Origin of the sequence: Bacteroides sp. AF32-8BH, assembly GCF_003435205.1 — a bacterium.
GTDB classification, from domain to species: Bacteria; Bacteroidota; Bacteroidia; order Bacteroidales; family Bacteroidaceae; genus Bacteroides; species Bacteroides ovatus.
In genome coordinates this window covers 163775-221445 of the sequence record NZ_QVLZ01000005.1, presented here as the reverse complement: position 1 = coordinate 221445, position 57671 = coordinate 163775, and the positions used below count along the sequence as shown (strand labels likewise).

The 57671-nt window shown below is 40.1% G+C and carries 28 protein-coding genes (2 of these 28 running past the window's edge); 6 read left to right on the top strand and 22 right to left on the bottom strand.

Annotation, left to right across the window (positions count from 1 at the left end):
- The 3 genes in view from DWZ47_RS05425 to DWZ47_RS05415 are tightly spaced (at most 52 nt apart) and all read left to right on the top strand, a layout consistent with a single transcriptional unit that may run on beyond the window.
- Positions 1-62 carry the 3' end of a fimbrillin family protein gene (locus DWZ47_RS05425; RefSeq protein WP_117512482.1) on the top strand. It extends 913 nt beyond the left edge of the window, so 62 of the gene's 975 nt are visible here — the last part of the coding sequence; its start codon lies off the left edge, out of view; the stop codon is at positions 60-62.
- A 52-nt stretch (positions 63-114) separates the two neighbouring features.
- A complete protein-coding gene (locus DWZ47_RS05420; RefSeq protein WP_008646714.1) occupies positions 115-1701 on the top strand; it encodes a fimbrillin family protein in 1587 nt (528 codons plus the stop codon).
- 25 nt (positions 1702-1726) lie between these two features.
- Positions 1727-2503 carry a hypothetical protein gene (locus DWZ47_RS05415; RefSeq protein ID WP_117512481.1) on the top strand — a complete coding sequence of 259 codons (777 nt, stop codon included), beginning with the start codon at positions 1727-1729 and terminating at the stop codon, positions 2501-2503.
- Between the two features lie 110 nt (positions 2504-2613).
- Here the strand turns inward: DWZ47_RS05415 and DWZ47_RS05410 are convergent, their stop codons facing one another.
- The 8 genes from DWZ47_RS05410 to DWZ47_RS05375 form a co-directional block, all read right to left on the bottom strand.
- Positions 2614-3414, bottom strand: a complete 801-nt coding sequence (locus DWZ47_RS05410) for a sialate O-acetylesterase (protein ID WP_117512480.1) — start codon at positions 3412-3414, stop codon at positions 2614-2616.
- Positions 3415-3430: 16 nt separating this feature from the next.
- The gene (locus DWZ47_RS05405; protein ID WP_117512479.1) at positions 3431-6397 is read right to left on the bottom strand and encodes a glycoside hydrolase family 2 protein; all 2967 of its coding nucleotides are present in this window, start codon (positions 6395-6397) and stop codon (positions 3431-3433) included.
- A 1-nt stretch (position 6398) separates the two neighbouring features.
- Positions 6399-8321, bottom strand: coding sequence for a hypothetical protein (locus tag DWZ47_RS05400; protein ID WP_117512478.1), 1923 nt, complete (start codon positions 8319-8321; stop codon positions 6399-6401).
- A gap of 122 nt (positions 8322-8443) precedes the next feature.
- Positions 8444-11407: a glycoside hydrolase family 2 protein gene (locus tag DWZ47_RS05395; RefSeq protein WP_117512477.1), complete on the bottom strand. Its 2964-nt coding sequence runs from the start codon at positions 11405-11407 to the stop codon at positions 8444-8446.
- Between the two features lie 30 nt (positions 11408-11437).
- On the bottom strand, positions 11438-13057 hold the full coding sequence (locus DWZ47_RS05390; protein WP_099147575.1) for a RagB/SusD family nutrient uptake outer membrane protein: 1620 nt from the start codon (positions 13055-13057) through the stop codon (positions 11438-11440).
- 14 nt (positions 13058-13071) lie between these two features.
- Positions 13072-16212, bottom strand: coding sequence for a SusC/RagA family TonB-linked outer membrane protein (locus DWZ47_RS05385; protein ID WP_008646719.1), 3141 nt, complete (start codon positions 16210-16212; stop codon positions 13072-13074).
- Between the two features lie 125 nt (positions 16213-16337).
- Positions 16338-17300 (bottom strand): polysaccharide deacetylase family protein, encoded by a 963-nt coding sequence (locus DWZ47_RS05380; protein WP_004302675.1) that lies wholly within the window; start codon positions 17298-17300, stop codon positions 16338-16340.
- Between the two features lie 15 nt (positions 17301-17315).
- Positions 17316-18830, bottom strand: coding sequence for an SGNH/GDSL hydrolase family protein (locus DWZ47_RS05375; protein ID WP_004302676.1), 1515 nt, complete (start codon positions 18828-18830; stop codon positions 17316-17318).
- A 248-nt stretch (positions 18831-19078) separates the two neighbouring features.
- On the opposite strand from DWZ47_RS05375, the gene DWZ47_RS05370 reads away from it, so the two are divergent.
- A complete protein-coding gene (locus DWZ47_RS05370) occupies positions 19079-21133 on the top strand; it encodes a glycoside hydrolase family 2 protein (protein ID WP_117512476.1) in 2055 nt (684 codons plus the stop codon).
- A gap of 41 nt (positions 21134-21174) precedes the next feature.
- A complete protein-coding gene (locus tag DWZ47_RS05365) occupies positions 21175-22758 on the top strand; it encodes a glycoside hydrolase family 28 protein (protein ID WP_117512475.1) in 1584 nt (527 codons plus the stop codon).
- A gap of 150 nt (positions 22759-22908) precedes the next feature.
- Here the strand turns inward: DWZ47_RS05365 and DWZ47_RS05360 are convergent, their stop codons facing one another.
- A complete protein-coding gene (locus DWZ47_RS05360; protein WP_117512474.1) occupies positions 22909-25884 on the bottom strand; it encodes a glycoside hydrolase family 2 protein in 2976 nt (991 codons plus the stop codon).
- Positions 25885-25919: 35 nt separating this feature from the next.
- Positions 25920-27041: a glycoside hydrolase family 88 protein gene (locus tag DWZ47_RS05355; RefSeq protein ID WP_117512473.1), complete on the bottom strand. Its 1122-nt coding sequence runs from the start codon at positions 27039-27041 to the stop codon at positions 25920-25922.
- A 230-nt stretch (positions 27042-27271) separates the two neighbouring features.
- On the opposite strand from DWZ47_RS05355, the gene DWZ47_RS05350 reads away from it, so the two are divergent.
- Positions 27272-29182: a rhamnogalacturonan lyase gene (locus tag DWZ47_RS05350; RefSeq protein WP_117512472.1), complete on the top strand. Its 1911-nt coding sequence runs from the start codon at positions 27272-27274 to the stop codon at positions 29180-29182.
- Positions 29183-29273: 91 nt separating this feature from the next.
- On the opposite strand, the gene DWZ47_RS05345 is transcribed toward DWZ47_RS05350, so the two are convergent.
- The 12 genes from DWZ47_RS05345 to DWZ47_RS05290 form a co-directional block, all read right to left on the bottom strand.
- The gene (locus DWZ47_RS05345; protein ID WP_233525003.1) at positions 29274-33569 is read right to left on the bottom strand and encodes a two-component regulator propeller domain-containing protein; all 4296 of its coding nucleotides are present in this window, start codon (positions 33567-33569) and stop codon (positions 29274-29276) included.
- Positions 33570-33744: 175 nt separating this feature from the next.
- Positions 33745-35715, bottom strand: coding sequence for a rhamnogalacturonan lyase (locus DWZ47_RS05340; RefSeq protein ID WP_117512471.1), 1971 nt, complete (start codon positions 35713-35715; stop codon positions 33745-33747).
- Positions 35716-35741: 26 nt separating this feature from the next.
- A complete protein-coding gene (locus DWZ47_RS05335; RefSeq protein ID WP_117512470.1) occupies positions 35742-37466 on the bottom strand; it encodes a RagB/SusD family nutrient uptake outer membrane protein in 1725 nt (574 codons plus the stop codon).
- Between the two features lie 26 nt (positions 37467-37492).
- Positions 37493-40270, bottom strand: a complete 2778-nt coding sequence (locus tag DWZ47_RS05330; RefSeq protein ID WP_117512469.1) for a SusC/RagA family TonB-linked outer membrane protein — start codon at positions 40268-40270, stop codon at positions 37493-37495.
- Between the two features lie 48 nt (positions 40271-40318).
- Positions 40319-42259, bottom strand: a complete 1941-nt coding sequence (locus tag DWZ47_RS05325) for a RagB/SusD family nutrient uptake outer membrane protein (RefSeq protein WP_117512499.1) — start codon at positions 42257-42259, stop codon at positions 40319-40321.
- An 18-nt stretch (positions 42260-42277) separates the two neighbouring features.
- On the bottom strand, positions 42278-45451 hold the full coding sequence (locus DWZ47_RS05320) for a SusC/RagA family TonB-linked outer membrane protein (RefSeq protein WP_117512468.1): 3174 nt from the start codon (positions 45449-45451) through the stop codon (positions 42278-42280).
- A 38-nt stretch (positions 45452-45489) separates the two neighbouring features.
- Positions 45490-47127: a fimbrillin family protein gene (locus DWZ47_RS05315; protein ID WP_117512467.1), complete on the bottom strand. Its 1638-nt coding sequence runs from the start codon at positions 47125-47127 to the stop codon at positions 45490-45492.
- A gap of 38 nt (positions 47128-47165) precedes the next feature.
- A complete protein-coding gene (locus DWZ47_RS05310; RefSeq protein ID WP_117512466.1) occupies positions 47166-48065 on the bottom strand; it encodes a fimbrillin family protein in 900 nt (299 codons plus the stop codon).
- A gap of 27 nt (positions 48066-48092) precedes the next feature.
- Positions 48093-49025: a fimbrillin family protein gene (locus DWZ47_RS05305; protein ID WP_117512465.1), complete on the bottom strand. Its 933-nt coding sequence runs from the start codon at positions 49023-49025 to the stop codon at positions 48093-48095.
- A gap of 27 nt (positions 49026-49052) precedes the next feature.
- The gene (locus DWZ47_RS05300) at positions 49053-51605 is read right to left on the bottom strand and encodes a glycosyl hydrolase family 28 protein (protein ID WP_117512498.1); all 2553 of its coding nucleotides are present in this window, start codon (positions 51603-51605) and stop codon (positions 49053-49055) included.
- A 263-nt stretch (positions 51606-51868) separates the two neighbouring features.
- Complete coding sequence (locus DWZ47_RS05295; protein WP_117512497.1) at positions 51869-54634, bottom strand: glycosyl hydrolase; 2766 nt, start codon at positions 54632-54634, stop codon at positions 51869-51871.
- A 45-nt stretch (positions 54635-54679) separates the two neighbouring features.
- Positions 54680-57671, bottom strand: the 3' portion of a protein-coding gene (locus DWZ47_RS05290) for a glycosyl hydrolase (protein ID WP_117512464.1). 314 nt of this gene lie beyond the right edge of the window; 2992 of the gene's 3306 nt are visible here — the last part of the coding sequence; its start codon lies off the right edge, out of view; it ends in the stop codon at positions 54680-54682.

Here is a 57671-nt window from a genome sequence, read left to right as displayed (position 1 = left end):
CTTCCTATTGGAATAACTCAGGTGAGACACAAGATATAAAATCGCAATCAACCGAAAAATAAAAATAAGGAAATATTTTCCCTCATTTCTAATAAATATAAAAAACAAGAAGATATGAAACGAAATATATTTGTATATACAATAGCACTCGCATGCTCTTTACTTATAGCGGCATGTTCACAAGACGAGAACATTACTCTTTCAAACAATGATAAAAATAAGATTCTAATTAATATCACAGATAAAGCTATATATAATAGTAGCAAAACCCGTGCAACAACAGATGAAACATATAAAACAACATTCGAAAACGAAGATCAGATAGGTTTGTTCGCCGTTAAAAATGGAGAAATTGCAGGCTCAATTAATAATGTATGCCTAATTTACAACAAGACTCACGATGTATGGATACCTGCAAATGGCTCTTTATTTTATAGCAGCGAACTGGAAGGAGCCACTTATTATGCATATTATCCTTATAAAGAGGAAGTTAGCAATTCTTTTAAAGCATCCATTGAAAACCCTTTTGCAGAAATCATAAGTAACTGGAAGATAGGTGCTAATATGAGTGGAAGTGAATATACCCAATATGACTTGATGACAGGCTCTGCAGAAGCTGAACTATCCGGTAAGAATTACTCACTCAATCTAACATTAGAACATCAAATGGCAATGGTAGTTATTCAGTTACCGTCCACCACATATGAATTTACAAACCAAGGAACAACAATAGCTCCATACAACATTCCTGCTGCTAATCCAACATTCAAGCTAACCAAAGGAGAAAGTGAGAATATAGAAGTGCAACCATATTATGAACCAAGCACAGATAAATATCGCTTATTGATAAACCCTACAACTACTTATAAAATAAATGGCACTTTCATTTCAAGCGAGAACAAGCAGTACGAAATCGCAATTACAGGAATAGAAAAAGGAACATACGCACCATACACTGTTGATGGTGGAACAAAGAAAATACAGCACGAACTGAAGATTGGAGATTTCTATTGTGCAGATGGCACTTTAATTAAAGCAGATCAAGATTTAGAATCAGAAGATAAAACCAAAATCATTGGGGTCATTTATCAAATAGGGACCACTGAAGCTATAAGAAAAGACTATCCTGAATGTACGCACGCACTGGTATACGCATTAAAACGTAACGAAGGAACCGGACAAAGATGGGGAACCGTATCCAGTGTTAGCAATAAGACATGGTATACAGACATTCTTCCTGCACCAGTCGGTACAAGTTCAGTCAACGGGCAAAAAATTCCAAATGAAGAAGAGTTTTCAAATACTGGCTACCAAGATACCAAAGCATGGTTAAATTCAGACATCGCTGTTGTTGGAGCAGATATCAACTCTGTTGTAAAAGAGAAACTTTCCAGCTATTCAGTCCAGGCTCCATCATTCACGACCGGTTGGTATGTTCCATCAGTCAAAGAGCTACTTATCATACAAGAGCAAAATACCACTATCTCAAGCAGCTTAACCAAAGCCGATGGAGAAACGCTATGGCAGGATTCTTCATGGGAGCGATTAACTTCCGGAAGTGGTTATTGGACATCCACACTACGTAGTGAGTCAACAATATGGGTATATACCGGACTTAATGAGGAAGGACATCGAGAAAAGAATTATCTTGCCCTCAATCTAAAAACAAATTCATACTACCGCTTCGCACTAGCATTTTAACACTTAAAATATCAAGAATAGCATTATGAAAAAGATTATTTTAATTATCTCATTAATCACCCTTAGTCTGACAGGCAATGCACAGATTATCAAAAACAATCTCCTTGATGGATATAAAACCGGAGACAAGTTAGAGAAATCGGCATATATTGAGCCTAAAGCAATGATTCAAGAAAATACTTGGTGTGCTGCCTATACTAAAGATCCTAAAGCAGCAACAACATCAAGTCCCATAATTGGAAAAGAACTAAGTTACCCCGAATATCAGGAAGGTGGTCCATCCATACAATTCGGATTTGAGGATGGGATAAAAGGGACACATTCCAGTGTGTATTCTATGACATCATCCGGCAAAACATACCGGCAAGGTAGTTATTACCTTGCTTGCCTTGTCAACTTCTCAAAATTAGGAACTAAAAAACCTAGTGAATTTTTAGCATTAATCGCTAACCATGTAGGCGGTAGTGCACGCGGAAACATATATGCACATCGTAATGAAAATGGCAAGTTAAAATTCACAGTTGGACTGGGTAAGAATCGTACGGAAGTTCCCAATGAATACGATTTCAAGAAAACCCATTTACTCGTATTAAAAGTAGACTACACTAATAATCGAGTAGAATTATTCGTAAATCCGTCTCTAAAAGGAGAAGAGGCCCAATCTGATGCCATGGCTAAAGGAGAAGAAGGTGCATTAAAAGCAGGATTAAAAGCAATATCTATCAGAAATAACCACACATATCAAGGAAATATTGGAAATATTCGTTTCGCCGGCCGCTGGACCGATATTACTACTAAATAATACATAATATTAAAACACTATTTCCATCATAAGCTCTCCCTTATTTGCTAGATATACATTTATTTCCAGATAAACAAGGGAGAGCTTTTTGCACAAATCTTTCTAATTCATCATTTTTTTAACAATCTTTTTGCGGCTTCTGCATAACGTCTGCCTAGTATTATTTGGCTGTCTGCATCAAAATGAGGATCTTTCTCATTCTTCAGTGGCTTTAGCCCCTCGGACGAAACACAGGCGCTATTTGGAAGAAAAGAAGAAATATCCTTAATCATATCGTTAAATGGTTTCGTTCCTTCAGGTATATAAGGCTTCTTTGTCCAGTTCCATTCTGCCAATTGTCCTACAATGACAGGTAAATCAGGTATTCCCAAATCATTACGAAGATCCGTCATTAGCTTTATTATTTTCTTTTTATATCCTTCAGGATACTGACAATCTGCCTCTCCCTGATGCCAAATAATAGCTTTCAGTTTGCCATATTTCATTGCTTCCTTAGTTCGGCGTAAAGCTTCATTATAATAGAGCCCACCTGTTTTTTCTGTGCTCTTCAACCAAGAGCGGATGGAAGTACCGCCACGAGCATTTACTATCAAGCCTACCGGATGTTTTTTAGAAGCCATTGCTTTAGCAAAACTATATACAGGTCCCAAATATTCACCGGTAAGTCCCCTTCCGATAGTAGAATAACGATTTAAAGGATTTACTGCTAGCTCAAACTGGTCTTCGGCATTTAATAAATAAACATTCCGCATCGTATCCATCACCGCCGGAGAAAGTTTTCCTCGTCCGGCCATGTTAGATTGTCCAATACAAAGATACAAATCCATATTCTTCACAGGCTTGCCTGCATATACCATAGGTATTCCCAGTAACAATATCCCTACAAAAAGGGTGATTACATTTTTTCTCATTTTATTATTCTATCTTTTAAAAATTCAACTTACTATTTTCCAAAAATTCAACCTCAATAATTGGTAAATAACGTTCTTCATCCGCCTTTTCCTGTACGCGTGTATTTGATGCTTTATCTTCTACCTCAACAATTTCTCCGAAAGCATCTTTCACACTAACAGATCCCTTCAAACGGATAGTTATATTATCCGTACGCATCGGCATTGTTTTCAAATGTATATATCCCAAATTTCGTTCTGTCTTTCCACTCCAAACGAGGGTATTTCCTGCATATACCTCTAACGGATAACTATTCTTACGCCACCCTCTTAACTTCAAACAGACATCATCAATATTCGCCTCACGTTCAAGCTGATAAGTAATCCAAGCCGTACTAAGCTGCCCATCATTACTCCATTCACTAAGTTCATCATCATCATAACTTTTCGCTACATTCTGGCTATTAGCACCTGCTTTAGCCGAAACAATGCCTATATTAACTTTTTTATCTCTATATGAAGAGGATAATGGCGTTTCACCTTTATCTAATCGTCCTTTCAATGTCATTTGTGGCAAATAGTTACTTACCCCATCAACTTTTTCCACCGGAATAGTTTCTAAGGTTATAGAAGCCTCAGGAAGGCCTTTCGCTTTTGCGGTAAGTATCAATTTCCCGGCTTTCGTTGTACTACGGATAAGAACACGATTTACTCCACATTCTACAGGTAAGTCCTTACTAAGGATATAATTATCCTCACCCTGCGCAATACCACCGCGCCATTCAGCTTCACCTTTCAAATCAAATTTGACAATCCGATTATCCAATGGACAACGTTTTCCATCCTTATCTACTACCTCGAATTGAATAAGTGCCATATCTGCTCCATCGGCATGAAAACCTTCCGGATTTTGTATAGCTGTCAATCTTATATTTGTAGGCTCACCAACAGTAGTCAAGACATAGCGGCTCAATTCTTTTCCAGCCTTATTATAACTGACAGCCTCCAGTTTACCCGGTTTAAATGCCACTTTATCAAAAGTAAACAAAAAATCATACTCACGTTCTCCTTCACCTAATAGCCGGTCGTTCAAAAATAATTCCACTTTTTCCCCGGTAGATACTACATATACAGGTTTCACCGTATTTTCCGGATAATTCCAGTGACCAATAATATAAGTCTGTTCAGATTCTATATCTACCCAACCATTCCACATCACCTGATGCGCAAAGAACCCGTCTTTCTCTATACGCATAGCATCAGTCACACCACTACGACGATAATTTTCTGCTCCACGAAAGTGTGTATTACTATCAGAGAAAATAATCTTAGTTCCTCCAGCATTGATTCTCAATCCAGTCCCTGGACGCTCACGCCAATAATCATACCAGCGACGGACTAATTCAACCGCAAACTTATCCTGATTATGATTATAGCTCTTGGCAGATGCTCCACGGTGTAAAGGACCGTCACCTTCCTTATGATACGGATAACTATAATCATCCCAATATTTCCTTAATCCTTCATCTCGACAATATTCCATTGACCACATCGGATGATGCCTACTCTTATTAACATAAAGCATTTCACCACCATATTCTGCTTCACGAATATCAAGCATCTCACGAGAACCAATAGCACGTCCACCATAAGGATCATATTTATCACGTATTGCTTTCATTTCCAACATATGTTCACGCTTAATCCCCTTATTTCCACATTCATAAAACAAAATACTCGGATTATTACGATTATAAATAATTGCATCACGCATCAGTTCTGTACGTTGTTCCCATTGGCGTCCCTTGGAATCCCGCTCCTGATCACCCGCTGGCATTGCTTGTATTAATCCGACACGATCACACGACTCCACATCCTGTTTCCACGGAGTAACATGCATCCAACGCACGAGATTAGCGTTACTTTTCACGACTAAATCATTAGAATAATCACTCAACCATGCAGGAACAGACATTCCAACTCCCGGCCACTCATTAGTTGTACGCTGTGCATAGCCTTTTAAATGAATCACACGGTCATTCAGCCAGACTTTACCTTCACCAAATTTTGTTTTTCGAAAACCTGTTCGAGTATTCACTTCATCAACAACCTCATTATCTGCATTTACCAACTTTGTTTTTACTGTATATAAATAACCATATCCCCAACTCCAGAAATGAAGATTATTCACTTCAGCCTCCGCTTTTATAATCTTTACCTCTTTTGATTTCAAGCACACATCAGGCCCCTTGAATACTTTGACATTTTTTCCATCTGCATCTACTAAAGTTACCAAGAAACTAAATTTCCGTGATTTATGACTGTCATTCTTCACTTCCGATTCCACATGAATTTTAGCCTTCCGGTTTTTAATATCAAAATCTGTTGCATAGACATAAAGTCCAGTTGTTTTCAAATTATTATATAGTGGTAAAGTCTGATATACATCATTCGTCACATGCAAAAAAACATTTTTAGGAATGCCGCCATAGTTACAATTGAAACGGTTATCATGCCATTGAAATTTTGTATTTGTACTTACTTCCTTATAGCTCCAGTCATTATCTACACGTACAGCCATAACATTATCACCATTTTTCATATAAGGAGTTAAATCAAATCCCACCGCCATAACTCCATTTTCATGCTTGCCCAAATGATATCCATTCAAATAAAAATCAGCTCCCTGACGAACTCCTTCAAACTCAACAAAAACCTTACGAGCATCTAAAACTGCAACTTTAAAGTGCTTACGATACCATACTATTGTATCAGTCAGTTGGTCAATGGCAACTTTAAAAGACTCATTTTCATTAAAAGCTCTTGGAAGAGTCACCATATTCCAATCACTATCCTCAAAACCAACAGCTTGTGCATTAGGAACATCACCTATCTTCAATAGCCAGTCACTATTGAAATTATATTTTTCACGTCCTGCCGCACACCACTCTGACAGGCTGAAAACGCATAGAATAAATGTTATTACTAAAATTCGCTTCATCATCTTATTTTTTTATCAAATCTGATCCAAGATAGTATCCTAATTGTGTAGGTTGATTATAACCTATATTCTGATTGACAGCACTCATCTCATAGACATGATCACTCATCAAATAAGGAAATTTATATTCAGTAGGATACCATGTACTAAAAATGCGCAGTTCTGTGCCATCCTTGGTAATCATAATAACCTCTTCACGCCAATCTCCGGTGATATCACCATAGAAACATGGATTGGATTTGGTACCATTAACAGTTGTCACATCATATCGATAAATAGTAAACATCCTGTCATTAGAAGCATTCTTCACAGGCGCGTCAATTGCACTTTCATTCAAAAGTTGCCTGTTCAAAGAACCAGACCACCAAATCGCCATATTGCAGGATTGTGACTTATAACCCAAGTCTACTCCAGTACATGAATATACATTACTCCTGAACCACCACATTTCGCAACCTGGAGACTCCGGATCTATATCAGCAACTAATGCACGTCCTATATCCGAAGAATCATCGTATTTCCATATTACTTCTCCTGTGTGAGCATCTCGGAAAGCCGCCCCGACTGCTCCCGTCTCAAAGCAAGACCAAACCTGTAACCCCGGTCTCGACGGATCGAATTTACCCAAATGTAATGCGTCTCCATGACCAAAACCTGAATTGTTCAATCCTTTTCCATCATGATCAATAGTACAAGCACCATATACAACCTCATCTAATCGGTCACCATCTACATCACCCACACTCAAACTATGATTCCCTTGTCCCGCATATGAACCATGAATACCATCCGTGGTATCAAATCTCCATCGTTTCGTCAATTTTCCACTCCCAAAATCCCATGCCTCCAAAACCATTTTATCATAAACTCCTCTACAAATCAAAATCGAAGTATTTGTCCCTGAAAAATTTCCCAAACCAACCCGATAACTGCTGGAACGTTTATAATAATTGTCTCCCCAATCCTCACTTGTCCCTAAAGAAATATAATTTGTACGAGCCAATTCTTTCCCTGTAGCTCCCTCTATGACAGAAAGAAATTCCGGCCCACCATGAATGTAATTTTCTCCAGGAACCCGATAATCAGTCTTTTCATCTCCATCAATATCCCCAATTTCCGTTCCATCACCAAATATCGTCCCTTCGGAAGTACGAAGAGCAATCTCGCATTTTCCGTCTCCATCAAAATCATAGACTGCAAACGAGGCCGAGTTCCCCATAGGAATATTAGGACCTGAAGCTATTCTCCACATAAATTCCCCATTCAACTTATAAGCTTCAAATAAGGTCGTATGTCTGACCTCGCTCGTTGTACTACCTTCACCTCCATCTGTTGTCGAAGTATGCACCAGTCTCTTTAAAACAATTTCATAAATTCCATCTCCATCCAGATCACCGACACTAGCATCATTAGCTTCATATAGAAGCAGAGGGCTCACATTTACTGTACTCTGCAATGGAATTGATAAATATGGTAGTCCTTCACTAGCCTGCCGAGCCGTAATTGTATAAGTATCCAATGTTTCATTACTATTGGCATAGCATAATCTATATGTATTATCAACAGTACGATCTGCCTCTACATCCTGATAATTAGTAGAGTTCTTTATTGGTTCTGAGTTCAACTTTATTTCCATAGTATTACCACTGGTACGATACAAATCAAATGCTGTAGAAGCATCATCAATAGGAAACATACGCCAACTAACTAATATCTTGTCATTAAATTCTCTAAACTTCTTCAACGAAGCATCCGGACGACTATTAATAGATGCCCATAACATCCGTTTCAAAGGAGAAGCCATATTAGTTACCGGAGAATAATCAGGTATTTCCGAAACTGGCGATTCATTAACAATTATCTCATCATCTGTACAAGATGTAACCATACATAGACCTACAAACACAAAAAGTATATATATCTTCATTTCTCGCTATTTAAGTTAACAAATTACAACTTCCTTCCTTAAAAAAATGGCACCGTTTCAATTCTCATTAAAACGACACCATTTACTAGTCTAATCAATCTTATTACAATTTAAGCAAGATATCATTTCACATTCTCAAGAAATTCAACCTCTATAATCTTAAGATAGCGTTTTCCCTTCTGTTTGTTATCTTGTAGTTCCATTTTATTGGTCACTGTAGCTGCCACTTCCACTATTTCACCAAATGCATCACTTTCTGTAGCACTACCTTTTAAAGAGATTGTTATTTCATCTGTACGTACCGGAATAGTTTCCAAATGAATATAACCCAAACTTTTATCCGTATTTCCTTTCCAAATCAACGTTTTCCCTGCATACACCTCCAACGGATAACTATTTCTACGCCATCCCCGTAATTTCAAACAGATATCATTAATCTCTGCTACACGTTCAAGTTTATAAGTAATCCAAGCAGTTGATAACGCACCATCATTACCCCATTCACTCAGTTCATTATCATCATAACTCTTTTCTACATCTTGTGTATTAGCACCCGCTTTGGCAGAAACAATGCGTACTTCTTTTTTTGTATCTTTATAAGATGGAGTTCGAGGTGTTTCACCTTTATCAAATCTCCCTTTCAATGTATATTGAGGTAAATAAGTTCCCAAACCATCTTTTATAGTAACAGGGATTGTTTCCAATAAAACAGAAGCATCGGGAAGTCCCTTAGCTTTCGCAGTTAATATTATTTTTCCTGCTTTTGTAGTACTACGGACAAAGACACGATTTATACCACATTCAACTGGTAAATTCTTACTAAGAATATAATTATTTTCACCTTGTGCAATGCCACCACGCCATTCAGCTTCCCCTTTCAAATTAAACTTAATGATTCGATTGTCCAGTGGACAGCGCTTTCCTTCTCTATCTACAACTTCCACTTGAATTAAAGCCATGTCAGCTCCATCTGCCTGGAAACCATCGGGATTCTGTATAACTGTCAATTTCAAATTCGCAGGTTCACCCGCAGTTGCCAAAGTACAACGACTCAATTCTTTTCCTTTTTTATCATAGCTTACAGCTTCTAATTTGCCCGGTTTAAATGCAACTTTATCAAAAGTAAATAAGAAATTATAATCACGATTGCCTTTACCTAAAGACTCCCCATTAAGAAACAATTCCACTTCTTCTCCTGTAGATACTACATACACAGGTTTCACTGTATCTAGCGGATAATTCCAATGACCAATTATATGAGTTTGGTGGTTTTCTGTATCTACCCAACCATTCCACATCACTTGATGAGCAAAAAAGCCATCTTTCTCAATGCGCATCGGGTCAGTCACACCACTACGACGATAATTTTCCGAACCACGATGATGGGTATTGCTATCAGAAAAGATAATTTTTGCTCCACCGGAACTAACTCGTTCCCCCGTTCCGGGACGTTCACGCCAATAATCATACCAACGACGAATTAATTCAACTGCAAACTCATCTTGATTATGATTATAACTGGTAGCTGGTTGATTGCGATGCAAAGGACCATCTCCCTCTTTATGAAACGGATAACTATATTCATCCCAATATTTTCTCAGTCCTTCATCACGACAATATTCCGTAGCCCACATCGGATGATGTTTACTCTTATTGATATACAGCATTTCTCCTCCCCATTCAGCTTCACGAATGTCTAACATCTCACGGGAACCAATAGCACGACCACCAAACGGGTCATATTTATCCCGAATAGCTTTCATATCCAGCATGTGATCTCGGCTAATCGAGTTATTACCGCATTCATAGAACAAAATACTCGGGTTATTGCGATTATAAATGATCGCATCACGCATCAACTCCGTACGTTGCTCCCATTGGCGACCTTCCCTATCTTTTTCTGAATCTCCAGCAGGCATGGCTTGAATAAGACCAACACGGTCACATGATTCTACATCTTGTTTCCATGGTGTAACATGCATCCAACGAACAAAATTAGCATTACTTCTTACCATCAGATCATTTGAATAGTCACTAAGCCATGCCGGAACAGACATTCCTACCGAAGGCCATTCATTACTAGTACGTTGAGCATACCCTTTCATTTGTATGACACGATCATTCAACCAGATCTTTCCTTCTCCAAATCTAGTTTTACGAAAACCTGTACGCGTTGTTACTTCATCAAAGATTTGTTTCTGAGCATTTACAAGTGCAGTCTTCACCATGTAAAGATAACCGTATCCCCAACTCCAGAAATGTAAATCTCCGACTTCGGCGGCAGCTTTAACTATTCTTGTTTCTCCAGCTTTTAATGTTATATCAGAACCTCTAAAGGATTTTACAATTTTACCGTCTGCATCAATTAATGTCACCTGATAACTAAACCGACGAACTTCACGACTATCATTCTTTACCTCGGATTCCGCATGAATCTTTGCTTTACGGTCTTTTATATTTATATCAGTCGCATAAACATATACTCCTGTTGTTTTCAAGTGACTATATAATGGAAGAGTTTGATAAACGCTATCTTTTACATACAAATAAACATTTTTGGGGATACCGCCATAATTAGCATTAAAATTACGATCATTCCACTGAAATTTGGCTTTTGTTGCCACCTCACGATATTGCCAGTTATTATCAATACGTACAGCTAGCACGTTATCTCCGTCTTTCATATAAGGTGTTAAATCAAAACCTACTGCCATTACACCATTCTCATGCTTTCCCAAACGATGTCCGTTCAAATAAAAATCACCAGCCTGACGTATTCCTTCAAACTCAATAAACACTTTCCGATTGCCTCGATTTTCAATCTTAAAATGTTTACGATACCACATAACCGTATCGGTCAGTTGCTCTATCGAAACTTTGAATGCTTCATCCTCATTAAAAGCTCTCGGAAGTGTTACCTTGCTCCAATCATCATCTTTAAACTGACTTTTCTGTGCATCAGGAATATCGCCTACTTTTAAAAGCCAGTCGTTATTAAAACTATATTTTCCACATTCCGTAGTATATCCTTTAATGGCAAATGTAAAAGTAAAGATATACAATAATATAAGAAATTTATTCTTCATACTAATTCTAAATTAACAATTATGTTTTAATCACTTATAAGCCTCATTCTGTTCATATAATCCTTCTTTCACTTTCATCTGTGTATCAGGAATCGGATAAAGATAAGTACCTTCTTTTACACGATCAGCATATTGAGCAACTAGAGGGCGAGTGATATTACCTTCTGAATCTGTAGCATAATGCATAAACTTGTCTTTCACGGCTTGCAAATTATTATGACGGACAAGATCATGCCAGCGAATACCCTCAAAAGCCAATTCCTTACGACGTTCTTTTTCTATACACTTCTGGAATTTATCCGGTACTTTCTCCGCATCACTTAATTCACTCAAGCCGGCACGAGTACGAATCCTATCTACCATATCTATCCCCCTATCCGTAGGCCCCACAATCTCCGCATACATTAACATGACATCTTCCAACCGAATTAATGGATAATTAATAGGGAAATAAGTACGATCTATTATTTGCCCATCAATATCAGAATATCCCAGTTCCTGTCTCTTAATCTTATGTTCCATAAATTTAATAAAGAAATCATCGCCCGAATATCTAGTAATTTGGTTTGGGTTGTCTTTATTGACAAATTTCGTTGTATCAATAGTTGCCAGACAACGTACATCCAAGTAATGTCCTTCTGCATCTTTCTCTTCCCCCAGAAGTTCTTTCAAACCATCTGCACATCCCATGCTCCATCCTGCCAATTGTACTGCGGTATATTGGGAGGGAAGTTTAGGAGTACATATACCTGCCATCGGATTACCATAATCTTTAGCTGCGATATATTGAATCTCAAATATATGATATTTATTATCATTGTCACTAATCCATATCCTCTTCCACTCATCAGCATTTTTCGCCCAAAATTTCTTTTTTGCGTCAGCGTAATCTATCACTTTCTCAAATAAGTCTTTTGCTAATTCTTTTTTACTTTCATCATATAAAGGATAACCTGCCATAGTTAAATAAACCTTGCCAAGTAAAGACTGTGCAGCTTGCAAAGTAGCGCGTCCTGTGGAAGTTGCCTTTCCCAAATAATCAGTAGGAGCATCATTTAAACTAGTTATAGCATATTCTAAATCGGGTATTATGGCTTTTTCATAAATTTCATGCGCTTCTGATTGTGGAACAGACATAGCCTCGGTAATAGTCAAAGGAGATAGAGTCAAAGGTATGCGTCCAAAATAGCGTACCAAATCAAAATAGGCCAACGCTCTTAAAAAACGCGCTTCCCCTATCATCTGTTCTTTTGTTCCTTCTATGATAAATGTTACTCCATCAACTTTTGACAGAAATACATTGGTACGATATACAATCCGGTATAATTCTTCCCATGCTCCACTTATAGTGGAAGTAATAGCCAAATTAGGATCATAGGTACTAATAGCCAAATAATCCCGTTGGGCTCCGGTATATTCACCACACCAAACATTATCAGAGCGAAGTTCCGACATTAATAACGAATATTCCGACACAGGAAGTAATCCATTATAAATCCCCATTAACGCTTGTTCCATCTCTTTGGGTGTCTTATAATAATAGTTTGTTGTACGAGTGTCTACTGGTTCTACTTCCAACCAATCACTACATGATGAAAAGAGCGATCCTAAACATAAAGCTCCACCTAATATGTATTTATACAATTCCATAATTTTCCGTTTTATTAAAATGTAACATTAACTCCCAAAGTAATCGTTCTTGGCTGAGGATAAGCTCCATAATCATAATCTGCAGTTTTACCACCATTATTAGATTCCGGAGAGAATCCCCCGTCATATTTATCCCACATCCAAACATTCTCTGCCGACATATACAAACGGGCACTGCTAAGATATTTAAACCTTTTAACGGGAATACGATAACCAAGAGTAATATTTTTTATCTTTATAAAGTCTGTACTATATAACCACCGTGAGTCATATAACGAACTTGTATTTTTATTATCAATACCTGGAGTTTTTCCATCTCCCGGTTCTTCTTCCGATCTCCACATATTCTTCCATTTAGCTAATACATTAATAGAAGCTCCCATACCTGGACGGTCCATAGCTCGGCCTAACACACTGTAAAGTTTACCACCGGTTTGAGCCGTAAGCAGAATAGACAAATCAAAATCTTTATATCTGAACGAGTTTGTGAAACCAAAAGTATAATCAGGTGACGGTTTACCTACTAATGTACGATCCTGGTCATTAATAACTCCATCATCATTAGCATCGCGATATCTCACGTCTCCCACCTGTGAGTTTGTCATGGTAGGATATTTCTTCAGATCTTCTTTAGTCTGATAAACTCCGACAGCATCATACATATAATAAGCTCTCAATGGCTGACCTACCATAAATACCTGAGTATTAGAATCACTATAACCAATAAATACAGTAGTATTATCTTCTCCCAGACTCTTTACCTCGTTTTTATTATAAGAAACGTTTAAGGATGTACTCCAATTCAGCTTCCCTGTCAAGTTCTGGGTTGTCAGTTCCAATTCAAAACCTCTATTTCCTATACTACCAATATTTCCCCAAGCTTTGGTGAATCCCATAATGGCAGGAACAGAAACTTTATACAAAAGATCTTTGGTCGTTTTATCATAATAGTCGGCAGCCAGCACAATACGGTTATTAAAGAATCCTAGGTCTATACCAATATTCCAGCTATGTGTCTTTTCCCAACCCAGTTTTTCGTTGTCAATAGAACTTGGCGCAAAGCCATTAACCAAACTTCCCAATGAGTAATTTGCACTTTCCATCAATCCTAATGCAGCACCATTAGAGATGGAATTATTACCATTCAGTCCCCAGCTTGCACGCACCTTTAATTGATTCATCACAAAATCTTTAGGCCAGAATTTCTCATTCGAGACACGGTAAGCTGCTGATACAGCAGGAAAAGTACCCCATCTATTCTCCCTGCCAAAACGCGAAGAACCATCCCGGCGAATACTCGCTGTCAATAGATAGCGATTATCGTATTCATACTGAAAACGTCCGAAATAAGAAAGTAAACGGCTAGGAGTCGTTAAAGTAGCAGATGCTCCGGTAATCGCCTGATCATTCAAAGTAAAAACTTCTAAAGAGTTATCCGCAAATTGCTTTGCAGACAAACTACTTGATGCCCCAGAAGAAGACTCCATAGAGTAACCAGCCATCAAGCCTACCGTATGCTTGCGAAAAGTTCTGTTATAATTCAATATCGTTTGGAACAAATATTTATGGGAACGTGTATCAGAACGATTTGCACTTGTATGATATCCTTCACCCACTTCCCATTTCTTCAGAACTGAGCTTGGAGTAAAGATACGTCTATGCTGACTTGAAAAAATATAAGAGCCGGTTGCTTCCAACTTTAACCCTTTCAATAAATCAATTTTCAAATAAGCAGAAGAGTTTACATTAATATTTTCCCGATGATTAACATTCTGCTCCATAAAAGCTATTGGACTCACATTGGAACTAGCCCACAAATAACTATCATAAGGCTCTGCACCCTCATATACCCCTGCTTCCGGCTCAGCTATAGGACACATAGACAAAACTTTCTGCGCCTGTTGATCTTTTCCTTCAATGCTCCCTCCTTCATTCCAAGTCATAGTCGGAGCAATATTAAATCCCATTGTGATACGATCAAACAAACGAGACTCTACATTTGCACGTAGATTCAAACGTTTATAGCTTGTTTCAATAGCAACACCTTGCTGATCAATATATCCCAACGAAAGACGGTATTTGCTATTCTTATTACCATTAGATACAGATAGTTGGTAATTCTGTATAGGAGCCAAACGAAAAAACTCATCCTGCCAGTCTATCAATGCCAAACCACCATAATTAGGCTGTGACCAACGAGGGTCATTCATGTAATAATAACTAATCTTACCACCATTCATAGCTAAACGAGTTTCCCAATCATCATTAGCAGTAGCTCCTTTTGCAGCATATTTCTCTACATATCTATAATTATTATATGCAGTACGAAAATCAATCCATTCTTCCGGACTCAAAACATCTACCCTTCTCTCCAATTGCTGAATACCATAAGATGCAGAAAAATCAACACGTACTTTATCAGACTTCGATGCAGTTTTCGTCGTTATCAAAATAACGCCATTTGCACCACGTGAACCATATATAGCAGAAGAAGAAGCATCTTTTAACACCTCAATCGACTCAATATCGTTCGGATTAATGCTCCCCAGATTATCTACCGGAATCCCATCCAATACATATAAAGGTACCGCATCAGCATTAATCGATGCTGCTCCCCGTACACGAATCTCAAGTTCTTCTCCAGGCGCTCCACTTGTTGAACGGATTTCCACCCCTGAAAGCATACCTTGCAATGCAGAAGCAATATTCGGCGCCGGACGATTTTCAATTTTCGAAGCATCCACTTTGGACACAGAACCTGTCAGATTACCTCTCTTGGCAGAACCATACCCTATAGCTACTACCTCATCTAATTGAACCAATGATTCTGTCAATTGAACTTTATAAGTTGATTGTGCTTTCAACTGGACCTTTGCTTTATTATATCCTAAAAAAGAAATTTCCAGAGTTTTAACTGTAGATGGAAGATTTAATTCAAAAGCACCGTCCAGATTTGTAATAGTAGAACGGTTGGTACCGATAGCAACAACCGTTGCACCAATAACAGGTTCCTCATTTTCATCAATTACTGTACCCCTGATAGTACGATCATTTTGAGCCAGTAACGTAACTGATTGCAAAACAAAGACAGTTAGCAGAAAGAGAAACAAAGTTCCTCTACTTAAACAACTAATGCCGTACTCTGTGCTTTTCATACATTTCATTTTCATATTAGTAAAAACTTAATTTAAACATTCAATTTTGTGATTTTCATATTGCAAATGTAGTACAGGAACATATTTTAATTATGCAATCCAGTACAAATAGATGGTACAGAATCCTATTTTTCAATTAAACGCACCTTTATTAAACCATCATAAGGATTAAAATCAAAAATAATTTTATCCCCCAAGATATTTGCTGATAGTCGTTTTTTATTTTGGGTAACAACTACTCCTTTTACTCCTTCCTTTCTGACTATCATTGTTAATGGTTCCGCAAAAAGTTCCTTATTTAGCTTCAATTTTGGAGTAATAACCAGCACATCTTTTTTATCTGATACTTTCAGTTGTATTTCTTTCCTCTCCTTTATATAAGAAGCGATTTGCCGAAAAGTACTTATCCAAATTTTATCCTCCATATTTTTCACTTCGTCCAAATGTTCCCAAAATAATTCAGGTGACTTGAAAGCATCATATCCGTAATTAATGCCATGGGTCATGGTTACTCCCCAATCCTTGTTTTTTATTAAGTCTTCCAACCATTTTGCAAACCGTTGAGGACTTGCCTTACTTCCACCTATCGAAAATTGTTTCACACGTGTTGCCACCCTATTTTCAGAAGCTATCTGAGAAATCGTATCTGGCTTATAATTATATGGATAACAATAGGTAACAGGCATAATACCAATGTTAGCAAAAATTGCACTATCATTTTTCTCTATCTCGTCTTTAATACGAGCTAAGGGCAAACGTGACATTTTCTTATGTGACCAACTATGATTGGAAATCTCATGTCCTTTATTTGCCATTTCCTTCAATTGCATCCAAGTCATTCGAGGAACCTTTGCATCCATTCCCTGTTCCGTATAATAGCCGCATATCCAAAAAGTTCCTTTAAAACCCCGTTTTTCCAATTCTGGAAAAACGATTGTATAATGTTCTGCCAACCCATCATCAAATGTATAACTAATAGCACATATTTTATCATGCTTATATTTGGCTACATAAACCTCCCTATTTGCAGCGAATGCAGAATTAGAACAAATGATAAGGTTTAAAATAAGGAAAAAGAATATTTTCATGACTTTTCTAATTATCTATTTATCCATTATTGTACAAATTATTTTAGAGGCGACAATTTCTTGTCCAGCCCCTGCCATGTGCACTCCATCACCAGCATAATAATCAAGTATTCCTAATAACGGATGATATACATCAACCACACTAAAACCTTTTTTGGAAGCCATATACATCAATTCCGGTATCAAATTATTTAATCTCTGACTAGCTCCTTGGAACTTTAGACTAATATTTTTCTCTCTGAGAGGAGGAGGAGTTACGAAAATTAATTTTGTATCCGAACCTTTATACAGATTATGCATTTTTATCTTATTCAGAAGTTTCTCAAAATTTAGTACAACCTCATTCTGCCTGGCTTCAAATATTCTTTTTGTATCATTAGTTCCTAAACACAAAATAATATAATCATACTTTTTCTTTTCAACTTGTGCCTGATCTAAATATGAATTGATATTTTTAAGTCCATTCAATCTTTCCTTACCATTATTGTCAAACCCAATAGTACGCCCGGCTTCTGAATAATTAATTATTGTAGATTCCGGTAACATCTTCTTCAGTTGTGCAACCCAACCATCTTTTTTCTGTCCATTAGAATCACCAATAGTCAGGATATTATATTTTAGGTCTGTAATTTTATTGTAAGGTATCAAACCTAAAGCCTGAGGAATTTGATCATAATCACTCTCAAGAACTGTTAACTGTATGTTACTATACTTACGTATCAAATAGACATCACAACCAAACATCCTTCTATTCTTTTTGCAGTCAAAATTACTACGTTCACCCAATAAATCAAATATTTCGTAACAAGATATAAGGCTAGGATCATTAACCGCCTTCATCTTAATATCATCCATATTCAATATTCCATATTTTAACTCTCCAACTAATCGATTGTATATATTCAAAGACGGTGTAACAGAAAGAGAATCTTTATCTCCCCCATTCATCTTAGCATAGATAAACAATCGGGCATCTTTACGCTTTTCAATCAAACATTGATGTTCTAAAGATAAATCTACATTCAGTGCTCCCCAAACCGAAAAAGATTTCACCGGATAGTTAAGATTCATGTAGCTTGCCAATGTCGCAACGCCACCTTTTCCTGAACCTATTATATGAACATCATTGGGATTGGCATTAGTTTGTCTTAATGCATATCGAATTGCATCCTCAATATGGGCCAACATTTCAAGAATACTCACTACACTCACTTCTTGATTGACTTCTTCTAAATTCGGATGAATATAATTCCAGCCACGAGCTATAATTTCTTTGATTAAAGGATTCTTCTGTACAGAATCATTATTCCAAGTATCAAGATTCACCACCAAAGGCTGAGGACTTTTGCAAATAGTCTTATACATAAGTGCTCGCCGAATAGTGCCATCTTTAACAGAAGGAATCTCCACGTTCCTCAGTGCAGAATCCCAATTAGTCTCCACTGCATTATCACAAATCATTTTATTTTGAGCAAACATTTGTAAAAATGACAAGCCCCCCAAAAGAAATATAAACGTAATCTTTCTCATGATTATTCTATTTTTACTAGCTTTCATTATTTTAGCTCTTACTATGCAAAAGAAGCGCAAATTTATGAATACAGCCTTAATCACCATACATTTATATGTATTCCTGTTCAAAATATACCATCACCTGATTTTTGCGATTTGTTTTGCATCATAATACTTGTTTTCGTACTATATTACAGGAATAAGAGAATACAACGCCCTATATTTGCCAATAAAAATTCTGCATAATAATTATAACTTAATAATTTATGAAACACAAATTATCCACTTTATGCCTCGTTATTATCGGGCTCTTGTTCCATTCTTCTATCCTTGCAGAGAACCATCCTCGCACCTCTATTCTATTGGATAAAAGCTGGGGATATAAACCACTCACCAGTAATAAGAAAGATGCATCACTTACTCCGGTAACCCTTCCTCACACTTGGAATGCGAATTATCTGGAAGGTACCACAACATACAATCGGGAAATGATGGTATATAAACGTGATTTGGAAATTACTCCGGAAATGAAAGATAAACGACTTTTCCTCTATTTCGAAGGTGTCAATTCTGCCGCTGACATTTTCATAAATTACCGGACTGTAGGACAACATCTAGGTGGCTACACAGCTTTTTGCTTCGAAATCACAGATTTTGTACAGAATGGTAATAATGATCTGGAAGTGTGGGTAAGCAATGCATATCGTACAGACATCCTGCCAATTAGCGGAGACTTTAATATCTACGGTGGAATCCACCGTCCTTGTCATCTGATTATAACAGAAAAGAATTGCATCTCTCCTGTATTCTATGCCTCGCCAGGAGTGTTTATCCATCAGAATAGAATTACCAAGCAACAAGCCGAAATCTGTGTAGAGAGTATTCTTTCTTTAAAAGAAGTAAAATCCGGTCTGAAACTGAAAACAACCATCACAGATACTAATGGAAAAGAAGTGACCAGCAATATAACAGCAGTCAGTGAGGAGACCGTCAAACAGCCACTTACAATCACTAATCCTATTCTTTGGAATGGAAAAGAGAATCCTTATTTATACAACGTATCAGTAGAACTATATGATGGCGACAAAGTAATTGATAAAGTAACTCAAAAAACGGGATTCCGCTACTTTCATGCTGACCCGGAAAAAGGTTTCTTCCTAAACGGAAAATACCTGAACCTCTATGGTTTCTGCCGTCATGAGGATGTAAAAGGTAAAGGAAGTGCTTTACAGCAAGAAGATTATGATAAAGACATAAGCCTGATAAAAGAAGTAGGTGCGACCGCTATGCGTTTGGCACATTATCCACACGCAGAACCCATGTACGACTTATGCGATCAAAACGGAATTATATTATGGACAGAAATCCCGATGTGCGGTCCCGGCGGATATGCATATACCGGCTATTTACACAATAAAGGATTCGAGGATAACGCCAGGCAATCCCTGAAAGAACTGGTATATCAAAAATTCAATCACCCTTCTATTTGTTTTTGGGGAATATTCAATGAGCTATTGATTACCGACAATAAGAAATTTCAAGAATATGATAATCCGGTTCCTTTTGTTAGAGAAATTAATGAATTGTATAAAAAACTGGATCCGTCCCGTCTGACTGCTTTTGCAACTTGTGTAGACCAAACTAATTATCTGGGTTGTTCCGATCTTATTGCTTGGAATAAATATTTCGGTTGGAAAACCTCTCAACAATCTGCCGAAAAGTTTTTTGATGATGTAAAAAAGAACTCTAATAACCAGCCAGTGGGAGTATCGGAATATGGAGCCGGCGCCAGTATCCATCAACACGCATGTCCCCTCGACCATAATACCCAACGTCCTAAAAGAGAACATCCTGAAGAATATCAGGCAATCTGTCACGAAGGTTATTGGACAGCATTTACCGAACGCCCCTATTTATGGGCTAAGTTTATCTGGCAATTCGCAGATGCACAATCCTCTATCCGACAGGAAGGAGATACAGATGGTATTAACGACAAAGGTACTATTACCTATGATCGCAAAGTAAAAAAAGATGTCTTCTACTTTTATAAAGCGAACTGGAATTCGGAACCGATGCTCTACATTTGTAGCCGTAGATTCACCGAACGTACTAATCCAAACACGTTAGTCAAAGTATATAGCAACCTAAATGAGGCAACTCTGTATCTTAATGACAAAAAAATCGGTAAACAGAAAAAAGATAAGGTTAACCGGATCATATGGGATAATATAACCCTTTCTCCCGGAGAAAATGTCATTCGTGTAGAAGGGAAGTCCGGAAAAGAAATATTGAATGATACTTGTATATGGACACTTAAATAAACTTCTTGATAGTTATGAGAATTTATAAACCGTATTTATTAATGGCTTTGACACTTCCCTTTTTGTCAGTCTCTTGTCAGCCTCAAGTCGAATCTGCAAAGATTGTAACTATAGATAAGGTAGGCGCCATTGCCATGCCGGAAGAAATTGCCCCTATTGGCAAAATACCGTTTCAGATGCCTGATCTTAAAAGGCCTGTCTTTCCTGAATTGACAGTCAACATATCAGATAAGGGAGCCAAAGCAGATGAACCTATCACTCTTATTGTCAATCAAACGATCATGGACGTTCACAATCGAGGGGGGGGGACTGTCGTCATCCCCAAAGGGAAATGGAAATCAGGGCGTATTGTGCTAAAAAGCAATGTGAACCTCCACTTAGAAGACGAAGCCGAAATAGAATTTCCCGGAACTGTAGAAAGTTATTTACCTGCAGTGTTCACTCGCCACGAAGGAATTGAAATTATGGGAGCCGGGGCATTCATCTATGCAAATGGAGAAAATAATATAGCTGTGACCGGCAAGGGCATTATTTATGGTCCAGCTATGAATGCGGAGATCAGACAACTACCTAATGGAAATACTGTAGTTGAAAATGACATATCGTCAACCACTCCGGTAGCGCAACGAATATTTGACGGTATGAACGGAAGGGGATTCTATCGCCCAAAAACAATCTCGCCCATTAACTGTACTAATGTATTGGTTGAAGGTATTACTATGGAACGCAGCGCATTCTGGAACATCTGTCCGATTTACTGTGAAAATGTAATAATCCGTGGTATTACTGTAAATTCGATTGGAGTTCCCAGTGGCGATGGTATCGACATTGAATCCTGTAAGAATGTACTGATAGAATACTCCACACTCAATTGTGGAGATGATTGCTTCACTTTAAAAGCCGGACGCGCTGAGGATGGACTACGTGTAGGTAAGGCTACCGAGAATGTCGTAATCCGCTATTCATTGGCCAAAGACGGACATGGTGGCATTACTTGTGGAAGTGAAACTGCAGGTGGAATAGAGAATATTTACCTACATGACTGTGTGTTCGATGGAACACAAGTAGGAATACGGTTTAAAACCCGCCGCAATCGAGCCGGAGGAGTATCTGATATTCTATATGAAAATATACGCATGACGAATGTAGGAGAAGCTTTTAAGTGGGATTTGCTTGGCAGCAAACGATATATGGGAGAATTGGCCAGTCGCATTCCACCAAGAGCTGTGAACAGACTGACTCCTGTCATAAAAGATATAAAGATAAGGAACTTTATTGTAGAATCAGCCCATAAAGTATTAAGCATCAATGGCATTCCGGAAGTACCCTGTAGCAATATTCTTATTGAGAACGGCAAAATCAACAGTCAAGAACTCATTACTGCAATGAATGATGTTAACGGATTTATCTTACGTAATCTGGAAATCAACTCACAAGATAATAAAATTAGTATTTTGGACGGACAAAATATCCTATTCGACAATGTACTTTTTACAGTTCCAGCGGGAGAATTATATACCAACATTAGAGGTGAAAAATCTAGAAATATTGTTTATCAAGACGAGAAATCAAAAATAATATGTACACATGAAAAAACAATAAAGGTAAAACAACTTACTCATTAATTAAGATATTCCCCTCTCTTATCAGTTTTCAATAGGTAAGGGCTTCTCAAACAAAATGAGGAGCCCTTTTTATTAGTCTTCAAAGAATAAACCCCAACCAATTCAAATTAAAGAACTAGCCGGGGCAACCTTAAACAAACACAATCCTATTTATTTCTTTAGTGTTTCCAAAAATTCAACTTCCACTATTCTCAATTCATTATTTGTTTTTTCACCGCCTTTTACCCTAAGAAGGTCAAGATCACCAACATTAGGCTCAACAACTTCCACTATTTGTCCGAAAGCATCCGATTCTTTTGCCTCTCCCTTCAACTTGATAGTTATTTTATCCGTTCGTACAGGCTTGACAGATAGATGAATATACCCCAAACTCTTTTCCGTATTTCCACTCCAAACAAGTTTATCATCTGCAAAAATCTCCAAAGGATAAGAACGTTTCCGCCAACCAGTCAATTTAATGCAAATATCATCTATTTCTGCTTTTCTCTCCAAATGATAAGTAATCCATGCCGTACTCAATTTTCCATCATTTTTCCATTCACTTAATTCGTTACTATCATAACTATAAATAGCCTGTTCACTATTTATTCCGGCAATAGCGGATTTTATTCCTACGTCTACTTTTGAGTCCTGATAAGAAGGAGTCAACGGGGTTTCACCACGGTCAAACCGACTAATCAACTTTTCACTTGGAAAAAACGTGCTAAGTCCGTCCTTTACTTCAACAGGATTAGAGGTTAATGATAGCTCTGCTGAAGGTAAACCAGCTGTCGTAGCCCTTACCATGATATTACCCGCCTGTTCAGTCGAACGAATCAAAGTTCTTGTTATACCACACTCGACAGGAAGCTCTTTAGCCAATACATAATTGTCTGTAGCTTGCGCAATGCCTCCACGCCATTCGGCAGGTCCTTGCAAATCAAATTTAATCATATTATCAGCAAGCGGACATCTATCACCATTCGCATCTACAACCTCAACCTGCAGTATAGCCAAGTCAGCCCCATCTGCAAAAAGTCCCTTTGGTCCATGCATAAATGTGAGTTTCAGATGATGAGGTTCTCCTATCGTTTTTATAGAATAACGGCTCAATTCTTTGTTATTCTCGCCATAGCTCACTGCTTCAATTATTCCTTTCTCCCACTGGACAGAATCAAACGTAAATAAAAAACGATAATCCTGTTTGCCGAAGCCCTTTGATTTACCATTTACAAATAATTCTACTTTATCACCTGAAGAAACCACATACACAGGTTTAATCACTTTAGATGTATAATTCCAGTGACCAATGATATATGTATGTTCCTTTTCCGTATCAACCCAACCGTCCCACATGGCTTTATGAGCAAAAAATCCATCTTTAGGTATTCTCAACGGATCCACGACTCCACTCCGGCGATAATTTTCTTCACCACGACTATGCGTCTGTGTGTCCGAGAAAATAATTTTAGCACCACCGGAGCTAACTCTCCTTCCGGTACCCGGCCGTTCACGCCAATAATCATACCAACGCCGAATCAATTCTACAGCAAACATATCTTGATTATGATTATAGGCACTTGCATCCTGCCCTCTATACAAAGGTCCTGCTCCTTCCTTATGAAAAGGATAGCTATATTCATCCCAATACTTACGCAGACCTTCATCACGACAATATTCGGTGGCAAACATCGGATGATGCTCACTCTTATTTATATAAAGCATTTCACCGCCCCATTCAGCTTCACGGATATCCAGCATCTCACGAGAACCTATTGCTCTTCCCCCATAAGGATCGTACATATCACGAATAGCTATCATTTCAAGCATATGTTCACGACTTATAGACTCATTACCTGATTCGTAAAACAATATACTCGGATTATTCTTAAAGTAGATGATAGCATCACGCATTAGCTCCAAACGCTGTCCCCACCAACGGCCAACGGCATCTTTTTCTGCATCTCCGGCAGGCATTACCTGTATCACTCCTACTCTGTCACATGATTCAACATCTTGCTTCCAAGGTGTAACATGCATCCATCTAAAGAAATTCGCATTATGCTCAATCAACAAGCCATTAGAATAGTCACTCATCCAAGGTGGTACCGATATGCCTACTCCCGGCCATTCATTACTTGTACGCTGGGCGTATCCTTTCATTTGCAAAACCCGGTCATTCAGCCATATCTTTCCGCCACTAAAACGAGTCTTTCTGAAACCTGTTTTAGTTACTACTTCGTCAACAATCCTGTTATCCACTATCAACCTTGTCTTTACATCATAAAGATAACCATATCCCCAACTCCAGAAATGCAGATTTTCCAATTCTTTGGCAGCTTTTAGCTTTACTGTCTCTTTAGATTTTACTATCACCGGAGCACTTTTAAAAGTACTTACCCAATTGCCGTCGTAATCATATACACATACTTCATAGCTTACATTGCACGATTTATCATATTCGTTACGTACTTCAGATTCTGCATTAACAAATGCTTTACGGCTCTTAGTACATATATCTGTCGCATAGATATACACTCCTGTCGTTCGTAAGTTACTATACAAAGGTAATGTTTGGTATAACTTATCCGTGATATGCAGCCATACGTTTTTAGGAATACCTCCGTAATTAACATTAAAGTTATTGTCGTTCCATTGATATCGACTGCCGGTAGCCCGCTCCTTATACTTCCAATCATTATCAGTACGTACAGCTATTACATTCTCCCCAGTAAAATTTAAATACGGTGTCAGATCAAAGCCTACAGCCATTACTCCATTTTCATGTAGCCCAATATGTTTACCATTCAAATAAAAATCGGCTCCCTGACGTACTCCTTCAAACTCTATAAATACTTTTTTCCCCTTGGCTGTTTTCGGTAGCTTAAAATGTTTACGATACCAGGAAACGGTATCTGTCATTTCTTTAATAGCAACTTTAAAAGCCTCATCTTCATTAAAAGCGCGAGGCAGAGTTATTTTCTTCCAATCCTTATCAGTAAAAAATAACTTTTCTCCTCCCTGAACATCACCAATATGCAATAACCATTGAGAATTAAAATTGTATTTCTCTCTATTATTAGCCCCCAGTAGCATAGGTATCAGCAGTAAGAGAAATAATAACTTCAAAACTTTAAATCTTCCCATACTTCAAAATATCAATGTTTTATCAAGTTTTATCATCAATCTATTTTATACACCTCCGTACCAGCCAGCAAGAAGCATCCTACTCCGTAATCTTCAAAATCAGGAACGCTCTTGTAAGTTACCGGCTGACTGTCTTTAGGCTCTTTGCCACTACCCTGCACGAATCCCAAGAAACCATTCGGATGTACAGCCTCTTTCACAATAGCATTCCATGCTTTTACAATGACAGGCATATATTCTTTTTTATCCAATAATCCATTGCGCACTCCCCATGCCATGCCATAAACAAATAAGGAGGTTCCTGATGTCTCCTTCCCCCCATAATTGGATTCATCATGCAAACTTACATTCCAGAAGCCGTCTGCGCGCTGACAAGCCTTCAACGCTTTACTCATTGACAGGAAATCTTTTATATAATCCATACGGTGTGTATCATTCTCCGGAACCTCATTCAAGACTCTCACCAATGCGGCATATACCCATCCGTTTCCCCGGCTCCAAAAGCAATTCTTTCCGTTAGGCTCTTTATAAGGAGGAACGAAATTAGCGTCTCTCCACCACAGTCCCTCTTTTTGATTAAACAGTCCATTGCCTATCTCATTACGGGAGCAAGAATACATCTGCCACATTTTATCATAGTATTTCTGTTCGCCTGTCAGCCTGCCTAACTGGGCAAGAACAGGCATCCCCATCTGTATCGCGTCAATCCAAGTCCAGTCGTCCACTTGAGGAGTATTTACCAGCATATCTATTGAAACTTTGATATTTTTTATTTTCGCCGGATCAGGGGAAATCTTATAAAGTTCAATATATGCCTGTCCGCAACAGTGGTCATCTGCATTACGTGTGATATTGCCACCACGCAATCCCCACTTATGAAAATCCGCCCAGTCATATGCATAATCATAATAATCCGAACGGGGATAGACAGTATGCAAAGCCATCAACCCTTCATAATATACCCCGCGAGTCCAGATATTACTGGGTCTGAATTTCCCCACATAACTTGGTCGGGTAAAATCAGCGTACTTTTTCATAAAATAATCGTTGACTTTCACCAATGTTTTTAATGTCTCTTTCCGGTCGGGAAGAGACTGCGCCGACAGGAGATTCCATCCGGCAAGCAATGTCACAACGAAAAGTAGTCGTCTTTTCATGATACAATTTTAATAATACATTAATTAGTTTTCAGCAAATGTAAGGCGAAAACTTCTATACCGGATGTATCATAATACTATTCCATTAACTACAATTCAAACCTGCAAAATGTGAAGAAACATAAGAAGCTTACTTCCATTTTTCCATGTTTTTGTATCTTTGTACATCAATTACAGGTAGAATATGCCTTCCTTTGCCTATCAATTACAAATAATTAATTAACTGCAAAATGAAAAACATAGTACTTTTTTCAGTTTTGATTTTCTGTCTTCTCATAGAAGGAGCAACAACTCCGACCTATGGAATGAAAAGACAAATGGAAGCTTTAGATAGAGGATTAGTAGCCGTGAAAACAGAGAATGGGGTTTTCATCAGTTGGCGCGTATTGGGTAACGAAAAAGAGACAGCCTTTAATGTGTATAAAAATGGCAAATTATTTAAATCAGTTTCTTCAAAACAAGCTACCAACCTGACCGACAAATCCGGTAATCTAGAAGATAAATATGTAGTGAAAGCTGTTGTAAAAGGGAAAGAAACAGACAGTTCCAAAGAAGTGAAAGCCTGGGAACAAGACTTTCTGACTATACAACTAAACCGTCCAGAAAAAGGAATTACCCCACCGTGCATCGCCTTGAATCGTTCGAACGGAATTGCCGAAGAGTATCCGGAGGGACAGGAATATACCTACGTTCCAGGAGATTGCAGCGTAGGAGACTTGGACGGAGACGGCGAATATGAGATTATAGTTAAATGGAATCCTTCTAATCAGACTGATAATTCTTATTCCGGAATCACAGGTCCCGTCTATCTGGATGCCTATAAATTAAGCGGTAAACATTTGTGGAGAATTAATTTGGGAAAAAACATCCGTGCGGGCTCACACTACACACAATTTATGGTATATGACTTCAATGGCGATGGCAAAGCCGAACTAGTCTGCAAGACAGCACCCGGAACGGTAGACGGAAAGGGGAAAAAGATATTCCTTGGTACAGATGACCCGGACAAAGACTGGAGAAACCTGGAAATGAATAAAAAAACGTGTGGCTATGTATTACAGGGTCCGGAGTATCTCACCATTTTCAGTGGGAAAACTGGAGAGGAACTACATACCGTTCCTTATGAAGCAGAACGTGGAGAAGTCAGTTCTTGGGGAGATAGCTATGGCAATCGCGTAGACCGCTTCTTGGCTTGTGTCGCTTATTTGGACGGAATACGTCCAAGCGTTATCATGTGCCGTGGTTATTACGCCAAAACAACTTTAACAGCTTATGACTTTATTAAAGGGAAGCTGATAAAACGGTGGGAACATATTTCTGATATAAAAGGGAAAGGAGCTTATGGACAAGGTAATCATAATCTATCAGTGACCGACGTTGACGGAGACGGCTGTGATGAAATTGTCTACGGCTCTTGCGTGATTAATAATGACGGAACTGTACTTTATCGTACGGGACTGGGACATGGAGACGCCATGCATATAGCTAATCTGGATCCTGACCGTCCGGGATATCAGGTATGGGAAGTACACGAAGAAAAAGAGGCTTGGCAAACATACGGTTATGAAATGCATGACGCACGAACCGGAGAGATTCTTTGGGGAGGTCCTACAAAAGGAGACAACGGACGTGGACTAGCGGCAGATATCGACCCTAATCACCGCGGATTCGAAATGTGGAGCTCAGGAGCACCGGGAGTTTATAACTGCAAAGGGAAAAAAATTGCAGACAGAAAACCATCTATCAGCTTCCGTATCTATTGGGATGGTGACTTGCAAGATGAAATCCTGAATAAAAATGTCATAACTAAATGGAATGGTTGGAAACCCGTAACACTACGCACTTTTTCCGGAGCTCGACATACTAGTGGAAGTAAGGCGGTTCCTAACCTAAGCGCGGATATTCTAGGTGACTGGAGAGAAGAGGTCATTCTCTGTGATGCTGAAGACCCAAGTAAACTACATATCTATACTACTACTATCCCTACCGAACATCGCTTATATACATTAATGCACGACCCTATGTATCGTTTGGGAATTGCTTGGCAAAATGTAGGTTATAATCAGCCACCACATCTAGGCTTCTATATCGGAGACGGCTTAAAGAATATTCCTTGGCCAGAAATGTATACACCTCAATAAAATCAGTTGAATGATTAATCAATATACTAGTAACCACTAGAAAAGGCTCTTTTTCAAAGTTGAATTTGTATAGCGACATCACTATACAAATTCAACTCTTCATATCGGTATCCACTTCTGTTTTTACAGGTTCTTTTCTATACTGTAATGGAGATTTTCCAAATGATTTCTTAAAACATCTGCTAAAATAGAAAGGATCATTAATACCAACTTGGAAACCAATCTCGGCTATATTCAAGTCAGTGGTCAGCAATAACTCCGCTGCCTTCTTCATCCTAAGAATACGAACATATTCATTAGGAGCACACCCTACAATACTCTTCAACTTACCATAGAAAGTGGTGCGTCCTATTCCTATTACAGAAGCATACGTTTCCAGCTTAAACTCAGCGTCCCCCATATTTTTTTCAATGACAGCATCTAACTTTTTCATGAAAGCTTTATCCCTGTCAGTAGTGTTAATAAACGGCTGCAGTGCTCCCGGTTCAGTCTCAAATTTTCGCTGCAATTTTTCACGCTGTTCAATCAACTTCACAATACGCATCAATAAGTACTTCACGCTAAAAGGCTTAGTGATATAAGAATCCGCACCTGCACGTATCCCTTTCAATTGATGTTCTTCCGAAGAATAAGCGGTAAGAAGAATCACCGGAATATGGCTTATATTAAAATTACTTTTCAGTCGTTTTGTAAATTCAAATCCATCCATTTCCGGCATCATCACATCACAGACAACAATATCCGGTTGTTCATCACCCAACTTCTCAAGCCCTTCGGCTCCGTTAGCTGCTGTCGATATAGTAAAATATTTGCCAAGCTGACTCTCAAGAAGTCCCCGTACATCGTCATCGTCGTCAATTACCATCACTTTATACTCTTTAAAAGGCTTATTGACCGAAGAGTCCAATATTTCCGGCACTTCTTCAAAAGTTAACGAATCCTTCACTATCTCTTTAGTAACTGACAAAGATTCGGCAGAAAGTTTTTCAATAATATCCGTTTCATCATAATTTGTTTCAGACAGAGGTATAGAAACGGAAAAACAAGCTCCGCCCATCTCCGAATCCATATATACAATATTCCCTTTATGTACTTTTATCAATTCAGAAGTCAGATGCAAACCTACGCCCGTACCATCAGAAGCATAATGTATCTGCTCAAAACGGACAAACAACATATTTCGTTTTTCATAAGGTACTCCTGGCCCATTATCCGAAACACTCAACGTAAAAGAATCTTCGGCAATCGAGAAATGAAGCCTTAACACAATCTTCCCTCCCACCGGGGTATTCTTAAAAGCATTTGACAATAAGTTGTAAGCAACCTTATCCATTTTACCCTTGTCAAGCAAGATTTTCTGTTTATACTCATTTGACTCAAACAAGAACTCAATCTTCTTCTTTTCAGCCATTTCATTAAATGTCTGATAGATATCGTAAAAGAAACGTTCGGCATCCGTCCATTCCAGTTTCAATTCCATCTTATTGTTCTGTAAACGGCGGAACTCCAATAACTGGTCAATCAAACGAAGCAATCGGTTAGAGCTCTTGGTCAGCAAAGTTAATTGCTTGCTGATTAGCGGAGCTATACTCTCTTGCCCCACCAAATCTTCAATAGCTCCCCGGATAATAGTCAGCGGAGTACGGAATTCATGGGAAATATTTGTAAAGAAACGCAATTTATACTCCGTCAATTGCTTTTCTACTTCCACAGCCATATTCAGCCGATGCATCTTAATCACCAGTCTCGATACAAAGTAAGCAATAGCAATACCTAATATAATATAAAGAACAATTGCCTGCCAAGACTTCCACCAAGGCGGAAGAACGATTATTTCCAAATCAGTTTCTTGTTCGCTCCACACTCCAAAGCTGTTACAGCCTTTCACTTTAAAGACATACGTTCCGGGTGGGACATTACGATAAGTTGCCATATTATTCCGTGATACCGGATTCCAGTCTTGTTCATAGCCTTCCAGATAATATACGTATTGATTAAATTCCGGGGCACGGAAATTCAACATTGTACACTCCAAATTAAATGAATTCTGATTATATTCCAAGACAACCCTCTTCGTACTCGTGATACTTTCTGCCAAAGGAGAGTCTTCTGTTCCGGGACGTATATTGATTCCATTAATCCGCAACCCGGTAATCACAACAGGCGGTGCATAAGTATCAAAAGTCACACCCAACGGGTCAAAAGCATATATTCCGTTAAAGCTGCCGAACATCAATTCACCATTCCGCTTTTTCCAGCAAGAAAGTTCATTAAAAACCGCCGGATAACGATTGTTAGAAAAGATCAGGTTCTCAAATCGTTCTTTTTTCAGGTTGAATCTAGATATACCACTCTCCGTACTCACCCATATATCCCCATTGTTATCTTCCAAAATTGCCTGAACTGTTTTATTAGATAAACCATTATCTCCACCAAAATGCTTAAACTCCGATTGTGCCAAGTTCTCTTTTCGTTCCAACAAATGAAGCCCCCTTCCGGTCGTTCCCATCCAGATACGACCTTTGCTATCCTCAAATACAACTTTCACCTCATCATAACTCAACAATTGCCGGTTGGGAGAATGTACATGCAAGACCGTAAACTTGCTCCTATCCCGAATTAATTCATCCGGGTTAAAAACAACAACCCCATCATTTGTACCAATCCATATAAGCCCATTCTTATCTTGAATCATAGAACGCATCATGTTCAGATGCTCGTTATCGAATAAAAACTGCCGGAAGCTCAACTTGCCGGAATTCCGTTCCGCCAATTGCAAACCTCCTCCAAAAGTAGCCATCCACATGCGATTCTTGGTGTCACGCAATACTGTAAAAATATTATTGCTTGATGACGGCTGACCTGCACTATTAGATAACATATATTTTTCAACGACCCGTTCACCTCCCTCTGAGAAAAGTAACAAACCGGCTCCTTTCGTTCCCAACCATTTATACCCAAGCGTATCTTCAGCAATTGTAAACGGCAAACCACCTTCAATCCTATGCGTATAAAGCCGATGTTGATTTTCATCACAGACGTACAAATTACCGTCACGTGTGCCAAGCCAGAAATGCCGATTCTTCTCTTCAAACATCAGACGGACGGCATTACCGCGTTCCATTCCATCTCCCGATGCCGGATAGTACATTTCAAACGGATAATTAGACAAAGAGATTTTCACGACTCCTCCTAATTCCGTTCCCACCCAGATTTCACCGGACTTATCTTCCGTCACGCAAAACAAATAATTAGTAGGTAGATCTTTACCTACGGTGAAATGCTGCATTTTTCCTGTATTGTAAATCGCAAACAATCCATTTCCAAAGGTTGTAATCCAAATAATATCCCGCGAGTCATGATAAATCATGAACTGTTCCTGATCAATCAATGAAAGTACTTCCGAAGGAATTAAACTCAAAGGCTCAAATGTATTATCAGAATGATGTCTCCACAAGATACCTGCCTTATTATAAACCCAGACATGCCCCTTATTATCAATAGTGAAATTAGCCCGTGACATCCTTTTCCCTTGAAAGAAATTCTCGGTCGGCAGTATCTTTTTTCCTTTCGTGTCAAACAGATATAAATCTCTGTTTGTCGTTAACATCAGAAGCCCATCATTCAACAAACAAAGACGGACATATTCCATTTTTACCGTATGAGTAATCGGGATAAATGCCACAAAAGAATCTTGCCGGTCATTAAAAACGGCAAAACCAGTTTCATTAACAAAATACAGTTCATCTCCAATCTCCTGCACATCCCAAAAGGTTGTTCCTTTCTGTATAGAAAGTACTCTATTCCCATCAATACGAAATAATTCATCTTTGGTTCCCACCCAGATCCGACGACTCGAATCTTCAAAAACAAACAATATATTTTTCTCGGCCAACACCTCATTGGCAGGTTTCCATGCTTCTTGCTTCCCGTCCACATAACGTATCCGGCAACTTCCATTTTTCCCCCATAACCACACATCACCATTCGATACAACCTTCACATTAGAAAAAATTTTATCCGAGTCTTGAGGAATATAATCAATCATCGCCTCAAGCTGTGGGTCATAGCAAAACAGTGTATTCGAAAAAGTCCGTACCCAGATAAAACCATTTCTATCTTCCACTATTTCGCGGATACGACTGTCCGACAAAGCATGAGACCCATCCAAACGGGGATGAATAACCGTAAAATCTTTGCCATTGAAACGATTCAAACCATTAATTGTCCCCAGCCAAATAAAATTCCGGCTATCCTGCATCATGCAACGAGTTGTATTCTGCGACAATCCGTTACGGTCTGTAATGGTGACAATATCTAAAATATCGAAAGCCGTCATCTTGCTTTCAAACAACAAAAGGACTAATAAAAGAATAAGTTTCCGCATGTGTTTCTTATAGTTTAAAGATACATGCAAAACTAACAATTATTTCTTTAGTTCCCATAAGAACAAGTTACTTTATATGTTGAATAAAAAATCACGGAAGCATTTCTACCACCGTGATTCATTATCATATAACCCATAGTCAGCACCCGGCTACTACAGAGTCATTTATCACTATTTATTTTTTTTCCAAATCAGTACCAATATAATAACCTGTATGAGTCGATTGATTATATCCTATATTCTGATGTGTGGCGCTCATCCGATAGATGTGGTCATCCATCAATGGGCGGAAGCGATGATTTGTTTCTATGTTAGTCGTAAAAATACGCAACTCCGAAGCGCCACCTACATTACGTTCTCCAACCACATAAATCATTTCCTCACGCCAGTCTCCCCAAATATCGCCATAGAAACATGGGGTTCTTTTTGTTCCGTTGATTGAGGCTACCCCATAATTACCACATGAAAACACTCTATCTCCACCTTCACTGTCGCGATATGCCAAAACCAACTCATCGTCTATATTCTGGCGGGTTAAAGTTCCGTCCCACCAAATGCCCATGTTGTATGAATAAACACCACCTTTAATCATTGGAGCAGATTTGCTTAATAGTTCTCCTTTGCAAGAATACATTTTCCCGGTCGGCCAGGAAGCCCAGACTTCACATCCCGGGGTATCCGGATCCATATCGCCCACCATACAACGTCCCACATCTTCACCATCTCCCGGAATTCCCCAGATCAACTCTCCGGTAGCAGCATCGCGGAACTCTAATCCGGCATTTCTATACGAAGCAGGTTCCTCATGGCAAGCCACCACTTGTAATCCCTCTCGGGAAGGGTCAAATTTTCCCAAATGAAGAGCATCTCCATGTCCTAATCCGGTTGTGTACAGCCCCTTACCATTGTGATCGAAAGCACATGCGCCATAAATTAATTCATCTCTCCCATCGTTGTCTATATCACCTACAGCCAAATTATGATTTCCCTGACCGGCATAATCTGTCCATCCCGGATACGTATCAAAATGCCAGCGTTGAGTCAGCTTACCATTTGAATAGTCTAATGCAGTCAACTGGAAATTAACATAATAACCACGGCACATCACAATACTTGGAGTTCTATCCATACCAGAAAAATGTGCCACAGCCATCAAGAAACGATCCGAACGGTTTCCATAAGCATCCCCCCAATAATCATTCCAGTCTTCCTTATCACCTCTGGGAATATAATCTGTGCGAGCTAATTCCTTACCTGTCATACCGTCTACAACCGACAGAAATTCCGGCCCCGCCTGCACCCGTCCGGTTTCCGGATTACGATAATCTGTAATACCATCCTGATTAATATCACCGATCGTCACTCCGTCTCCAAAGGTAGTACCTTCCGAAGTCTTGAGTACAACCTCGGCCTTTCCATCTCCATCCAAATCATAAACTATAAACGAAGCATAGTGGTCACCCTGCGGTACATTTATACCGGTATCGACTCTCCACAAGAAAGCCCCTGTTTCTAAATCATAAGCTTCATACAAGGTAGAACCTTTCTCCTTACCCACCCAATTTTCAGCAGGTCCCGGATCACGTGGCTCCACATCCCTTCTAATAACTAATTCATACTTGCCATCCCCGTCCAAATCACCGACGGCAGCGTCACCGGCATTGTAAGCCAATGTAGGATCCGGCAAGTTGCTATTATTCAAGAAAATACTTTTATAAAAAGTCTGTTCTGCATTATCCGGATTAAACATACACGTCGCCAAAACATCGCTCCCCCCGGAAAAGCGTAATTGATATTCATTCTTTTTACTTGGATCAAACGTTTTGTCCCGATAGTTAGTACTTGTGACAATCGGCTCCTCATTCAACTTTTCCCATGTACCGCCATCCACCTTCCGATAGATATCATAAGTCACATCGTCCGGATCACTTTTAAACCATTTCCAACTAACCAATGCGTTCAAATCCGGTTGCCTGATATCATAACTGACCACCATTCCTCTGGAGTCATAACTCGCAGTAATAGGATTTCCCTCGATTTCCGCCGGATTGTCAGGACTATCCGGACCATTGGGATTCACAATTTTATCATCGGAACAGGCCGCCAAAAGAATGGCTGCACTGAATATTAAAGCTACTATTCTCATATATAATCTCAATTAAGAATTAAAAACTACCATCCCGGATTCTGAGTCAGATTCGTATTACACATCAGTTCTGTCTGCGGAATCGGAAATAAATACATCTTGTCGTCCCAAGAGCGCGTGCTCTTTTCACGACTATAATTATACGTGCCATTATTATTCTGCGTAATTTTCATAAAGGTGACTTCTTTAAGCAATTCTCCCTCTTTCCAACGACGCACATCCCAAAAACGATGTCCCTCAAAAGCCAGTTCCACCATACGCTCATTCTTATACCGCTTCCAGAAAACTTCTGGATCACTTACATCATCTGCCTGCAATTCCGGCATCTTCACTCCCGTACGCTGACGAATCACATTAACAGCCTCACGCGCTGTAAGCGGTGATTTGTCACCGGGCAAAACTTGCTCTACATCACCCGTATAACGGAACATGGCTTCCGCATAATTCAAATAGAACTCACCCAAACGGAAGATAATCCAAGAATGGAATTTCTTATTCGAGCTGGAAGCTGTCAAGTTAATTGAAGCATCGCAATATTTTTTCAAGTAATAACCGGTGGGAGTGGCACCCTCCAAAGGCTGACCGTTAGCACCTCCATAATAAACCTGTAAAGCACTTTTATTGTAAGACGGCCAGTTCGTATCACCATTCTTTGCGATTGTCATAGCCAAACGGGGGTCACGGTTTGCATATGGGTCACTTCCGGGTTCTTCCGAATACCCGCTACCCGGTTCATTCCAAAATTTACCATTTGTCATTTCATAAGCATCAACCAATGTCTGTGTAGGGCAATTGCCACCTTTACCACCTTCCACACCTATCGGAAAATTATTCGTTTCAAACGAATTACTTTCTTTTTCCGCACGGCAAAGGAAAATCATCTCATTCTCCCGGTAACTGTCTGCTCCCCACAATTTGTCATAATTGCCTAATTTATACCCATATTTGGCACATGAATCAATAACCGCCTTACTGGTTTCAGCTGCTTTTTTCCACAAATCCTTTTTTTGTTCCGGATTGAAGAGTTCACTGGCCGCATACAAAGCCGTACGCGCTTTCAAAGCCAATACTGCCAATCTATTTGCCCTTCCTGTTTCCGGTTGCTCCGTAGGCAGGGCATAATCTCCTAATTTAGTATAGTCAGCCGGAATCTTATCCATAATGGCATCACATTCATCCTCGATAAACTGAAACACTTCTTGTACAGACGTACGTTTCAACGAGTTTACTTCATCCCCCGAAGGTACTTTCGTAACCAAAGGCACATCTCCATACTGACGAGCCAAATTAAAATAAAAATATGCACGCAAAAACCTGACTTCATGCTCGTAGTTATTATAACGGAACATTTGTGCATCATAATCTGAATTCAAACGAAGATCCGGGAATGTCAATCCCAAAAATTCCTCCAGATACATATTACATTGCTGAATAGCCAGATAATTCTTGCTCCAGTTTGAAATAGTATTCGTAGCGCTCCAAGAACCATTATAAAAATCATGAACAGAACTCGAAGTCCACGCATATTCAGCCTCATCACAAGCAGAAGCCAATGTAGCTCCACCATAATTTCCCCAGTCCGAATCTAATTGAGCATATATGCTGGTAACCAGTCCTCCCACATTCTCATAAGATTCCATCATATAGTTCTTATCATAATTGGCATATTCATTAAAGTCCAATTGGTCCTGACAAGCAGTCAGCCCTCCACAGCCAATCATACTTCCTATGAACAAATATTTGAGTTTCATAATTTATTTCCTTTTTTAATTACAACTTAAAAACCAATAGTCAGTCCGGCGACCACACTGCGTGTCAACGGATTCTTCACTCCATACGATTCAGGATCGGCAATCTTGATATGATCAAAGCACAGTAAGTCATTACCACGTACATAGATTCTCGCATTGTTCATAATCTTGGTACGTTTCATCCAATTATCTGGAAGTTTGTAATAGATTTCCACATTACGCAATTTCAAGAACGAACGGTCGGCAAGCCACAACGTATTGTTCTGAAAATTATTATTATTACTCTGACTAGTCAATCTCGGATATTTTGCATCCGGTGTTTCAGGTGTCCAACGATTCTCATAGTAATGCTGCGAAATTGTCGTATTATTCACTAATGGCCAATACACACTCTGCGTATTCAGCATGGCGGAATAATGTCCCGTTCCTTGAAATAAAGCATTGAATCCCAACCCTTTCCACTCAGCTCCTACATTGAATGAATAATAGATTTCAGGAGCCACGGTACTGTAACCGATAGCTGTTTTATCATTGGCGTCAATTTTCTTGTCTCCGTTTACATCACGATATTTAATATCACCCGGTTTTACCGTACTAAAGGTTTGTCTCGGGCTTTCATCAATATCCTTCTGATCTTTGAAAAGGCCGATTGCTTGCAAGCCCATCAACTGATTTAATGAACCACCAGTCGTCACCAAGTTATCATACAGTTGCGGAGCCTCATACTGTTCCACAATCTTATTCTTTGCTAACGTGAAGTTTCCTCCGACATTGAAAGTAACATTACCGATTGTTTTCAGATAGTTGGCACCGATTTCCATACCCCAGCTATCCACAATGCCCCCATTTTCATAAGGCGCGTCAAAACCGATAACAGAAGAATATTTTCCTTTAGTGGCAACCCATATATCACTTCTTCTCTGATAATATCCTTCCAAAGTGAGATTAAGTCCTCCAAAAAGAGTTGCATCAATACCTGCATTATATTTGTAAGCCTTCTCATGCGTAGAATTTTCAGCAGCCAGTTTGCTTAGTTTCCAGCTTCCCAAAGACGAAGAATAACTACTGTTGAAATTGTATAAACTGCCTCCCGTATAAATTTCCTGCCAATAAGCTTCTTCCGGGATATTATCAATATTTATTATACCTACCGAAGCACGTAATTTCAAGAAATCTACAAATTCTACTCCTTCCATAAATTTCTCCTTCGAAATAGCCCATGCCAGAGAAAGTGTCGGTGAGAAAGCCCACTTATGTCCGGGCGCCAACTTATTGGAAGAAGAAACAGCCATGCTCAAATCTGCATAATAACGTCCCTTAAAGCCATAATGTGTATAAGAAGTAAAGTTTTCACGGAACCACGTGTTATTCACTCCGTTGATATTGCGATATTCATGATTCCATTTCAACTGTGTATAAACAGAATGAATCTCATTTTCAAACTTGTAATCCACCGCAAGAGCCATATTGAAATTACGTTTCCAGGCAGAAAGTTCCGAACCTGTATTCATTTCACTCTCCGTTCCTGCCGTATATTGGGAAACGAAAACAGGCTTACCACTCTTCCATTGCACATTGTCACTTCCATACCGATACGTCTTGGAGTGATTCTCCACATACGAAGCCCAGTTATCATAAGCCAGCATAAAACCTGCTCCCAATCCCGGCAAAATGGATGATAAATCCTGCTTCAACGTCATATCGGCATACAACGAACGGTTGTGTCCTTTGGTATAAGCAGCGGCCTGTGATTGTGCCACCGGATTTTTTGTTCCATCCCAAGTGGTATTACCGCCCCACAAGCCGTTTTCCGTTTTTACAGGAAAAGCAGTTGCGGGCAGACTGTAAATCATAGACCACAAATCAGCTGAATCACCCGGTTTGTTCGTCTCTGCCAATGTTCCTAATAAATTCAATGTCATCTTTGTCGAAGGCGTCAAATCGATATCCAGATTCGTACGTAAATTAGCCTTCGAGGACTTGTTTTGAGTAGAATAACCGTCATTTGCTTTTGCATTAGCAATAAACCCATTATCCGTCACCCAGTTGAACATCGCAAAATAACGGAACTTCGAACCGCCTCCCCGTAAACTCATATTAGCAATATTCGTTGCGGCCGCATCCTTGAAGACCTCGTCCACCCAATTTACATTCGGATAATATTGCGGATAAGCACCAGTCTTGAATGCATTCATCTCATATTCGTGATAACGTGGCTTACGGATACCGTCATTTGCATAAGCCTCATTAATAGCGCTTGCATACGTATAAGCATTCGCAAATTCCGGACGGCGGACTTCCCAATTAATAAGGTGGTCAAAAGTAAATTTAATTTCTTTCGTATTATACTTACCACGTTTAGTAATAATATTGATTACCCCGTTCGCCCCCTTATATCCGTAAAGAGCCACAGCAGCCGCGTCTTTCAATATCTGCACGGATTCCACTTCTTCCGAAGTAACCAACGTGATATCACGTTCGATACCGTCCACCAACATCAACGGCGTACTACTTGACAAGGTCTGCAATCCACGAATATACAGCGTCGGTTCCTGCGAAGAATAGGAACCTGAATTTTGTAATGCAGTCAACCCCAATCCATAACCAAATAAAGAATTGGTGACATTTTTTGCGCTCCGTTTTGTCAAATTTTCACCGGAGATAAGTGATATTGAAGCTGTGGATTCCTTGACATCCTGATCAATACCGGCGATATTAACCGTTTTTACTTTATCAGTCTCTTGAGCATGTCCGCAAACTCCCCCGAATACCAACAAAGTTATTATCCATATTTTCTTTTTCATAAATTCGTTCTTTTTCAATTGTTAGTAGAATCAATCACGTCACGCCAATTACCATCCCGGATTTTGTTCCAGTCCATAGCCCTTGTTCACTTCTGCCTGCGGGAATGGAGACAAGTACCATTTCGGGTCAAAACCATTCTTCCACCAATAACGTTCCACATTTGTCAAAGGGAATTTCTCATAATCAAAATGCGTAGGTTGAACCACTCCATTCGCCTTATCTCCGCCAAACCAAGGACAAGAAGTAAGAATACGCTCACCATTCGCATTCAAACGGTAGATATGCAAACCATGTAAAGGAGTTTCAAAACGTGTTTTCATCTTATAGCGAATCATGTCGAAAAAGCGGGCATCCTCCATTCCTAACTCACAGACACGTTCCCGCAGAATCTCATTCAACAAGACCTCTTTAGAATTCAAATCTTTATCAGGATTACATTTCTCCAATCCCTCCAAACCGACACGTTTGCGAATCTCATCTACTTTGTCAATCGCGTCAGAATGGCTTCCACCAGTTTGTACAATCGCTTCCGCATAAATCAAGTAAATCTCCGGCAAACGCAAATATGACCATAAAGCATACTTCCCATCATAATCTGTGCCCATATAGAATTTATTATTTGCATAGCCGGTAGCATATTTCCCGTCCTCGTTGGCAGGGTCGGTTTTGGCATCCGTCCCCCCTCTCCATAACTCATAACTAGTTCCCGACATATTACCTGTATTCCAATCCATTTGCTTCGGCATTCCATTAACAATCACCGACTCATACAAACGAGGGTCACGAGTCAACTCTACACCCGCTGCAACCGTTCCCTTAGCAAACATCTCATCCAACTTTCCGGCATTTTTCGATTCCTCCCAATTGAACGGTTTTCCATCCTTCCACGGGAACATTTCTACGTATTCCTGTGTCGGCGTATAATTCAATCGACGGACGTCGTCATTTTGCCAATACCACCAATTATACTTTCTACCAACTTTATCGTACACACGGGTTGAATGAATCATTTCCCTTCCGTGGGTAGAATATCCTTTACGATAAGCTAGCCGATAATCTTCAGGGCGACTCCCTGTAGCTCGTTCCAACTGATAATAGGTGTTATTCCATTCCCTAAAAAATTCCTCACAGGCTTCCAGACAATTATCCCAAAGCTCCGGTTTACGACCACCATACCAAATTGCCAAGCTCGTAGCTCCCGGATAATAAGCCTCGTTATCATTGAACAAAGGAGAAGCAGCAAAATTCCAAATTTTACACTTTACCCCAATCGCTCCGGCCTTCGTCCAACGCCCGGCATCATTCTGCATATCTTCATAAACCCAGGGCAAATCATTTTTAGCCTCATCCAGTAGTTGAATCATAAAGTTCACTGTTTCTTCTACTGTACCACGTGGTATATCATTACTTGTCCCCTCAAACGAAGAGCGAATAATAGGCAGTCCACCATAATGACGGAATGTATCAAAATAACGGGCAGCAATAATACACTTCGCTTCGGCAACCATCCGCTTTTTCTCCTGTTCCGACAAATCGGGCACTCTATCAATGTTCTCAATCAGCAGCCAACCTGCACGAACCGCTTCCCATACATTACTTCTCAAAAAATCGAACTTCTCTTGATGCGCATCATAATTAGCCGAATGTGTGCCCGAATAATACACTTTTGTCAAGGCACTATTCGCCCAATGATTATGCCAGCAGTCCGACAAAACATCAAACTTACCTATATACGTATCATTCGGATAAGGAATCTGCGAGAAAACATTATCATAGGGAAGCCCGTAATACTGCAAGGCATAAATGCCTGTCAAAAACTCACGCGTATATTTCGCACTATTGAAAACCGTATCTTTAGTGGACTGTCCGCCCGGCGCTTTTTCCAGAAAAGAATTTCCAAACTTCCATTCATCCGTACAGGATGAAAAAGGAACTGCCATTATCATCCCGACTAACACCGGAACCATTATCTTATTTCGTATCTTCATTTTCATAACTTCTACCGATTAAAATCCTAATTTCAAACTCAAAGAATAAGTCTTCGTCAATGGATAAGTAGGTGCACCGGCTACTTTTGATTCCGGATCTCCCCATTTAAATCCGGTAAACGTAAGCAAGTTGTATCCGCTAAACGTTAACTGACAAGTGTTCATCTTCAACTTTTTCATCAAAGGAAACTGAAAATTATATGCAACCTGCAAGGTTTTCAAGCGCAAATAACTGGAATTGACTTCATATAAACCTGAATCAGCATAATTATTTTTGGCATTCGCCCATGTAGCACGCGGATAAGCTGCGCTCTGTGATGGATTCTGCGGCGTCCAGGTACTCTCATACTGATATAACAATAAGCCACCGGTTGTTGTATCCGCATTACTCGTGAACGGAGTACGGAAGCCTTCGTCCAACATACGGCTTACATTCCAGCCTCCTGTCCATTGCATACTGAATTCTATATTTTTCCAACTAAATCCCAAGTTTAATCCGGCAATATATTCCGGATCATCCGTATAACCCAGCTCACGAGTCATATCATTAGAGTCAATTACACCATTTCCATCCAAGTCAACATAGACACAGTCTCCAGGCTGCAAATCGGTTTTGTGGTCGGGAAAAGGTTTTCCAAAGGTCTGTTCGTACAGAGCAGGAGTCCCTTCGTCATAATAACGCCAGAACTTATACAAGGAACGCGCTCCGATACGATGCCCTTTTTCATACTGATAATCATTATTCAGTGGAGCCTCTTTCTTTTCAATAATCTTATTTTCATTATTAGATAGATTCAGTCCAACCCAATAACGGAATTTATCACCTATCTTATCATCCCATTTCATGGATAGTTCCCATCCCCAACTGTTCACACGGCCCATATTATAATAAGGAGTAATAAACCCAAGTATCCCTGCCGCCGTGTAGTCACGCAACAAAATATCCCGGCGTTTTTCCTTGTAATAATCAACGTTCACATTCAATCGTTCGTCCATTAAAGTAAAGTCTACTCCATAGTTTTGCTTGAACGCCTTTTCCCAAGTCACATTTTGATTATTTTTGGCTTTCTCAAAAGCTCCCATGGAAGCGGTAGAGTTCTCAATTCCAAAAAAGTATCCATGTCCGAATTTTCCGCCACCTGCAGGAAGTGCATCATCCACAGAATAAGGATCAGATGTGTATAAGAAACGGGAATTTCCTGCCTTATCATTACCGACAAGTCCCATAGACACACGCAACTTCATATAATTGATAACTTTTTTGATAGGATTCCAAAACTTCTCTTCACTGACAACCCAGCCAATAGAGCCTGCAGGAAAAGTACCAAAGCGTTTGTCCGGAGCAAAATTCTCAGAACCGTTGTAACCCACATTAAATTCTGCCATATAGCGGGTGTTCCAGTCATAGGTCAGACGTCCTACAAGACCGACATATCCTGATGGAATATCCGAATATACCGATGGATAATAAGTTTTAGACTGATTGTACAGCACCAATGCGCCCACATTATGCTTGCCAAAAGAACGATTGTAGTTCAAACCTGCTTCCATATACCAGTTACGTCCTTTTCCCGATTTCTCACTATAAGTCAGACGTCCGGCATCCTTAGTCTTACGATACCCTAATGTCCCGTCTGCCAATACCCAAGGCGTATAAGTAGCAATATCCTGCTCCCCATTCTTTGTAATAGTAAAATCACTGTTATAAGAACCTTTTGCATTGAAAGACAATCCTTTGGTAATCATATCCAGTTTCTGTTTCAAAATTAAGTCTGCACTCAACTTATTTTTACTTCTCGACTGGTAACCGCGTGAAACATATGACATACCAGTACTTCCGGTAAAAGGTAATGCCAAATCTGTATAATCCGTTGATGTTTGCACTAATTTCCCGTCAACAAATCCCGGGCTGGAAAACGGAGTCGAGGTATATAAATCACGTACCAAATCGGCAGTATCCCCTCCACTAAACGGCCGGTTCTGATTATCAATACTTCCTGCCAGATTAAATGACAAAGTTGTCGTTTTTGTTACATCTATATCCAAGTTGGAACGATAATTAAAACGCTTGTATTGAAACGACACATCATGAGGCGTATCGAACTGCTTAAACAGGCCTCCCTGAGTATAAGCACCTGCTGACACGAAGTAACGGACATTACTGGTTCCACCGCTGATATTGATATTATGCTGGCTTTGCAATGCCGCATTTTTCAAACAATAATCCACCCAATCTACATCCGGGAAACGAATCGGGTCAGAATGGTCTCTGAACTTCTGCATAACTTCTGAAGAGAACATCGGAGTCGCATTCGGATTGTCATTGCGCTGCATCTGATTGTAGTAATCCGCATACTGGTAGGCATTGGCTTTCTCTGCCGTCTTGGTCGGCATCAATACACTGGCAGAAGTCGTGAATGAAATTTTCGCTTTTCCTTCTGCTCCTCGCCTGGTGGTAATCAATACAACGCCATTCGCACCACGCACACCGAATACGGCAGTAGCCGATGCATCTTTCAATACCGTAATGCTTTCAATCTCATTCGGGTCGATCTCATTGAAAGTACGTTCCACGCCATCTACCTGAATCAGCGGAGCCGAGTTGTTCCATGTTCCCTGTCCGCGTACAAAGATTTCCGCCACATCCGCTCCCGGTTCACCGGAATACTGTACCGTAGTGATACCAGTCAGCTGTCCAGACAGGACATTTGTTACAGAACCGGTCGGCGTTTTCAACAAGTCGCTTCCTTTAACACCGGAAACCGCACCTGTTACCGTAACCTTTTTTTGTGCTCCATATGCTACGATTTGAACCTCATCCAACACATTTGAATCATCTGCCAAAACGATACTCATCTTAGCGTTCTTCACAACTACTGTTTGTGTCTCATATCCGATAAAAGATATTTTTAATTTCGTTCCCATCGGAACAGAAAGCTGGAAATTCCCGTCAACATCCGTAATAGTTCCTTTGGTACTTTTATCTACCACCACATTTGCCCCAATTATAGGCTCTCCCTGACTATCAAGTACAGTTCCTTTCACATTCACTGTCTGCTGTTGCACCAACTGGACAGATGAAGCCGCCTGTATTTTTTCCATCGGCATCAGACCTGCGGCAAGCCCCAGTAACAAAAGGTATTGCGTGATCTTTTTAGGGTCATACCACTTAAATATGTAATATTCACTCATTACTTATATTATTAAGTTAAACAAAAGCTTTAAAACTCTTAGAAGGCAAAAGAAAAACGGAAATATCCCAGATTCCAAACATATCCATTGATACTATCACCTTCTTTCCCATCTTTCACCATATAGAAAAGATAACCGGCACGTAATGATGAACTCCAGTATCCGTTAAATCTACCTCGCGGATCATTAGCCCCCTCTGTCCCATTGAGATACCACAATGACAAACCATTTGCTTTTGCCATCGAAGCATTGATTGTTTCAGTCTCATTTATCAACATCCGCATTTCTTCAATAGAGGGCAAATACCATCCGGAAGTCAACCCTGACGGAAGTACCTTCTGTTTATTATATGAATCCAGGCAGGATACCATATTCGCAAGATCCCAATCCGCACTATTTTCAATTGCATAATTAGCAAGCTTCTTCAGAACCTCTGTATTATTATATCCCAAAATACTTTTATAATGTGGTTCCCGGCTACCACTCTTACATAAATATGAACCTGTATAAGAAGAAGCTATGCCCTCCATATCAGGTTTGTTTCCTTTAGTTCCAAAAAGCTTGATAACATCATTCGCATAATCTAATGCATAAACCAGTCCATGCACACAAGAAGGATGCTCACGTCTCAAAACATCGTGCGCCTCATCGAAAGGTTGCGAACCGTCCGTGCTTACCTTCTCAGGATACAATACCGAGGGCTGTGGATTTCCTACATAATAGACAATACCTACACAATTCTCCGGTACTTCTGCCACATCTCCTGAAACGATGCTCCCATCCGAACAATAGAAATCCCCCACTTTCAATTCATGTTCAACAGTTTTCTTTCCACCACCCAGTAAGAAACGTTGGTATTTCCCCTCATTTACAGTTGCTGTAAATTCATACTTCTTATCACTGTAAGTACCTTGAGTAACAATCAGTTTGTTTGCATCAACCGGTTTTATAATTAAGCGATAAGACCCATCAGTTGCCAAATAAGGCTTCACTATATTCTCATTACTTACAGAAGACATATAAAACATGGATGCGCTCTCTTTGGCAATATAAGGAATCTCATTCAATGCTTCATCCGAAAATTTATACTCCGTTTCGGGCATCACTAACACACTCATAGCCATACGATGTTTCATAGCCAAACGAATTGTAAACTGTCCGCTTCCTTCCTGAATAACTGATGAAGGTTCAGTTGTCGTCATCAAATCAGAGGCAGCGAATTTATCTTTATCCGATTGGTCTGCTGCCGGAGTCCATTCATTTGCCATTTTCGTAAGAAAATTCTCTATCGTACCAGATTGATAAGTTTTGCCATCCTGATAAGGATAATAGGCATAATAAGCAACTCCTTCCTGCTCGTCATCATATTGCAGCGCAATCTCCGAAGCCCAGGTCCCGTTTTCAGTATAAGTTACTTTGACATTATTCATATTATTCCAGACCGCCCCGTCCTTTATGGCAAAAAGTCCGATACAATCTCCTGTTTCAAATACAGTAGTATAATTTTCGTCTGTCACAGCACGTGAATTTCCGCCAACAGCTTCCATTCCGGCATCATACACATTGATAACCATATTTCCATTAGCGTCCGGAAAGTTATCTTCTTGCGAGCAACCACCAGCAGCCAAAGTCAGGGCAAACAAAACAGCCAATGATAAGTATTTATAGAATTTCATAATGATTCTTTTTTCTGATTACTAAAACATGTGGATTCTTATTCATGGGTCATATCAACAATCTGGTCTTCTCCTTCCTGTCCCCATTGCAGACCGCCTCTTTCGACTACAACAGAAATGCCCGGTTTACCGACTGTCACATAATAAATATTCTGATAGGTCCCTTCAAGCAATCCTTCATTACCTTTGGGCTTATAAGTAAAAGTCTTACCGCCGGTCGTCTTTATTTCAATAAAGACTTTATTTTTTACCAACTGTGGTATCAACAATGCTTCATAAGACGCCAAATAGTCTTTCATTGGAGATACGGCTTTAGGATTCACATCCTCAACCCCAGCCTGTTCGTTTCGGATCAAAGCACCTTCGTTTACATTTCCCTGAAGTGCTACATTTTTAATTGTCACCGTTGCTCCGGCAAGTTCTTCAGCCATCACCTCATTTTTAAGTAAATGCACAATCACTTTAGCTGTCTGATGGCGGAAAGGCAACACATGGCTTCCCTGTAAAGCCACCTTTGTATTAGCATACATCATGTCCGACTGTTGATAACCGTCACCCGACTGATCACTTTTAACAGTCCAACTTCCCCATAACTTATTATCCGCAGTAGCAGGATACCAGGCAGTTACCGTCTGCTCTTCTGTAGCTGACGCCCAGTACAGCTGATTGTTCTCATCGGAACATTGAAGCTCTCCATTCTCATTTACCACCGTATAAGTAGCAGCATCACTTCCATCGCTGACAGAAACGTGTTCCGTACCATCACCTATCCATTGATTATCTGAACTGGCACGCGACTGCACCGATTGCTTCACTTGTACAGCGGTCAGATTCAGCGGAGAATCAGTCTTCATATAGGAAAACTCTTGCTCATTATTACAGGATACCAGACAGGCCATCCCCATCAGGCACAAAGCCCATACATTCTGTTTTCTCATAATATTTTCGTTTATAATTAACTTACCTTATTCACTTTCACCGGCAATCACATAATGGTCACTATTTTCACCCCATATCCAATCCTCTATCTTGGCCGGACTGACAGTCATCGATTGAGGAGCAATCGTTACATCAAAAATATACGTATTACCAGAAATCAGATCAATACCATTCCCAATAGGCTGGGCATAAGTTTTACCTCCCATAGCCAGTTCAAGAAGAAGAGTAGAAGCCAGTTTCTGTGGAAAAACGATCACCGAAGAGTTCATCTCTTTACCTTTAGCCAACGACATATTGATATTCCCTGTAGTCTTACCTGAAGCGACACTTCCGGCAGATGTATCAAAAGAACCGTCCAATATGATATTTTTCAATGTATAAGAGATATCATCCAACTCAAGACCGCCACCCGCTTTGAAAGCCAACACCAATTGAGACATCTTATGAAAGAATTGAAACTCAACTCTCGGATTCGTTTGAGAGCCGCCACCTTCGGCATACAGGAAATCAATAGTAGCCCGTGCCGTACCAACTTGTTTCTCGGATGTGGTGGAAGCTTGTATCACTCCTGCCAACGTTCCTCTCTCACCAGTATAGGGAGCATATGCTGTCATACTCATCGTATAAGGACCTTTAAAATAAATAGTATGATCCTCTCCCTCTTTACTGACTACCTGAAAAACATCTTTTTCTGCATTATACGCATATTTGACATTACGGTCATCTGTCATGATGTAAGAAATCTTAGAGATTCCTGCAGCCGTAGTCACACCGATTGCGTCTCCTTCAGTCCAAATGGAAGAGACGGTTTTAGTAGTTTCAGTGGCAGCATAATCTTTCACCACTCCACGAATTTCAGCTGGATAGTCCATCGGATCCGTGCTCACTGCTTCGTCTTCATTATTGCAAGCGGCCAAAAACATCAAAGATATTGCCACCCATAAATACATGTTTTTCATACATTCACATTATAAATTAAACAAAATTTAATTCTCATAATCTTCGATCTTCCATTCATCAAGCCATTCTATCTGCGGCACGCCATCCTTAAATGTAATAGGTAAAAATACATAGGTTGCATTGAAAGTCACATCCCATTTAGTACGCCGTAGATTACGCTTGTCTCTTGTCTTAGGTTCACTAAAGTCTTTGGGAAACGGCTGGTGATTGACATAATGCTTTTCCTTATTCTTTGCCGTTCGTATGGGAATATCCGTATCGGTCAGTTCTGGTAACCAACGATCAGCCAAAGCCACATACAGATTTTTTCCCGGAATTTTAATCACATCGGTAATCTGTGAAAAGAATGAAGATTCATATTTATCAGCAGGATGCGGATTACCAAGATCAACGTATTCTCCATGAAAATCATCAAACGACGTAACCAGCGATTTATTCGGTACATACCCGGTGGTACCCGATGTAAAGAGGTAGTGTTTACCTTCGTGCATGAAATGAGTAGGTGCCTCACGAGTGAAAGGCGGACGAAGTCCGACAAAATGCTTGGAATAGCCGGAAGTTATGTTCAGGAAATCGTCAGTAAGTTGAGCACATATCATCTCCCAATGAGGACGTTCGAACCATACATAACCCTTCCCTGTCTCCGGATCGGCATACATATCAAAGTCACCCACACCATAGCCTCCGGGTTTCAGCGAACGCACATATTCATAAGGCCCCAGAAAATCATCAGCCTGAAGAATGACAAAATACCCGTCAGTATCCATACTCTTTATCCAACATACGTATTTACCGGTTTTCTCATTATATATGATATGAGGACGGTCGAGCGTCTGCGAATAGTGTAGCGGAGACAATGGATTTACCGTATCAGGTTTAATAATCAGTCCACAATCTTCCCAATTGTAGAAATCGCGCGAACGATAACAACGGATGCCATAAGTCCAGACATTACTGCCCAAAGTGGTGTATTCTTTATTCTCACCATACCAATAATAGGTCCCTTCTTTCTCGAACATCTGGAAACCATGTGCCTGAATGGGGTTACCATTGGTATCAAGCCATAACTGACCGGGCTTTATCGAATGATAAGTCAACGGATAATCCTGCATTAACACCGAATCCTGTTTCTCACCCTCATAGTTAATTTGAATAGGCTTGTTTGAATCCATATTTTTAACGTCGAGCAATATCACACCATTGCAACCATCGACTGTCAAAACCGGATCAACAGTTGTAATCCTTGCATTCTTGATTGTGAACGATGATACATCACGCATTTTTCCAAAATTTTTGCAGTTAGCGGTGATACCGCTGATGTATACATTGGCGAGCGGACGTTCGGGTAATGCATCCACATCAATCAGATTGCAACAGTCCTCAATTATAACATCATTTATTTTTATTGCACGAAAATCAGGTGTAAATTCATCTATCTTGCGTGCGGGGAAGCGTTTAGCCAAATCTCCTCCCCATTTGATGGAGCCAAGCATATTGCAATAGAAAGCGGCACCATTCAGTCTGGCCCTCACCCGTTCTATATAGATCTGCTCTGCACCGCCTCCACGCGGACGAAGCGTCTTGAAACGGAACGCCTGGTCAGTTCCGTCAAACACACAATCGTGCATATATACATTACGGATGCCTCCGGCCGTTTCTGTCCCACAAACAATGCCACCGGCACCACGATTCGCAATACTATAACGGATAACAATATTCTCGGATGGCTGTCCTATTTTCACTCCATCCTCACCACGTCCCGACTTGATTGTATAACAATCATCCGAACAATCCAAAGAGCAATATTCTATCAATACATTACGGCTCGACTCCACATCAATGCCATCCGTACGTCCATGTCCAAAACTCGTTACAGTGACACCCCGGATAATCACATTCTCACAATATTGCGGAACGATATTCCAATAAAGTCCCTGGTCAAGAGTAACTCCCTCAATCAGTACATTCTTACAGTTGATAGGAGCAATGGTCTTCGGTAAAAACACTTCTGCGTTTTTGATGCCATCGTAAATACGCTCCGCTAAAAGTTTGTCACCTACAACCTTTTCAATATGCAAAGCTTTCTCCTTATTGATACGGAAAATCTCACAGTCTGTTGAAGGACCAATAATACGCCCTTTACCGGTAATAGCTACATTCTCGGCATCACAAGCATAAATAAATGCGCCAAGAGAATAGATTTCAATACCCTCATCACGGGTAAAAATCACAGGCAGATAATCCTTAATAAATCCACTAAATTCCAACTCTGCCCCCTCTTGAATTTCAAGATTGATATTACTCTTGAGAATAATTCTCCCTGTTTTCCATTTACCACATGGTATAACCACAGTTCCGCCACCATCATCCGCCAACTTGTCTATCACATTTTGGATATCCGAAGTGGAAAGTCCACGTTTCTTCATCTTCACCACCATCTTGCGGTCAGGAAACTGCGGTCGCTGCAATTGCGGCATATGGAATGGTGCGTCAATTCTTCCAATAGTATCGGTCATAAAAGATGGACCGACATTGTTCTTGGTTGGTATTTCGACAGCATGAAGTAGATAGGACGCCATCAAACAAATAATAAATAGGAACGCAAACTTAAACGGCACATGCCAAACGCTCCTTTGCTCTTCATTGTTTCTCATTAAAAAATAAGGTAGGTTCTGTCAGTTCATTCCAAAAGCCGACTATTGACATCAGAACCATTTAAAATGCCAAAGTTGCTTATAATCACTGCACAAAAGTAACCGCTATGCATAAAATTGAGCTGGATTCAGATACCAATGTATGGACAAAAGTTCGGAAATACACACTCCTGCGCGGCTTAATTTGTCTATTGACAATTAATGGGAATCAACTTCACCATCCCGTTCAGCCCCGAAGGTAATGATTGCCAATTGCTATAAGGATTATGGTTATTATTCAAGCCTACCATATTGATGTCATGGAAAATACGCCAGTTTTCTCCCCGGCGATCCATATCACTGATACGATTAGCGGGTAAGTTGGTCACTGCTATCTCAATGATATTTTTACCGGGTTTAAGCCACTTCCCCACTTTTAGTCGGAAAGGAACAGCCCAGACTACTCCTGCTTCCTGACCGTTGATACGTACACGGGCACTTTCACGCACATCACCCAAGTCCAGTATCCAGTCGTCAGCAGAGATTTCCGGAAGTTGTATTTCATTGGTATAGACTCCGGTAGCCATCGTAACAGCAGCATCCGGATGCCCTATCTCCGTCCATGAAGAAGGAGTATCTATTGAAAACTCTCCTTCTATTGCAGGAATGCTTTCTATGAAATGCAATTTCCAATTATGGTCGAGACAGAGGCTGACAGGTTGTTCCTGAATATAATTCCATTTTTCCACCTGATTGAGCGGTTGATTGAAAGTTTGCAGGATGACGCTTTCTCCGGAGCGTAATTGCAATCGTACTTGTATCCGCCCGTTTTGTATCCGGGTCTGTGCTTTTCCTTTTTCTCCGGTCAACGGATTGAATAACATTACATCTTCGGCAGATACGCTAAGCGTTACCCAATCATCAACTCCCCGGCTTTGTAAGGAAGATATAAAATAATGATAACCTTTATCATTGGAACGACGGATATATTGCAGACCATGGAGAACTTTCATTTCTTCAGGAAAAACAAGGCTCTTAGCCAATGCAGACCCATAATCTTTCCCTGTAATAATCGTCCCCTTCTGATAAGGTGTGGAAAGCGTACTGTCAAAAGTAGAAATAGACGGAAGTTGTTTTCTCCATCCGGCAAAGTTCTTTCTACGTTTCTCCAATTGACCATAGCCCGGTACATCCTCGGGATAGTTCTCTATAAAAATAAGGGTCGCCCCTTCCTCTGCCAATTTCAGAAGATGCTGAAGCACACGTTCCGGCATAAGTTTGACAGCCGGAATAATAAGTGCTTTGTAAGACGCTCCACCTTCTGTAATCAGCTTTCCATCCCGACAACGGGTACTTTGAACGAAAGCATCGGATATGTAATCTACATCATATCCATTTTTTGTAATCGTATGGACTGTTTCGATAAACTTCGGCGCACGTTTGGCCATATGGTGGATAGTAAAAAGTAACAAACGGTCGGGCTGCTCCTGCCATATATCGTATAAAGGAAGATAAAGCAGAAAATCATTATCCGGTTTTCCCATCTGAAGGAAAGACTGACAGCGTGTGATGTATTCAAAAAAAGCAGGAGCATCTTTCCAAATGCTGTTGGCGGGTGACATATTAATAGAAGCATAAAACTTCCATCCCGGCCATTTAGCCTCTTTAGGACTATAAGGCGTACCATGAAAGAACATATGGTTAACTCCCGACAGGAACATCAGATCCATATCCGGCTTACACTGTGAAAGCGAAGTACGGAAATGATCGGTGAGCCAAGTAAATGTCTCCGAGGAAGTAAGCGGTTTTCCGGCAATATGTGCGGCAGAAGAAGCATACTTCAACATCGACAGGTCGGAATCATTGGTACGGGTCAATGAATCCTGGCGTAATCCTTGGATATGGAATTGAGAAAGTCCGAAACCCTCACACTCGGGAATATCCACAGAAGCATATGTATCAATCAGATTAGCAGGAGAACCATGCGCCTGATTGCGGGTAATGCTTCCATGACTATGTGCCCAGGCAGTCCACTGCTTGCTGAAATTCTCGATGAGAAGTTCGGATATTGTCTCGCGATAATCGGAAACAATGCGGGCAGTAATATCCGGACGACCCTGATCCAGAAACTCGAGGAAATGGTTTTCCAGTTTATAACCACGCCGTCTGGCGAATTGCTCCAGAAAATCGGGCGTCCAGTCTGCTCCATATACTTCATAAGAGTCATTAAAGAATGTATGTGGATAAACCATCTTGTTCTCCCGGAAAGCCCTGTCGAATTTAGAGAAATACCGCTTGACCGCATCCCGGTCCAAATGATTCATTACATACCCTTCTCCACCCGGTGCAGCACGTTTCACCTTCTGAAAAGTCTTGCCCACATAGAGCACGACAATCTCCCATTTACCTTCGGGAACCTGCCATTGCAGTATTCCATCATGTACGTAGGAAGTCAGATTCAGACAATGTTTTTTGTCGGAATAAGCCATGGCGCAACTCAAATGAGCCACTGGCTTTTGTCTTTTATCCCGAACACTGACATCAAGACTGACTGCCTCACCTCCTTTCACCTGATAAGACTGAAAGATAGCCTTGGTGGCCGCATCCTTCATATCGACCTCCGGTCCGCCGAACGGCCATCCCGTCCCGGTATTCATATCTATCTCTATTCCCAGTCGTTTTCCCTCATCTTGGGTATGCCGGAGCATCTTCATCCATTCAGGACTTAAAAAAGAGAGATTATTGGCATCATTACCTTGTACCCCATAGATTGGAGTGATTTCCACCCCTCCCAATCCGGCTTTAGCATATTCTTCTAAGTTATAGGTTAGATTAACCTCATCTACTGCACTCCCCATCCACCACCAACGGGTAGCGGGACGGGCTTCAGGTTGTATTTCCGGCCATTCTTGTGCAGTAAGCGTATAGCAACTCGTCAGAAGCAAACAGAATGTTGTAATGTATTTTCTATTCAAGCACACATTTTTCATAAACAATAGTAAATCAAATATTATCATCTTTTATTTATCAGAAGAATTGGACGCAGACATCTGCCGAACCAACTGTACAGATCCTATAATACCTGAAGGTATCAATGACATTCCGGGTGTTGCTATAGAAGTAGCAGAATAAGTGATACGTTGATCTTCAGGCAGCATAGAATCTCCAATCATGCGATTCATCAGAGAATTTGCTACATAAATCTCCAGTTTATTTTCCCCTGTCTCCAGAGCTTCCGTAATATCTATTTCCCAAGGCGAACACCACACCGTACCGACTTCCCGCCCGTTCAACACGATGCGTGCAATGGAGGCAAGCTTGGCAAAACGCAGCAAATACCGCGATTCAGACCGCTTGTCGTCCATCATCAGATTATGGCGATAAACAGCCGTACCGGAATAATACTTGATACGTTCATCCTTATGGCTAGTCCAATCCGTCAACGCAGTAAAAACAACCTTACCGGGACCACCGAGCTTTTCGGAAAAGTCTACAGTCCAATCTCCCTGAATAAAAGTTTTCTTCTCCTGCATATTCCACTCTTTCACGGGCAATTGACTTGTGCTCTGCGCATCACTGAAAATGACAAAGTAAGATTCGCGGGCAGCCATCTGCAAAGGGACTGAAATACGACCGTCAGCTGTAAGAGTACTCTGTAATGAATAACGCTTTCCTGTCACAGGATTCCATAGTTCAGCATACCTTTTACTAGTACGGAAAATAAATGTATGCGCCAAAGGAGTATCTTCATGATTATCCAGAAAATAAATTTCTCCATCCCAAAGAGTGCGATGGGCATAATAAAACTTCCTTTTTTCAGGTACAGTAACATCCGGCATCATCCCCGCTTTCGATACTGCATCAGTCAAAGACATCCCCCAGTAAACAGTTCCTTTGCCATAATGACTACATCCTTGAGGAGTGTTATTCCTTCCCCACATCATATTGACCAATTCTTCATATTCAACCATATGTTCCAAATCATGCAATGTACCTGAACGTTGTGGACGTGTTCCATAAACAGATGCACCAGCTTGCACCAAAGAAGCAATCTTACGCAAAGCCTCCAGTGTTATTTCTCCATTTCGCGGCAATACCATCATCTGATAACTCACGCCATCCGGCAATACAATACGCCCTTCTTTTACCTCCATACGGGTAAACAATGCATCAGTTGAGAAAGCATCGAAATCAAACCCCGCCGGTATGACAGGAAGACGATGAGTCAGGATTCTAACCGGGGCATTATCACCCAGATACAAACATAAGTCTATGACAGACATGCCTTGCCGCATAAGGAAAGAAGACCGGTTCTGATAATCCCAGAAATCCCGGCTATATTCCCAAAAGGTATTAGTACGGTTCAATGCATAATGACGCCCTCCGCCAGTGCTTCCGGGCAGCTTATCAAGCCAAGGTTGATGGGAAGAGGCACACCCGACAAATTCATTGATACCAAAAGCATAAGCATAATCAGCCAATTGTTTGAGTTCTGCCAATGACTGGCTAAATTTCACATCAGAGAAGGCTTCGGCAGATGCAATAGGTTTGCCATACATATGCGCAGCCGATGAGCACTCCTTTATATCATAGTTCCCGTCAGGATGATGTCCCCAAAATTCACTTTGAGGTTTCTGCACTTTTCCCTTAGCCAGAATAGGGTCGCCTGCCATACAAAGTGCGCCAAAATCCTGCGATGTAAGTATCAGATTACGCTCTTTGCACAAACGCTGAAATGTTCCGAAATATTTTTCTACTGTCAAATCCGCAATAGTACGCCGCATATCATACAGAAATCCATCCGACACTTCGCGTGATTCTACTACATATCCGGCCAATGTCGGCAGATACTTTCTTAAATCATACCCACGCAAACGCAGAAAGTCATTTTCAAATCCCGATGTCCAGTTCTGCGAACCAGCTTCATGACTATCTACCACCACTCCGTCCAAATGTCCGCCATGAGCTTCTATCGAATCGGCAATGTGTTTCAGATAATGATTCCAATGTGCCTCTGCAGCAACGGCAGATAGCTTGTCACATTCTAAACCAATCATGTTCTTACGTCCATGTTTGGTCCTTCCACCCGTTGGAACATGGGCAAAACGTACCACTACCCATTTACCGGCAGGAGCTTTCCAGCGTACTGTCCCCAATGAATCTGTCTGCTCCGTAAGATCCACTATCCGATCAGGGTCTATGATTTCATTTTTTTGATAAGAAGGCGTAAAATCATTTTCAATATATGCAGAGGTCAGAGCAGCTTTCTCCTCCCATTGGTCAATGCAGGCACGGGAAGACAAGACCACCTGCCCAAGCTCCAGATGCGGTTTCCGATCCTTTTTTTCATACCAATCATGCAGATTCAAACGAAAATATCGTCCTGTTACAGCCGGAAAAGAAAGAGTCTTCTGTTTCCATCCCCCAAGAGAAAGATAAACAGGCTTCAAATCACATACTTTTTTAAAAGTTAGTCCGTCATCAGAAACTTCCAATTCTCCCAGATTTAGCAGAACCCGGAAACCCGTTCCTACAAATTCCTCTGTAGGGGGACCTGGCACATTCATGGCATCAGTAGCCGCTTTCCCTCTGGGAGCCATTGAATAGGTAATGCAACGTGCTGTGAACTGTTTTCCAAAATCAAGCGTCATATAAACAGACTCTCCCGGTTTTTGTACAGGAATTACGGATAATTGTTTTGACGACGAGAAACATGCTTTAGCATCTATGTCCGCCTTATTGCAAGTTATCACCGGCTTCAAGACACGACTGTCATCATGTATTTCCCTCTGATACGGAAAAGCTAATATAGCCACATCTTTATAATAATCAGAGCGTGCTTCAGGAACAGGAAGCGAAAACTCCAAGTCTTTTCCGCCATCCACTATTGTCTCCACCGAAGTCAATCTCTGCATCCCCAGCGCAGGTGTTATCCATGGCCCCCCAGCCACATATCCATTGGAAATATGTGTTTCAAAAGTTAATCCCAGTCTTTTTGCCTCCTGTGAAGCG

Coding starts and splice junctions, on each gene's coding strand:
- DWZ47_RS05420 (WP_008646714.1), top strand. CDS start 115: ATGAAACGAAATATATTTGTATATACAATAGCACTCGCATGCTCTTTA.
- DWZ47_RS05415 (WP_117512481.1), top strand. CDS start 1,727: ATGAAAAAGATTATTTTAATTATCTCATTAATCACCCTTAGTCTGACA.
- DWZ47_RS05410 (WP_117512480.1), bottom strand. CDS start 3,414: ATGAGAAAAAATGTAATCACCCTTTTTGTAGGGATATTGTTACTGGGA.
- DWZ47_RS05405 (WP_117512479.1), bottom strand. CDS start 6,397: ATGATGAAGCGAATTTTAGTAATAACATTTATTCTATGCGTTTTCAGC.
- DWZ47_RS05400 (WP_117512478.1), bottom strand. CDS start 8,321: ATGAAGATATATATACTTTTTGTGTTTGTAGGTCTATGTATGGTTACA.
- DWZ47_RS05395 (WP_117512477.1), bottom strand. CDS start 11,407: ATGAAGAATAAATTTCTTATATTATTGTATATCTTTACTTTTACATTT.
- DWZ47_RS05390 (WP_099147575.1), bottom strand. CDS start 13,057: ATGGAATTGTATAAATACATATTAGGTGGAGCTTTATGTTTAGGATCG.
- DWZ47_RS05385 (WP_008646719.1), bottom strand. CDS start 16,212: ATGAAAAGCACAGAGTACGGCATTAGTTGTTTAAGTAGAGGAACTTTG.
- DWZ47_RS05380 (WP_004302675.1), bottom strand. CDS start 17,300: ATGAAAATATTCTTTTTCCTTATTTTAAACCTTATCATTTGTTCTAAT.
- DWZ47_RS05375 (WP_004302676.1), bottom strand. CDS start 18,830: ATGAGAAAGATTACGTTTATATTTCTTTTGGGGGGCTTGTCATTTTTA.
- DWZ47_RS05370 (WP_117512476.1), top strand. CDS start 19,079: ATGAAACACAAATTATCCACTTTATGCCTCGTTATTATCGGGCTCTTG.
- DWZ47_RS05365 (WP_117512475.1), top strand. CDS start 21,175: ATGGCTTTGACACTTCCCTTTTTGTCAGTCTCTTGTCAGCCTCAAGTC.
- DWZ47_RS05360 (WP_117512474.1), bottom strand. CDS start 25,884: ATGGGAAGATTTAAAGTTTTGAAGTTATTATTTCTCTTACTGCTGATA.
- DWZ47_RS05355 (WP_117512473.1), bottom strand. CDS start 27,041: ATGAAAAGACGACTACTTTTCGTTGTGACATTGCTTGCCGGATGGAAT.
- DWZ47_RS05350 (WP_117512472.1), top strand. CDS start 27,272: ATGAAAAACATAGTACTTTTTTCAGTTTTGATTTTCTGTCTTCTCATA.
- DWZ47_RS05345 (WP_233525003.1), bottom strand. CDS start 33,569: ATGCGGAAACTTATTCTTTTATTAGTCCTTTTGTTGTTTGAAAGCAAG.
- DWZ47_RS05340 (WP_117512471.1), bottom strand. CDS start 35,715: ATGAGAATAGTAGCTTTAATATTCAGTGCAGCCATTCTTTTGGCGGCC.
- DWZ47_RS05335 (WP_117512470.1), bottom strand. CDS start 37,466: ATGAAACTCAAATATTTGTTCATAGGAAGTATGATTGGCTGTGGAGGG.
- DWZ47_RS05330 (WP_117512469.1), bottom strand. CDS start 40,270: ATGAAAAAGAAAATATGGATAATAACTTTGTTGGTATTCGGGGGAGTT.
- DWZ47_RS05325 (WP_117512499.1), bottom strand. CDS start 42,259: ATGAAGATACGAAATAAGATAATGGTTCCGGTGTTAGTCGGGATGATA.
- DWZ47_RS05320 (WP_117512468.1), bottom strand. CDS start 45,451: ATGAGTGAATATTACATATTTAAGTGGTATGACCCTAAAAAGATCACG.
- DWZ47_RS05315 (WP_117512467.1), bottom strand. CDS start 47,127: ATGAAATTCTATAAATACTTATCATTGGCTGTTTTGTTTGCCCTGACT.
- DWZ47_RS05310 (WP_117512466.1), bottom strand. CDS start 48,065: ATGAGAAAACAGAATGTATGGGCTTTGTGCCTGATGGGGATGGCCTGT.
- DWZ47_RS05305 (WP_117512465.1), bottom strand. CDS start 49,025: ATGAAAAACATGTATTTATGGGTGGCAATATCTTTGATGTTTTTGGCC.
- DWZ47_RS05300 (WP_117512498.1), bottom strand. CDS start 51,605: ATGGCGTCCTATCTACTTCATGCTGTCGAAATACCAACCAAGAACAAT.